The 48,480-nt window shown below is 68.8% G+C and carries 47 protein-coding genes and 1 pseudogene (1 of these 48 cut by a window edge); 23 read left to right on the top strand and 25 right to left on the bottom strand.

All coding sequences use genetic code 11. The features are described 5' to 3' along the window. From BHE75_RS24780 to BHE75_RS00560, 3 genes and pseudogenes are all read left to right on the top strand, one after another. Positions 1-116: pseudogene (locus tag BHE75_RS24780) on the top strand (UTP--glucose-1-phosphate uridylyltransferase); the annotation flags it as partial. Between the two features lie 67 nt (positions 117-183). Further along, positions 184-915: a precorrin-2 dehydrogenase/sirohydrochlorin ferrochelatase family protein gene (locus tag BHE75_RS00565; RefSeq protein ID WP_070931678.1), complete on the top strand. Its 732-nt coding sequence runs from the start codon at positions 184-186 to the stop codon at positions 913-915. Continuing rightward, the gene (locus BHE75_RS00560; RefSeq protein WP_015458824.1) at positions 912-1,874 is read left to right on the top strand and encodes a zinc transporter ZntB; all 963 of its coding nucleotides are present in this window, start codon (positions 912-914) and stop codon (positions 1,872-1,874) included. The genes BHE75_RS00565 and BHE75_RS00560 overlap by 4 nt, the downstream gene beginning before the upstream one ends. A 455-nt stretch (positions 1,875-2,329) precedes the next feature. Here BHE75_RS00560 and mnmA read toward each other — a convergent pair whose 3' ends face one another. Then, complete coding sequence (gene mnmA, locus BHE75_RS00555) at positions 2,330-3,454, bottom strand: tRNA 2-thiouridine(34) synthase MnmA (protein ID WP_070935325.1); 1,125 nt, start codon at positions 3,452-3,454, stop codon at positions 2,330-2,332. 122 nt (positions 3,455-3,576) lie between these two features. On the opposite strand from mnmA, the gene BHE75_RS00550 reads away from it, so the two are divergent. The 3 genes from BHE75_RS00550 to BHE75_RS00540 all read left to right on the top strand — a co-directional run bounded on the left by BHE75_RS00550 (position 3,577) and on the right by BHE75_RS00540 (position 4,793). After that, positions 3,577-3,876 (top strand): hypothetical protein, encoded by a 300-nt coding sequence (locus BHE75_RS00550; protein WP_015458822.1) that lies wholly within the window; start codon positions 3,577-3,579, stop codon positions 3,874-3,876. Between the two features lie 114 nt (positions 3,877-3,990). Further along, on the top strand, positions 3,991-4,290 hold the full coding sequence (gene sciP, locus BHE75_RS00545) for a CtrA inhibitor SciP (protein WP_015458821.1): 300 nt from the start codon (positions 3,991-3,993) through the stop codon (positions 4,288-4,290). A 245-nt stretch (positions 4,291-4,535) separates the two neighbouring features. Continuing rightward, positions 4,536-4,793, top strand: a complete 258-nt coding sequence (locus BHE75_RS00540; RefSeq protein WP_015458820.1) for a GlsB/YeaQ/YmgE family stress response membrane protein — start codon at positions 4,536-4,538, stop codon at positions 4,791-4,793. A 69-nt stretch (positions 4,794-4,862) separates the two neighbouring features. Here BHE75_RS00540 and BHE75_RS00535 read toward each other — a convergent pair whose 3' ends face one another. Then, positions 4,863-5,585, bottom strand: a complete 723-nt coding sequence (locus BHE75_RS00535) for an SIMPL domain-containing protein (protein ID WP_041865329.1) — start codon at positions 5,583-5,585, stop codon at positions 4,863-4,865. Between the two features lie 134 nt (positions 5,586-5,719). Beyond that, a complete protein-coding gene (locus BHE75_RS00530) occupies positions 5,720-5,980 on the bottom strand; it encodes a GlsB/YeaQ/YmgE family stress response membrane protein (RefSeq protein ID WP_084652812.1) in 261 nt (86 codons plus the stop codon). 275 nt (positions 5,981-6,255) lie between these two features. Between BHE75_RS00530 and BHE75_RS00525 the strand changes: the two genes are divergently transcribed. From BHE75_RS00525 to BHE75_RS00515, 3 genes are all read left to right on the top strand, one after another. Then, complete coding sequence (locus tag BHE75_RS00525; protein ID WP_041865328.1) at positions 6,256-7,404, top strand: efflux RND transporter periplasmic adaptor subunit; 1,149 nt, start codon at positions 6,256-6,258, stop codon at positions 7,402-7,404. Positions 7,405-7,430: 26 nt separating this feature from the next. Next, positions 7,431-10,502 (top strand): efflux RND transporter permease subunit, encoded by a 3,072-nt coding sequence (locus tag BHE75_RS00520; RefSeq protein ID WP_015458816.1) that lies wholly within the window; start codon positions 7,431-7,433, stop codon positions 10,500-10,502. A 97-nt stretch (positions 10,503-10,599) separates the two neighbouring features. Next, entirely contained in the window at positions 10,600-11,883 is a 1,284-nt protein-coding gene (locus BHE75_RS00515) for a DUF445 domain-containing protein (RefSeq protein ID WP_070931673.1), read from the top strand. 27 nt (positions 11,884-11,910) lie between these two features. Here the strand turns inward: BHE75_RS00515 and BHE75_RS00510 are convergent, their stop codons facing one another. Together BHE75_RS00510 and BHE75_RS00505 are read right to left on the bottom strand one after the other, a co-directional pair. Next, positions 11,911-12,132: a hypothetical protein gene (locus tag BHE75_RS00510; RefSeq protein ID WP_070931669.1), complete on the bottom strand. Its 222-nt coding sequence runs from the start codon at positions 12,130-12,132 to the stop codon at positions 11,911-11,913. Between the two features lie 188 nt (positions 12,133-12,320). Further along, the gene (locus tag BHE75_RS00505) at positions 12,321-12,572 is read right to left on the bottom strand and encodes a hypothetical protein (RefSeq protein WP_139181595.1); all 252 of its coding nucleotides are present in this window, start codon (positions 12,570-12,572) and stop codon (positions 12,321-12,323) included. A gap of 151 nt (positions 12,573-12,723) precedes the next feature. On the opposite strand from BHE75_RS00505, the gene hisC reads away from it, so the two are divergent. Beyond that, the gene (gene hisC, locus BHE75_RS00500; RefSeq protein WP_070931665.1) at positions 12,724-13,836 is read left to right on the top strand and encodes a histidinol-phosphate transaminase; all 1,113 of its coding nucleotides are present in this window, start codon (positions 12,724-12,726) and stop codon (positions 13,834-13,836) included. Then, positions 13,836-14,744 (top strand): prephenate/arogenate dehydrogenase family protein, encoded by a 909-nt coding sequence (locus tag BHE75_RS00495; protein WP_070931663.1) that lies wholly within the window; start codon positions 13,836-13,838, stop codon positions 14,742-14,744. Before hisC ends, BHE75_RS00495 begins: the two co-directional genes overlap by 1 nt. 83 nt (positions 14,745-14,827) lie before the next feature. On the opposite strand, the gene BHE75_RS00490 is transcribed toward BHE75_RS00495, so the two are convergent. The 7 genes from BHE75_RS00490 to hisB all read right to left on the bottom strand — a co-directional run bounded on the left by BHE75_RS00490 (position 14,828) and on the right by hisB (position 20,032). Continuing rightward, positions 14,828-16,390 (bottom strand): amino acid permease, encoded by a 1,563-nt coding sequence (locus BHE75_RS00490; protein ID WP_070931660.1) that lies wholly within the window; start codon positions 16,388-16,390, stop codon positions 14,828-14,830. Positions 16,391-16,489: 99 nt separating this feature from the next. After that, complete coding sequence (locus BHE75_RS00485; protein WP_070931659.1) at positions 16,490-16,870, bottom strand: histidine triad nucleotide-binding protein; 381 nt, start codon at positions 16,868-16,870, stop codon at positions 16,490-16,492. Positions 16,871-16,890: 20 nt separating this feature from the next. After that, entirely contained in the window at positions 16,891-17,211 is a 321-nt protein-coding gene (locus BHE75_RS00480) for a phosphoribosyl-ATP diphosphatase (protein WP_070931657.1), read from the bottom strand. Positions 17,212-17,246: 35 nt separating this feature from the next. Then, positions 17,247-18,008: an imidazole glycerol phosphate synthase subunit HisF gene (hisF, locus tag BHE75_RS00475; protein ID WP_070931655.1), complete on the bottom strand. Its 762-nt coding sequence runs from the start codon at positions 18,006-18,008 to the stop codon at positions 17,247-17,249. Next, positions 18,005-18,736 (bottom strand): 1-(5-phosphoribosyl)-5-[(5-phosphoribosylamino)methylideneamino]imidazole-4-carboxamide isomerase, encoded by a 732-nt coding sequence (gene hisA / locus BHE75_RS00470; protein WP_070931652.1) that lies wholly within the window; start codon positions 18,734-18,736, stop codon positions 18,005-18,007. Before hisA ends, hisF begins: the two co-directional genes overlap by 4 nt. A gap of 56 nt (positions 18,737-18,792) precedes the next feature. Beyond that, complete coding sequence (gene hisH, locus BHE75_RS00465) at positions 18,793-19,416, bottom strand: imidazole glycerol phosphate synthase subunit HisH (protein ID WP_070931649.1); 624 nt, start codon at positions 19,414-19,416, stop codon at positions 18,793-18,795. Then, on the bottom strand, positions 19,406-20,032 hold the full coding sequence (hisB, locus tag BHE75_RS00460; RefSeq protein WP_015458804.1) for an imidazoleglycerol-phosphate dehydratase HisB: 627 nt from the start codon (positions 20,030-20,032) through the stop codon (positions 19,406-19,408). Before hisB ends, hisH begins: the two co-directional genes overlap by 11 nt. A 79-nt stretch (positions 20,033-20,111) precedes the next feature. Between hisB and BHE75_RS00455 the strand changes: the two genes are divergently transcribed. From BHE75_RS00455 to BHE75_RS00440, 4 genes are all read left to right on the top strand, one after another. Continuing rightward, entirely contained in the window at positions 20,112-20,591 is a 480-nt protein-coding gene (locus tag BHE75_RS00455; protein WP_015458803.1) for an SspB family protein, read from the top strand. A 136-nt stretch (positions 20,592-20,727) separates the two neighbouring features. Further along, the gene (gene fumC, locus BHE75_RS00450; protein WP_070931648.1) at positions 20,728-22,116 is read left to right on the top strand and encodes a class II fumarate hydratase; all 1,389 of its coding nucleotides are present in this window, start codon (positions 20,728-20,730) and stop codon (positions 22,114-22,116) included. A gap of 126 nt (positions 22,117-22,242) precedes the next feature. Further along, entirely contained in the window at positions 22,243-22,773 is a 531-nt protein-coding gene (locus tag BHE75_RS00445; protein ID WP_015458801.1) for a nuclear transport factor 2 family protein, read from the top strand. A 75-nt stretch (positions 22,774-22,848) separates the two neighbouring features. Then, complete coding sequence (locus BHE75_RS00440) at positions 22,849-23,046, top strand: hypothetical protein (RefSeq protein ID WP_015458800.1); 198 nt, start codon at positions 22,849-22,851, stop codon at positions 23,044-23,046. 100 nt (positions 23,047-23,146) lie between these two features. On the opposite strand, the gene BHE75_RS00435 is transcribed toward BHE75_RS00440, so the two are convergent. Both BHE75_RS00435 and BHE75_RS00430 read right to left on the bottom strand, forming a co-directional pair. After that, positions 23,147-24,487, bottom strand: a complete 1,341-nt coding sequence (locus tag BHE75_RS00435; protein ID WP_070931646.1) for a sensor histidine kinase — start codon at positions 24,485-24,487, stop codon at positions 23,147-23,149. After that, the gene (locus BHE75_RS00430) at positions 24,477-25,874 is read right to left on the bottom strand and encodes a sigma-54-dependent transcriptional regulator (RefSeq protein WP_070931644.1); all 1,398 of its coding nucleotides are present in this window, start codon (positions 25,872-25,874) and stop codon (positions 24,477-24,479) included. Before BHE75_RS00430 ends, BHE75_RS00435 begins: the two co-directional genes overlap by 11 nt. Positions 25,875-26,109: 235 nt before the next feature. On the opposite strand from BHE75_RS00430, the gene BHE75_RS00425 reads away from it, so the two are divergent. The 3 genes from BHE75_RS00425 to BHE75_RS00415 are packed head-to-tail and all read left to right on the top strand — an operon-like array spanning position 26,110 to position 30,655. Further along, the gene (locus tag BHE75_RS00425; RefSeq protein ID WP_070935321.1) at positions 26,110-27,435 is read left to right on the top strand and encodes an efflux RND transporter periplasmic adaptor subunit; all 1,326 of its coding nucleotides are present in this window, start codon (positions 26,110-26,112) and stop codon (positions 27,433-27,435) included. A 6-nt stretch (positions 27,436-27,441) separates the two neighbouring features. Further along, positions 27,442-28,122, top strand: a complete 681-nt coding sequence (locus BHE75_RS00420) for an ABC transporter ATP-binding protein (protein WP_015458796.1) — start codon at positions 27,442-27,444, stop codon at positions 28,120-28,122. 28 nt (positions 28,123-28,150) lie between these two features. Continuing rightward, the gene (locus BHE75_RS00415) at positions 28,151-30,655 is read left to right on the top strand and encodes an ABC transporter permease (protein ID WP_015458795.1); all 2,505 of its coding nucleotides are present in this window, start codon (positions 28,151-28,153) and stop codon (positions 30,653-30,655) included. 42 nt (positions 30,656-30,697) lie between these two features. On the opposite strand, the gene BHE75_RS00410 is transcribed toward BHE75_RS00415, so the two are convergent. Both BHE75_RS00410 and BHE75_RS00405 read right to left on the bottom strand, forming a co-directional pair. Beyond that, positions 30,698-31,228: a GNAT family N-acetyltransferase gene (locus tag BHE75_RS00410; protein ID WP_015458794.1), complete on the bottom strand. Its 531-nt coding sequence runs from the start codon at positions 31,226-31,228 to the stop codon at positions 30,698-30,700. A 71-nt stretch (positions 31,229-31,299) separates the two neighbouring features. Then, positions 31,300-32,274 (bottom strand): alpha/beta fold hydrolase, encoded by a 975-nt coding sequence (locus BHE75_RS00405; RefSeq protein ID WP_070931642.1) that lies wholly within the window; start codon positions 32,272-32,274, stop codon positions 31,300-31,302. 225 nt (positions 32,275-32,499) lie between these two features. On the opposite strand from BHE75_RS00405, the gene BHE75_RS00400 reads away from it, so the two are divergent. Then, positions 32,500-33,162, top strand: a complete 663-nt coding sequence (locus BHE75_RS00400) for a DUF4893 domain-containing protein (RefSeq protein ID WP_254684318.1) — start codon at positions 32,500-32,502, stop codon at positions 33,160-33,162. Positions 33,163-33,328: 166 nt separating this feature from the next. On the opposite strand, the gene BHE75_RS00395 is transcribed toward BHE75_RS00400, so the two are convergent. Beyond that, positions 33,329-34,420 carry an ABC transporter substrate-binding protein gene (locus BHE75_RS00395; RefSeq protein ID WP_070935319.1) on the bottom strand — a complete coding sequence of 364 codons (1,092 nt, stop codon included), beginning with the start codon at positions 34,418-34,420 and terminating at the stop codon, positions 33,329-33,331. An 85-nt stretch (positions 34,421-34,505) separates the two neighbouring features. Here BHE75_RS00395 and BHE75_RS00390 point away from each other — a divergent pair, with 85 nt between their 5' ends. Together BHE75_RS00390 and mgtE are read left to right on the top strand one after the other, a co-directional pair. Further along, complete coding sequence (locus BHE75_RS00390) at positions 34,506-35,807, top strand: NAD(P)/FAD-dependent oxidoreductase (protein WP_070935318.1); 1,302 nt, start codon at positions 34,506-34,508, stop codon at positions 35,805-35,807. Positions 35,808-36,242: 435 nt separating this feature from the next. Next, complete coding sequence (gene mgtE / locus BHE75_RS00385) at positions 36,243-37,610, top strand: magnesium transporter (RefSeq protein WP_070931635.1); 1,368 nt, start codon at positions 36,243-36,245, stop codon at positions 37,608-37,610. A gap of 93 nt (positions 37,611-37,703) precedes the next feature. Here mgtE and BHE75_RS00380 read toward each other — a convergent pair whose 3' ends face one another. The 8 genes from BHE75_RS00380 to BHE75_RS00345 all read right to left on the bottom strand — a co-directional run bounded on the left by BHE75_RS00380 (position 37,704) and on the right by BHE75_RS00345 (position 47,061). Continuing rightward, the gene (locus tag BHE75_RS00380; RefSeq protein ID WP_015458789.1) at positions 37,704-39,050 is read right to left on the bottom strand and encodes a glutamine synthetase family protein; all 1,347 of its coding nucleotides are present in this window, start codon (positions 39,048-39,050) and stop codon (positions 37,704-37,706) included. Beyond that, complete coding sequence (locus BHE75_RS00375) at positions 39,047-40,453, bottom strand: aminotransferase (RefSeq protein WP_070931633.1); 1,407 nt, start codon at positions 40,451-40,453, stop codon at positions 39,047-39,049. The genes BHE75_RS00380 and BHE75_RS00375 overlap by 4 nt, the downstream gene beginning before the upstream one ends. 2 nt (positions 40,454-40,455) lie before the next feature. After that, positions 40,456-41,223 carry a gamma-glutamyl-gamma-aminobutyrate hydrolase family protein gene (locus BHE75_RS00370; RefSeq protein WP_070931631.1) on the bottom strand — a complete coding sequence of 256 codons (768 nt, stop codon included), beginning with the start codon at positions 41,221-41,223 and terminating at the stop codon, positions 40,456-40,458. 70 nt (positions 41,224-41,293) lie between these two features. Then, positions 41,294-42,418, bottom strand: coding sequence for an ABC transporter ATP-binding protein (locus tag BHE75_RS00365; protein ID WP_015458786.1), 1,125 nt, complete (start codon positions 42,416-42,418; stop codon positions 41,294-41,296). After that, positions 42,418-43,257: an ABC transporter permease gene (locus tag BHE75_RS00360; protein WP_070931629.1), complete on the bottom strand. Its 840-nt coding sequence runs from the start codon at positions 43,255-43,257 to the stop codon at positions 42,418-42,420. The genes BHE75_RS00365 and BHE75_RS00360 overlap by 1 nt, the downstream gene beginning before the upstream one ends. Next, complete coding sequence (locus BHE75_RS00355) at positions 43,254-44,141, bottom strand: ABC transporter permease (RefSeq protein ID WP_015458784.1); 888 nt, start codon at positions 44,139-44,141, stop codon at positions 43,254-43,256. Before BHE75_RS00355 ends, BHE75_RS00360 begins: the two co-directional genes overlap by 4 nt. Before the next feature lie 23 nt (positions 44,142-44,164). Further along, positions 44,165-45,547, bottom strand: a complete 1,383-nt coding sequence (locus BHE75_RS00350) for a glutamine synthetase family protein (RefSeq protein ID WP_070931627.1) — start codon at positions 45,545-45,547, stop codon at positions 44,165-44,167. Continuing rightward, positions 45,544-47,061: an aldehyde dehydrogenase gene (locus BHE75_RS00345; RefSeq protein WP_139181594.1), complete on the bottom strand. Its 1,518-nt coding sequence runs from the start codon at positions 47,059-47,061 to the stop codon at positions 45,544-45,546. The genes BHE75_RS00350 and BHE75_RS00345 overlap by 4 nt, the downstream gene beginning before the upstream one ends. Before the next feature lie 200 nt (positions 47,062-47,261). On the opposite strand from BHE75_RS00345, the gene BHE75_RS00340 reads away from it, so the two are divergent. Both BHE75_RS00340 and BHE75_RS00335 read left to right on the top strand, forming a co-directional pair. Beyond that, on the top strand, positions 47,262-48,332 hold the full coding sequence (locus tag BHE75_RS00340; protein WP_438830576.1) for a type III polyketide synthase: 1,071 nt from the start codon (positions 47,262-47,264) through the stop codon (positions 48,330-48,332). Further along, positions 48,329-48,480 carry the start of a methyltransferase domain-containing protein gene (locus tag BHE75_RS00335; RefSeq protein ID WP_015458780.1) on the top strand. Its footprint extends 544 nt past the window's final position, so 152 of the gene's 696 nt are visible here — the first part of the coding sequence; the start codon lies at positions 48,329-48,331; the stop codon falls past the right edge of the window. Before BHE75_RS00340 ends, BHE75_RS00335 begins: the two co-directional genes overlap by 4 nt.

Below are 48,480 nucleotides of genomic sequence, written 5' to 3'. Positions count from 1 at the left end.
CCGGCGACCGGCATGACTGCGGCGACAAGGCCGGCTATATCCAGGCGAACATCGCGCTGGCGCTGGAACGCGAGGATATCGGCCCGGCGGTGCGCGCCTTCATCAAGACGCTCTGACCGGGAAGGCCGGGGGAGGAACGCCACGCACAGCCTGCCGATCCTGCTCCGCCTGTCCGGCCGGCCGGTGATCCTGACCGGCGCGGGCGATGCCGCAGCCGCCAAGAGGCGCCTGCTGGAGCGCGCGGGCGCCCGCATCGTCGGCGAGGCGGACGAGGATGCGGGACGGGCGGCGATAGCGATCGTGGCCGATGGCGACGCGGCGGCCGTGGCGCGGCTGCGCGCGCGCGGCGTGCTGGTGAACGCCACCGACCGGCCGGACCTCTGCGATTTCACCCTGCCGGCGATCGTCGATCGCGATCCGGTGCTGGTGGCGATCGGCACGGGCGGCGCATCCGCCGGGCTCGCCAAGGCGCTCCGCCAGCGGCTGGAAGCCCTGCTGCCCGCCTCGCTCGGCCGGCTGGCCGATGNGCTGGCGGAAGCGCGCGAAAGCCTGCGGGCGCGCTGGCCCGAGGCCGGCGACCGGCGCCGCGCGATCGATGCCGCGCTCCAGCCGCAAGGCCCGCTCGATCCGCTGGCGGAAACGGCGGACGGCGCCGTCGCCGGCTGGCTTGCCGGCGCCGGGGAGAGCATATCGGCGGGCGGCCGCGTCCTGATCCGCCTGCGCTCGCCCGATCCCGACGACCTCACCCTGCGCGAGGCGCGATTGCTCGGCCAGTGCGACAGGCTCTACCACCGCGCCGACGTGCCGGCCGCGATCCTCGACCGCGCCCGCGCCGACGCGCTCCGCATCGCCTGCGAAGTCGCCCCGGCCGAGGACGGGCCGGGCCTTGCGATCGACCTGGGATGGGACCGATGAAGAGCTGGTGCTGGGCCACCGACGGCAATGGCGGCGCCGTTCCGCGCACGATCGACCGGGCCGGCGCCAGCGCGCCCGACCATGGCTTCGTCTGGTGCCACCTCGACGGCCGGCTCGCCGAGGAACGCGCCTGGCTGGACGCGGAAAGCAACCTGTCCCCCGGCGTGATCGCGGCGCTGACCGCGGTGGAGACCCGGCCCCGCGCCGAGGCGATCGGCGACGGCGCGCTCATCAACATGCGCGGGCTGGGATCGATTCCCGACGAGGATTCCGATCCGCTCGTCTCGATCCGGCTATGGGCCGAAAAGGGGCGCGTGATCTCGGTGGGCTTCCGCCCGCTGGCGGCGAGCGAGACGGTGCGCGACCAGATGCGCGCCGGCGCCATCCATGATCCGGGCGACCTGATCGCGGCGCTGGCGATGGCGATCACCGAAACGCTCGACCCGCAGGTGGCGGCGATGGGCGACAGCATCGATACGTGCGAGGCCGATCTCGATCCCGAGCGCATCTTCGCCATGCGGCGGATCATCGCCCGCACCCGATCCGACGCCATCCAGTATCGCCGCTTCGTCACCCCGCAGCGGCAGGCGCTGGAGCGGCTCGCGGTGCTGAAGGCGGACTGGCTGGAGGAGGAGGACCGGCTGCACCTGCGCGACGCGGCCGACCGCTTCGCCCGCATGGCCGAGGAGCTGGAGGCGGTGCGCGAGCGCGCGGCGCTGCTCCACGAACAGCTGACCGACCTGCGCGCCGAGCAGATCGACACGCGCACGCTGCTGATCTCCGTCGTGGCGCTGGTGTTCCTGCCGCTGACCTTCCTGACCGGCCTGCTCGGCATGAATGTGCGCGGCATCCCCTATGCGGAGGCGCCCTGGGCCTTCTGGGGCGTCGTCGGCGTCTGCGCCGCGATCGCCGGCCTGATCACGGCATATTTCCTGCGCGCCCACTGGTTCCGGGGATAGGGCGCCCGCGCGACCCGATCGCCGAAGGAAAACCAGCCCCTCACACCGCGCAAAGCCGAGAGCATCGAATGCGGATCGGGAATCCGGCGGTGCGATGACGATCGAAGCCGCGGCAGAGGAAGCCCGCTTCTTGCTCGATCTCTTCGAGGACATGCCCGACCGGGCGGATTGAGATGCCGGCGATCACCCGCGCCCGGCGTGCCCATCGACGCTCCAAAGAGCAGGCAGGCAACCGTCGACAGCGCCTTCCGCCATGCTATGCTGATGTCGGAGCCTGATCGTGGCGTATTCCGGGCCTGTCCGGGTGCGCGCTCAATCCCGTCTACCTCGGCAGACGGGGCCTTCCTGTCAGGCTCCACCGCGCCTTCACTGTGGCCGCGCGCTCCCTCGATCCCCTTTCGCCGCGGCGACCGGCCATCCCGGCGGCTTAATCGCGCGGACCGGGAAACCGCCCCTCAGGCGGCCGCCAGCGCCTCGGCCGGCACCGTTTCCTCGATCCAGCCGCCGCCCAATACGCGATCGCCGGCATAGAGCACCGCCGCCTGACCGGGGGCGACGCCATATTCGGGGCTGTCGAACGTCACCATCCGCCCATCGAAGCGGGCGGGGGCGGGCCTGGCCATCGAGCGCACCTTGACCGTCATCGGCCCGTCGAAGCCCTCGGCCAGCCAGTTCACCTCCTCGATCCGCGCGGCGCTGACCGCCAGCGCGCGGCGGGGGCCGGCGACGACGCGGCGCCGTTCGGCATCGAGGCGGACGACATAGAGCGGCTCGGCCTGGCCGCCAATCTCCAGCCCGCGCCGCTGGCCGACCGTATAATGGATCAGCCCGCGATGGCGGCCGATGACGCGGCCTTGGAGGTCGACGATATCGCCGCCTTCTTCCGCCTCCGGCCGGATCTTGCGGACGACGCCGGCATAATCGCCGTCGGGCACGAAGCAGATATCCTGGCTGTCGGGCTTGGCGGCGACGCCCAGGCCCAGCTCCGCCGCGATCTCCCGCACGCGGGGCTTGGGCAGGTCGCCCAGCGGGAAGCGCAGATAATCGAGCTGCGCGCGCGTGGTGGCGAACAGGAAATAGCTCTGGTCGCGGGCGGGATCGGCCGGGCGGTGTAGCTCCGGGCCGTTGGCGCCGATCACGCGCCGCACATAATGGCCCGTCGCCAGGCAATCGGCGCCGAGATCGCGGGCAATGCCGAACAGATCGGTGAACTTCACCCCCTGATTGCAGCGCACGCAGGGTATGGGGGTGCGCCCGGCCATATAATCGTCGGCGAAGCGATCGATCACGCCCTGGCGGAAGGCGCTTTCATAATCGAACACATAATGCGCAATGCCCAGCCTGTCGGCGACGGCGCGGGCGTCGCGGATATCCTGCCCCGCGCAGCAGCTGCCGGTGCGGCCGGTGGCGGCGCCGTGATCGTAGAGCTGGAGGGTGACGCCGATCACCTCGGCGCCGCTCTTCGCCGCGAGCGCGGCCACGACCGAGCTGTCGACCCCGCCGGACATGGCGACGACGATCCGCGCGCCCTTGAGCGATGCGCCCGACTCGAAACCCGTAAGCTGGAAATCCACGTTCATGGCCGCCCACATAGGGTATCGGCGGCGCAAACAAAACCGCATCGCCTTTACCGGGCCTTCAGACATCCGCCCTAACATGCCCGCCAAACAGGGTCGAACGGCAGAAGGAGGGCAGCCGCCCGATGGATTTGAGCTTCTCCCTTCACGGGGCCGCGCTGCGCGCCATCGTGACGGGACGGACCAACATCCGCATCACCCACGCGCGGCTGATCGCGGGGCTCGCGGCCGCCCAGGCATCGACGCCGACGGCGCGTGTCGCCGCGCGCCTGCCCGCGCCCGCGCCCGTCGAGGCCGATCCCGTGGACATGCTGGTGACGCTGCTGGCCGCCGATCGCGGCTGGTCCGCCGCGCCCGATGCATTGGGCGGCAGTTTCAACCCGTTGGCCGCACGCCGGCGCGGCCCCGAAGAGGATGAGGTGTAAACCTTTGTAAAGATCGCCTTTACCGTCACGCGTTAGGCTTCGTTCAACGAGACGAAGCTATTAGGTGCTCCTGCAATCACTCAAGGCCGAAAACGGCCGAGTTCGAGGTTAAGTATGATCGAAAACCAGAAGATCCGCCCAGCCCAGGTTATCGGCCCGCTCGGCGAGCCGCTGACGCTGGAGACGCTGCCGCCGCCGAGCACGACCCGCTGGGTGGTGCGCCGGAAGGCGGAGGTCGTCGCGGCGGTGAATGGCGGTCTGCTGAGCGTCGACGAGGTGTGCGAGCGCTACGGCCTGACGGTGGAGGAATTCGCCGGCTGGCAGCGCGCGGTCGACCGGTCCGGCATGCCGGGCCTGCGAGTGACGCGCATCCAGCATTACAAATCGCTGTACGAGCGCCAGCAGAAATATTGAGGGGCCGCGCGCCCGCTTTTCCATCCAATCCTTCGCCGCCGGCGGCCGGGGCCCCTCGCTCCGCCGGTTCCGAACCCGCCGGCCGCCATGCCGGCGGGTCTTTTTATGCCCGCGACGGGACATGGATCGGCTCCGTTCGACGCCTTCCAGGGAACCAAATTCGTTACCCAAGCGTATCAGCATGAGGAGCCGCACGCCCGGACGGCGCACTGCCCCCGCATCGCGTGCCGGCCAAGGAGGGCAAGATGAACTTCATTCTCTGGCTGATCATGGGTGGAATCATCGGCTGGCTCGCCAGCATCGTGATGCGGACGGATGCCCAGCAGGGCATTTTCCTGAACATCATCGTCGGCATCGTCGGCGCATTCATCGGCGGGCTGATCTTCACCGGCGGTTCGATCAACAATGCGGGCCTGTCGCTCTATTCGTTCCTGGTGTCGCTCTTAGGCGCGATCGTGCTGCTGGCGATCGTCAACCTGGTGCGGCGCGGCAGCGTCCGCTGACCCTTCCGATGCGGAAAGGGCCACGCCGGCTTTCGCCGGCGCGGCCCTCATCCGCCATTCGGGCAGGCCTTATTCCAGCTCGAAGCTGACGGCGACGCTGACGCTGAGCCTCTGCTCGCCCGCTTCCACCGCCGTGTCGGCGGCCTCGGCCTTCATCGCCGCCATCCGCACCATCGGCATCGGCGGCTGATAGCCCCCGCCCTGCTCGCTGATCGAGACGATCCGCTTCACCCGGAGCCCGGCCGCCTGGGCATAAAGGGCGGCGCGATCCCGCGCGGTGCGGATCGCGGCGGCGCGGGCCTCGTCCAGCGCGGCCTCCGGCTTGTCCACCGACAGGGCCGGGCCGCTGATCTGATTCGCGCCCTGCGCCACCAGCGTATCGAGGATCGCGCCCGACCGCTTCACGTCGCGGAAGCGGATGCTCACCTGGTTGGACGCCTGATAGCCGGTGATGACCGGCGGCTTGTTGTCGCCATAGCGATATTGCGGGCTGAGGTTGAGCGTGCTCGTCTGGATGTCGCGATCGGCCACGCCGGCCTTGCGCAGCGCCGCGACCACCGCCGCCATGCGTTCGGCATTTTCCGACATCGCCGCCCCCGCCGTGGGCGCCTGGGTGACGACGCCGGCGCTGATCGTGGCGATATCGGGAACGCGCGTCACCTCGCCTTCGGCCACCACGTCCAGCCGGGTGCCCTGGATCGTCGCCGTCGGCGCCGCCTGGGCATGGGCCGCGGCCGCGAGCCCCATCGTCCCGGCCGCCGCGACGCCCGCCATCGCCATCATCGCCTTCATGCCCGCCATATGCTGCTCCCTGGTCGGAATGCCGCCGGAACTGGCGGCCGTTTCGGCACGGCTTCTTCCACCGCGCCGCTGGCTGCCGGCTGAACGATGCCGACAGCCGGCTGAAAGATTTCAGGGGATTGCCGTCAACGGCTGCGGACGTGCATGATGATCCGGTAGAGGACCAGCAGCGCGATCGCCCCCAGCGTGGCCGCGCCGAACTGGCGCATCCAGCCATCGACGCCAAGCCCCAATATCACCGCGACATAGCCCGCCAGCAGCGCGCCGGCGATGCCGAGCAGGATCGTCACCACGAATCCGCCGGGATCGCGCCCCGGCATCAGCAGCTTGCCCAGCAAGCCGGCCACCAGCCCGATCAGCAGCCACCCCATCACCCCATGATTCATTGTTCTGGTTCCCATATTCTGGTTTTCGGTGCGCCCGTTCCGGCATCTGGCCCCGCCGCGAAGCGCCTGACAAGCGAAAATCGGGCCGATCCGTACCTTCCTGTGCGCGAAAGACGTGGTAAGGAGCGGCAACGAAAATACCCGCTTGCGGTGGGCGCTTGAGGTGGGTGATATATTCAGATAATACAGCGGGCGGCGGATAGGCGTGGGGCCGTGTGCCGCAGGGTGGAAAGATGAAGGCGATGAACGTCGAACAGGGTTTCTGGCGCAAGCGGATGGAGACGATCGAATCCGTCGAGGGCGGCCAGGATGTGGGGAACGGCCGGCGGCGCAAGCTGCTGATTCTGGCGGGCATCGCGGTGGCGGTGCTGGCGCTGATCGCCTTCTTCGCCCTGCGCGGCGGCGAAGGGCCGGCCGCCCAGGGGCCGTCCCTGCCCCGCGTCACCGTGGTCGCCCCCGGCCGCCAGAGCGTGACCAACCTCATTTCCGCCACCGGCAACCTCGCCGCGCGGCGCGAAATGCCCGTCGGCGTGGCGGGCGAGGGCGGCATCGTCACCCGCGTGCTCGTCGAACCGGGCGACTGGGTGAGCAAGGGCCAGGTGCTGGCGACGGTCGACCGGCAGGTGCAGGTCCAGCAATCGGCGCAGATGCATGCCCAGATCGCCGCGGCCGAGGCCGATGCCCGGCTGGCCCAGAACGAGCTGGAACGCGCCCAGAAGCTGGTGGCGCGCGGCTTCGTGAGCCAGGCCGATATCGAACGCAAGACGGCCACGCGCGACGCGGCCCTCGCCAAGGTGCGGCTGGCCAGCGCCCAATATAATGAGATGAACGCCCGGCTGGGCCGCCTGGACATCCGCGCGCCGGAGGCCGGCCTCGTCCTCGCCCGCGCGGTGGAACCCGGCCAGATCGTGAGCTCGGCCAGCACCGCGCTGTTCCGCATGGCCAAGGGCGGCGAGATGGAGATGCTGGCCCGCCTGGCCGAAAGCGATCTCGCGACGCTCGCGGTCGGCCAGACCGCATTGGTGACGCCGGTGGGCACCACCACCAGCTTCACCGGCCAGATCTGGCAGCTTTCGCCGGTGATCGATCCGCTGACCCGGCAGGGCACGGTGCGCATCGCGCTCCATTACGACAAGGCGCTGCGCCCCGGCGGCTTTGCCGCGGCGGAAATCACCAGCGGCCATGTCCAGGCGCCGCTGCTCCCCGAATCCGCCGTGCAGAGCGACGAGAAGGGCAATTTCGTCTATATCGTCGATGGCGAGAACAAGGTGGTGCGCCGCGACGTGAAGACGGGTGCCGTTTCCAATGCCGGGATCGCCATCCTTTCCGGGCTCACGGGCAACGAGCATGTCGTGCTTTCCGCCGGCGCCTTCCTGAATCCCGGCGACAAGGTGATTCCCGAACGCGCGAAGGCGCGGCCGTAACGGCCGGCGGTAAAAGGCGAAGATAAATGGACTTCCGCAATATATCCGCCTGGGCCATCCGCAATCCGGTGGCGCCGATCGTGCTGTTCATCGCGCTCACGCTGGCCGGCATGATCGCGTTCAGCCGGCTGGACGTGAACCAGAATCCCGACATCAGCTTCCCGGCCGCGCAGGTCGTCATCTCCCAGCCGGGCGCGGCCCCGACCGAGCTGGAAACGCAGGTGACGCAGCGCGTCGAGGCCGCGATCCGCGGCATCAACGGCGTCGACGAAATGTCCTCCTATGTGAGCGAGGGCAATTCGCGCACCTTCGTGCAGTTCCACATCGGCACGCCGGTGGACCGCGCCGTCAACGACGTGCGCGACGCGCTGGCCCGCATCCGTTCCGACCTGCCCGAAGGCATATTGGAGCCGCAGGTCGAGCGCGTCGACGTGGACGGCGGCCCGATCGCCTATGTCTCGGCCGAAGCGGTCGACATGACGCTCGAGGAATTGAGCTGGTTCGTCGATGATACCGTCGCCAAGCGGCTGCTGACCATTCCCGGAATGTCCGCGGTGCGGCGCGGCGGCGGCGTGAGCCGCGAGATCCGCGTGATCCTCGATCCGGTCAAGCTGCAGGCGCAGGGCCTCACCGCCGCGCAGGTCAACGCCCAGCTCCGCCAGACCAACGTGAACGCGGCCGGCGGCCGGGCGGAGATCGCCGGCGCCGAACAGTCCGTGCGCGTGCTGGGCAACGCCCGCAACGCCTACGAGCTGGGCCAGTCGCAGATCGCCGTCGGCGACGGCCGCTCGATCAAGCTCGCCGACATCGCCGACGTCCGCGATCTCTATGCCGAGCAGCGCTCGGTCGCGATGATGAACAACCGGCAGGTGCTGAGCTTCGCGCTGGAGAAGTCGAAGGGGGCATCCGACCTGGCCGTCTATGACGAAGCCAAGGCGATGCTGGCGAAGATCGAGAAGGAAAATCCCAAGATCAAGTTCACCGAGCTCTATACGAGCGTCGAATATACGCGCGAGCAATATACCTCCGCCATCCATGCGATGATCGAGGGCGCCGTGCTGGCGGTGATCGTAGTCTTCCTGTTCCTGCGCGACTGGCGCGCCACCGTGATCGCGGCGCTGGCCATCCCGCTTTCCGCCATCCCCACCTTCTGGTTCATGGACCTGATGGGCTTCACGCTCAACACGGTAAGCCTCCTCGCGCTCAGCCTGGTGGCGGGCGTGCTGGTGGACGACGCGATCGTGGAGATCGAGAATATCGTCCGCCACATGCGCATGGGCAAGACGGCCTATCAGGCCGCGATCGACGCCGCCGACGAGATCGGCCTCGCCGTGCTGGCGACGACGATGGCGATCGTCGCGGTGTTCCTGCCCGTGGGCGTGATGGGCGGCATATCCGGCCAGTTCTTCAAGCAGTTCGGCCTCACGGTCGTGGTGTCCGTGCTGCTCAGCCTCGCGGTCGCGCGCCTCATCACCCCGATGATCGCGGCCTATTTCCTCAAGGCCCATGGCGAGGAAAGCCATGGCGAGGGCTGGCTGATGGACGCCTATATGCGGGCGCTGCACTGGTCGATCACCAACCGCTGGAAGACGATGGGCATCGGCGCGCTTTCCTTCGTGGCGATGATCTTCACCTTCATGACGCTGCCCTTCACCAACCAGCCGACGATCAACACCGATTACAGCCAGGTGCAGATCCAGATGGTGCCGGGCGCGACGCTGGAGCAGACCAAGGCGGTCGCCCAGCACGTCACCGACATATTAAACGAGGCGCCCGAGGTGGCCGCCGCCTTCGCCGACGTGAATGTCGGTTCCGATACCAATGTCTTCATCACGCTCAAGAAGGATCGGAAACGCACCAGCGTGGAATTCGAGCGTGCGCTGGCGCCCAAGCTGCGCGACATACCCGATGCCCGTGTCAGCTTCCGTTCGCAATCGGGCGGGCTTGGCCGCGACATCACCGTGATGCTGGCGGGCAGCGATCCGGACAAGCTGAACGCGACCGCCAACAGGCTGGTCGCCGAGATGGCGCACCTGCCGCAGCTGCGCGCGCCGCGCGTCGATGGCGATCTGCAGCGGCCTGAAATCACGATCAAGCCGCGCCTCGATCTCGCCGCCAGCATGGGCGTGACGACCGCCGCGCTCAGCCAGACGATCCGCATCGCCACCCAGGGCGATATCGACCAGAATGTCGCGAAATTCTCGCTCAGCGATCGTCAGATTCCGATCCGGGTGGCGCTGAAGGAAGCATCGCGGCGCGATCTTTCGACGATCGAGAACCTGCCCGTGCCGACCGCCAACGGCGGATCGGTGCCGCTGAAGGTGGTGGCCGAGATCGGGTTCGGCGCGGGACCGTCGGAACTGCGGCGCTTCAACCAGAATCGCCGCATCGTCATCAGCGCCGATCTGGCGCCCGGCGCCGTGACCGCAGAGAATGAGATCAACGCGCTGCCGACGATGAAGAACCTGCCGCAGGGCGTGGAGCGCGTGTCCTTCGGCGACACCAAGATGATGGCCGAGCTGGTCAACAACTTCATCATCGCGGTGATCGCGGGCGTGTTCCTGGTCTTCGCGGTGCTGGTGCTGCTCTACAAGCGGATCATGCCGCCGCTGGTGAACATGGGATCGCTGCTGCTGGCGCCGCTGGGCGGCGGCCTCGCCCTCCACCTCACCGGCAACCCCATCTCCATGCCGGTGCTGATCGGCCTGCTGATGCTGCTGGGCATCGTCGCCAAGAACTCGATCCTGCTCGTCGATTTCGCGCTGGAGGAGATGTACAAGGGCGTGCCCAAGTTCGAGGCGATCATGGACGCCGGCCACAAGCGCGCCCAGCCGATCGTGATGACGACGGTGGCGATGGTCGCCGGCATGCTGCCGGTGGCGCTGGCGATCTCCGGCGACGGCAGCTGGCGGGCGCCGATGGGCATCGTCGTGATCGGCGGCCTGATCCTTTCCACCTTGCTGACGCTGGTGATCGTGCCGGCCGCCTTCAGCCTGGCGATCGGCTTCGAAAGCCGGCTGGCGCCGAAGCTCAGCCGCTGGCTCACCAATAACGAGCCGCGCGAGGAAGGCCGGCCCGCGCCGCAGCCGGCCGAGTGACGGAAATGGGGGCGGCGCCCATGCTCCGCCCCCTCGCCCCGGCAGGAAAACACCGCCCCGCCTTGAACCTTCGGCCGTAACGGTCATTGTTACGGACATGGCATTGCTCGCGCGTATCGGACTCGACCGTTTCAACCCCGCCCAGGGGGGAACGCGCGGGATGCGGATCGTCGCCACCGGGCTGCTTGTCGCCATGGCCGCCACCTATGTGCTGGCGCGCAGCCAGGAAGCGCGGGGGATGCCGGCCTGGGGCTATGTCCGCGCCTTTGCCGAGGCGGCGATGGTCGGCGGGCTGGCCGACTGGTTCGCCGTCACCGCGCTGTTCCGCCACCCGCTGGGCCTGCCCATTCCCCACACCGCCATCATCCCCCGCAACAAGGACAGGATCGGCGGCGCGCTCGCCACCTTCCTGCGCGACAATTTCCTGATCCCCTCGGTGGTCGCGCGCCGGCTGCGGCGGGCGGACGTGGCGGCGGCGGCGGGCCGTTTCCTCGCCCAGCCGCCTTCGGGCGAAGGACGGCTGCGCGAAGGCGCGTCCAAACTGGCCGCATCGATCCTCGAATCGCTGGACGACCAGAGGCTGGGCGGCATGGTGAAGGGCGCCGTGGCCGCGCGGCTGAAGGCGCTCGATATCGCGCCGCTGCTAGGCCAGTCGCTGCGGGCCGCCATCGCCGAGGACCGCCATGTGCCGCTGCTCGACGGCATCATCCTGTGGGCCGCGCGGACGCTGGAAGCCAATGAAGCGATGATCCGCGACATGGTGCACAAGCGCGCCGGCGCGATCATGCGCTGGACGGGGCTGGATGAGCGGCTGGCCAACGCCATCGTCGACGGGCTCAACAAGCTGCTCGCCGAGATGGCGGAGGACCCAACCCATCCGCTTCGCGCCAAGGCGGAGGAGGGTCTCGCCACGCTGGCGCTCGACCTCCAGCATGATCCGGCGATGCAGGCGAAGGTGGCCGCGTTCAAGGCGGAGATCATCGCCAATCCGGCGGTGGCGGCCTGGATCGACGGCCTGTGGCGGCAGGCGCGCGAGGCGCTGCTCAACGCCGCGCGCGATCCCCACGCGGCGATGGCCGGCCGCCTGGGCGAGACGCTGCGCCAATTGGGCGAGACGCTGCAACAGGATGAACGGTTGCGCCGCACCATCAACCAGTTCGCCCGCCGCGCCACGGTGGGCGCGGTGGCCGCCTATGGCGATTCGATCGTCCGGCTGGTTTCGGATACGATCCGCGGCTGGGATGCGGGGACGGTGACCGACCGGCTGGAAGCCGCCGTCGGCCGCGACCTTCAATATATCCGCATCAACGGCACGGTGGTGGGCGGCCTGGTCGGCGTGGCGATCCATGCCGCCAACGCCTGGCTGCCGGCGCTGCGCTGAGCCCCCCAGCCTCTGGGAATCCTGTCCTTAAGCGAGGCGCGCCCGGTTCGGCATCTCCGATCCGGGCCGATGGTCCCACCGATCCAGCCAGCGCGCCACCGGAGTGCGCGCCAGCAGGTCGAGCCTGTCGGCACGGCGATCATAATCCCGCGCGGCATCGATCAGCACCTGCCGGCATGCCCCGGCCGGCAAGCTCCGCGCGACATCGCGACAGCGATCGGCATGCGCGCGCAGTTCGGATGATGTCATCAATGCAGCCTCCGCCTCCTGGACGATGCTGCAATGCGGCAAGGCGGTCGCCGGTTCCGTGCGAAAAACGCATCTGGCCCGCCGCCGCCATGAAGCGAGGCCGGGGCGCGGCAGACTGTCCGGGGGGGGGGCACGGAATTTTCCACCACCCCGAGGACCTCCGGCAGCGCCTCGCCAGAGGCAGCCGGTTAGCCGCCGCAAATCCCGGTTTCGGCGGTGCCGCCGCATCCGCCCGCACCGGTGGTGCTACGGATGCCCTCGCGCTCGCGCCGCCATTCCCGCACGGTCTTGCAGGTCTTGTAGGTCGCGACGAGCGAGCCGATCTTCTGGAAGCGCTTGCAGACGATGCGATCGTCCTTGTCCGCCATCCGTTCGGGCGCGTCGGGATTGTCCTGCGGCGCCGGCGTGGTTTGCGCCTGCACCTGCACCGTCCCCGCCAACAACATCGCCCCAAGTAAAAGCTTAAGCCTCATTACCAACCCCCAAGTTGAACACCGTCTGCTGGCATGATTCGCGTGTCGCGTAAATATGCTACCGCAAGGCCGCCCGATGCTATGTATTTCCCCGCATCGCTGCGCTAAGGCGCGGGCCATGACTGCGCCTGCCCCCAAGCCCTGGATCGATGCCATCGCGCCCTATGTGCCCGGCCGGTCCACCACCGATGACGGCCGCAAGGTCGCCAAGCTTTCCTCGAACGAGAATCCGCTCGGCACGGGCGAAGCGGCGCGGGCCGCCTTCGCCGCCGGGGCCGCGTCGCTCGATCGTTATCCCGATGCCGGCGCGGTCGCGCTGCGCGAGGCGATCGCCGCGCATTATGGCCTCGATCCCGCGCGCGTGATCCACGGCACCGGATCGGACGAGGTGCTCCACCTCGCCGCCGGCGCCTTCGCCGGCGTGGGCGACGAGGTGCTGTTCGTCCGCTACGGCTTTTCCGTCTACCCCATCGCCGCGCGCCGCGTGGGCGCGACGCCGGTGGAGGCGCCGGACACGGATTTCGCCACCGATGTCGATACGCTGCTGGCGCATGTCACCGATCGCACCCGCGTCGTCTTCATCGCCAATCCCAACAATCCGACAGGCACCTTCATCCCGCGCGCGGACCTGATGCGCCTGCATGCCGGCCTGCCTTCGGACTGCCTGTTCGTCGTCGACCAGGCCTATGCCGAATATCTCGATCCCGCCGATGACGACGGCGCCTTCGAGCTGGCGCAGACCGCATCCAACGTGCTGGTGACGCGCACCTTCTCCAAGATCTTCGGGCTGGCGGCGGAGCGGATCGGCTGGGGTTACGGCCCGGCGCCGGTGATCCAGGCGATGCACAAGATCCGCGCGCCCTTCAACGTCACCACCGCCGGCCAGATGGCGGCGGTCGCGGCGCTGGAGGACAAGGCCTTCGTCGCCCACAGCCGCGCGCATAACGATCGCTGGCGCGCCTGGCTGGAGGGCGAGATCGCGAGCCTCGGCAATGCCGGCCTGCGCGCGGTGCCGTCCAAGGCCAATTTCATCCTCGTCCTGTTCGAAGGCGAGGTGACGGCGGAGCAGGCCTATAAGGCGCTGATGGATCACGGCTATATCGTCCGCTGGCTGCCCGGCCAGGGCCTGCCGCAGGCGCTGCGCATATCGATCGGGACCGAAGCGGAGACGCGCGGCCTGGCCGACGCGCTGCGCCGGATCGTCGGCGCGAGCGCGACCGAGGCGGCCTGATGCTGCCGTTCGCGCGGGTTTCGATCATCGGGCTGGGGCTGATCGGCTCCTCGATCGCCCGCGCGGTGCGCCAGCACATGCCGACGGTGCGGCTGACCGGCCATGATGCCGATCCCGGCGTCCGCGCGCGGGCGGTGGCGATCGACCTTGTCGACGATGTCGCCGATACGCCGGGCGCGGCCGTCACCGATGCCGATCTGGTGATCCTGTGCGTTCCGGTGGGCGCGATGGCGGCGGTGGCGGCGGCGGTCGCGGCGGACCTGCCGGCGGACGCGATCGTCAGCGACGTCGGATCGTCCAAGGCGGGCGTGGAGGCCGCGCTGCAGGCGGCCCTGCCCGGCGCCACCATCATCCCCGCCCATCCGGTGGCCGGCACCGAGAATAGCGGGCCGGACGCGGGCTTCGCCACGCTGTTCCACGGCCGCTGGTGCATCCTCACCCCGCCCGAAGGCGCGGGCGAGGCCGCCATCGTCCGGCTCACCGCCTTCTGGGAAGGGCTGGGCGCGAAGGTGGAGATTATGGACGCGCGGCACCATGACCTGGTGCTCGCCATCACCAGCCACCTGCCCCACCTGATCGCCTATACCATCGTCGGCACCGCTTCCGACCTGGAGGAGGTGACGCAGAGCGAGGTGATCAAATATTCGGCCGGCGGCTTCCGCGATTTCACCCGCATCGCCGCATCCGACCCGACGATGTGGCGCGACGTGTTCCTGGCCAACAAGGATGCGGTGCTGGAGATGCTCCAGCGTTTCTCCGAGGACCTGACCGCGCTCCAGCGCGCGATCCGCTGGGGGGACGGCGACGCCTTGTTCGACCTGTTCACCCGCACCCGAGCGATCCGCCGCTCGATCATCGAGCAGGGGCAGGACGACGCCCGCCCCGATTTCGGCCGCAGCCACGAATAGGCCGGGCCGCACCGCCCCGAAAACGAGAAAGGCCCGCCCCTTGTCCGGGGGCGGGCCTTTTTCTTTGCCGGAGGCTTGTCCGGTCAGCTGTCGAACGGCCGCTCCACCTCGCCCGGCGAGGGCGGGGCATCGGCGTCCAGCTCCGGCACCTCGACGAGGCCCCGGCCGACATGGCTCTTGCGATAGCCATAGGCGAAGTAGAGGACGAGGCCGATGCCGCCCCAGATCGGCAGCACCATCTGCGCCTCGAACGGCAGGCTGAGATAGAGGCCGACGCAGCCGATCACCGTCGCCGGCGCGACGAACCAGAGCGCCGGCGTGCGGAACGGGCGGTGGCGGGCCGGATCGCGGCGGCGCAGCAGCACGACCGCGATCGCGACCGCGATGAAGGCGAAGAGCGTGCCGGCATTGGCGATGTCGGCGAGCTTGCCCACCGGCAGGAAGGCGGCCGCCAGGGTGACGCCGATACCGGTGATCGCGGTGATGATATGCGGCGTCTTCCAGGTCGGGTGGACGGTGGACAGCCGTTCGGGCAGCAGGCCATCGCGCGACATCACGAAGAACATGCGCGTCTGGCCGTAGATCATGACGAGGATCACCGAGGGCAGCGCCAGGAAGGCGGCGAGGCCGATCAGGTTGCCAACCTTGAAATAGCCGATCTCGCGCAGCACGTGCGCCAGCGCTTCCTTGGAGCAGCTGAGCGGCTCGCTGCCGATGCCGGCCAGCACCTGGCAGCGATCGGCCAGTTCCTTGGATCCCGGCGCCAGCCAGTCGCCCAGCGCGCTCATCACCGGCTGCGACCCCAGCGGCGATCCGATCGCGCCTGCCGCCACCAGCATGTAGAAGATGGTGCAGATCGCCAGCGATCCGATCAGGCCCAGCGGCACGTTGCGCTGCGGGTTCTTGGTCTCCTCCGCCGCGGTCGAGACCGCATCGAAGCCGACATAGGCGAAGAAGATCGAGGCCGCCGCGCCGATCACGCCGGCGCCGTTGCTGCCCGCCCAGCCCATCGGCGTGAAGGGTTCGAAATTCTCCATCCGCATCACCGGGATGGCGAGGACGATGAAGATGGTGAGCGCCGTCACCTTGATGGCGACGAGGACCGCATTCACCCGCGCGCTTTCGGTGGNGCCGCGGATCAGGAGCGCGGTGATCAGCATCGCGATCACCACCGCCGGCAGGTTGATGATGCCGCCCGCGAACGGGCCGCTGACCAGTTCCGGCGGCAGATCGATGCCGAACCAGCCCCGCATCTGCCCGACGAAATAGCCGGACCAGCCGACCGACACCGCCGATGCCGCGACCGCATATTCGAGGACGAGCGCCCAGCCCACCAGCCAGGCGAGCAATTCGCCCATCACCGCATAGGTATAGGTGTAGGCCGATCCCGAGACCGGCACCATCGACGCCAGTTCCGAATAGCAGAGCGCCGCCACCGCGCAGACCGCGCCGGCGATGACGAAGCTGATCATCATGCCCGGCCCGGCCTTCTGCGCCGCTTCCGACGTGAGGACGAAGATACCGGTGCCGATGATGGCGCCGACGCCGAGCAAGGTGAGTTGCAGCGCGCCCAGCGAGCGGTGCAGCGATTTTTTCTCTGCGGTTCGCAGAATGGCGTCGAGTGATTTGACGCGCCCGAATATCATGAGGTGCTTTCCCCGAAGCAGACGGGCTGCGGCAACGCGCGGCCGCGCCCGGAATGACGTTGGCGTGAGCCTAAAGGCTAATCTTCACCGCGCAACAGATTATATGTGGGCGAGCATCGGCCCCAGCGGCCGCCCGGCGAAGATATGGACGTGGAGGTGCGGCACCTCCTGATGGCTGTCGAGGCCGGTATTGGCGAGGAGGCGGTAGCCCGGCTCCACCAGCCCGGCCGCGCGCGCGACCTGGCCGACGGCGCGGACGAAGCCGGCGATCTCGGCATCGCCCGCCCTGGCGCTGAAATCGTCCCACGAGACATAGGCGCCCTTGGGGATCACCAATATGTGGGTCGGCGCCTGCGGATTGATATCGTGGAAAGCCAGAGCGAAATCATCCTCATAGACGCGCTTCGCCGGCAGCTCGCCCCGCAATATCCTGGCGAAGATATTGCCGTCGTCATAGGGTTGGGTGGCGTCGATCGGCATCTTTCCGTTCCTTGATTATCCTATTCCGCCGGCCGCGCCGCCTTTTCGGCGAGACCGGACAGGCCCTCGCGCCGATCGAGCTCGGCCAGCACGTCGGCCAGCGGCACGTCCATCTCCGCCAGCAGCACCGTGAGGTGGAACAGGAGGTCGGCGGATTCCTTGATCACCTCCGCGCGATCGCCGGCCATGGCCGCGATCACGGTCTCCACCGCCTCCTCCCCCAGTTTCTGGGCGATCTTGGGCCGCCCGCGCGCGAACAGGCGGGCGACATAGGAGGTCGCGGCATCGCCGCCCTTGCGGGCGCGGACGGTAGCTTCCAGGCGGGTGAGGGTATCGGCCATGTGCCTAACTGCCGCGTGCCCCCCGCCGCCGTCAATCACGCGCGGACGGGCAGGCCGGCGGCGCGCAGCGCGGCGCGGGCCTCGGCAATGGAATGCTGGCCGAAATGGAAGATCGAGGCGGCGAGCACGGCGCTGGCATGGCCTTCCACCACACCGGCGACGAGATGGTCGAGCGCGCCGACGCCGCCGCTGGCGATCACCGGCACGCGCACCCTGTCCGCGATCGCGCGGGTGAGCGCCAGATCATAGCCGTCGCGCGTGCCGTCCCGGTCCATCGAGGTGACGAGCAGCTCGCCCGCGCCCAGTTCCGCCAGCCGCACGGCATGGGCGACGGCATCGATCCCGGTGGGCTTGCGGCCGCCATGGGTGAAGATCTCCCACCGGCCGGGCGCCACCGCGCGGGCATCCACCGCGCCCACCACGCATTGCGCGCCGAACCGCTCGGCCATTTCGGCGACGAGTTCCGGCCGGGCGACGGCGGCGGAATTCACCGCCACCTTGTCCGCGCCCGCCAGCAGCAGGGCGCGCGCATCATCGACGCTGCGGACGCCGCCGCCCACCGTCAACGGCATGAAGCAGACGGCGGCGGTGCGCGCCACCACATAGAGGATGGTGCCGCGCCCTTCGTGCGTGGCGGTGATATCGAGGAAGCAAAGCTCGTCCGCCCCGGCCGCGTCATAGACGCGCGCCTGCTCCACGGGATCGCCGGCATCGGCGAGGTCGACGAAGTTCACGCCCTTGACGACGCGGCCGCCGGCCACGTCGAGGCAGGGGATGATCCGGGTGCGGACCGTCATCCCCGCGCCACCGAAAGCGCCGCGCGCAGATCGAGCCGGCCGTCATAGAGGGCGCGGCCGGTGATGACGCCTTCGATCCCCTCGCTCGCATTGCGGGCCAGTTCCAATATGTCGCCGAGATCGGCGACGCCGCCCGAGGCGATCACCGGGATCCGCGTGTGCCGCGCCAGGCGGACCGTCGCATCGACATTGCAGCCCTTGAGCAGGCCGTCGCGGCCGACATCGGTGAAGAGCAGGGCCGACACGCCGACATCGGCGAAGCGCTGGGCCAGCTCCACCACCGGCACGTCGGACACGTCCGCCCAGCCATGGGTGGCGACCATGCCGTCGCGCGCATCGACGCCGACGACGATGCGGCCGGGCAGATCGCGCGCGGCCTGCTTCACGAATTCGGGATCGTCGAGCGCCGCCGATCCGATCACCACCCGATCGACGCCGAGCCCCAGCCAGCGATCGACCGCCGCGCGATCGCGGATGCCGCCGCCCACCTGCACCTTGCCGGGGAAGGCGCGGATGATCGCTTCGACCGCATCGGCGTTCACCGCGCGGCCGGCAAAGGCACCGTCCAGATCGACGACGTGGAGATGATCGGCGCCCGCTTCCGCGAAGATCGCCGCCTGTGCCGCCGGATCGTCGCCATAGACGGTGGCGCGGGCCATATCGCCTTCGGCCAGGCGCACGACCTGCCCGTCCTTCAGATCGATGGCGGGAAAGACGATAAGGCTCATGCGGTTCGACCCATCTTCCTGTTATCCTGCACGATGCTGTCGCCCCGCTTGCCCGTTCACGGCCGCCAGCCGAGGAAGCGGGCGAGGAAGGCGAGGCCGTAGGCCTGGCTCTTTTCCGGGTGGAACTGCACGCCGACGATCGTGTCGCGCGCCACCGCCGCCGTCACCGGGCCGCCATGATCGGTGGTCGCCGCCAGATGCGCGGGATCGACGCCGTCGAAGGCGAAGCTGTGGAGATAATAGGCCTCGCCCGCATCGATCAGCGGGGCGACGCCGGTGGGCCGCACGTCGTTCCAGCCCATGTGCGGCACCTTGAGCGCCGGATCGGCGGGTTCCAGCGCGCGCACCGTGCCGCCGATCCAGCCGAGCCCGGCATGGCGGCCATGTTCCTCGCCCGCATCGGCCAGCAGCTGCATGCCCACGCACACGCCCAGGAAGGGCCGGCCGCGCACCCGCACCGCCTCCGCCATCGCATCGACCATGCCGGGAATTGCCGAAAGCGCGCCCATGCAGGCGGCGAAGGCGCCGACGCCGGGCAGCACGATGCGGTCGGCCGCCAGCACCATGGCGGGATCGGCGGTGACGTCCACCCGTTCCGCCCCGGCCGCCCGGAGCGCGTTTTCCACCGATCTCAGATTGCCCGCGCCATAATCGACGAGCGCGATGCGCTCAGCCGCCATGATCCCCGATCTCGTTCCCGCCGGTTCCCCCGAGCGTGCCCTTGGTCGAGGGCACCGCATCCGCCTTGCGCGGGTCGATCTCCACCGCGATGCGGAGCGCGCGGGCCAGCGCCTTGTAGGCGCTTTCGACGATATGATGATTGTTGCGGCCGTAGAGCGTCTCGACATGCAGCGTGATGCCGGCCGCCTGCGCGAAGCTGTGGAACCAGTGCTCGAACAGCTCCGAATCCATCTCGCCCAGCCGGGCCTGGGAAAATTCGGTGCGCCACACCAGATAGGGCCGGCCCGAAATGTCGATGGCGACGCGGGTCAGCGTCTCGTCCATCGGCGCATAGGCCGTGCCGTAACGGGTGATGCCCCGGCGATCGCCCAGGGCCCTGGTCAGCGCCTCGCCGATCGCGATCGCGCTGTCCTCGGCCGTATGATGCTGATCGATATGGAGATCGCCCTTCACCGCGACCTTGAGGTCGATCAGCGAGTGGCGGGAAAGCTGCTCGATCATATGATCGAGGAAGCCGATGCCGGTCGACACCTCATAGCTGCCGGTCCCGTCGAGATTCAGTTCGACGCGGATGTCGGTCTCGCTGGTCGTCCGCTGGATAGTGGCCGTGCGCATGGCCGTCGCTATAGCGTCGTCACCCGATCACGCAACGAGGCTATTGACCCTGAATGGCACAATGTCCACGAAGGCAGGCATGAGCGAGACACCGCCCGACAGCCTGATTCCCTATGACGAGATCGTGCAGGAGGCCCTGCGCGCCGTCGTCGGCCGCGTGCTCGGCGAAGTGCAGGCCAATGGCGGACTGCCCGGCCAGCACCATTTCTACATCACCTTCAAGACGCATGCGCCCGGCGTGGACATTCCGCAGCACCTGACGGAACGTTTCCCGGACGAGATGACGATCGTCATCCAGCACCGCTTCTGGGACCTGAAGGTGCGCCCCGACGCGTTCGAGGTGGGCCTTTCGTTCAACCAGATGCCGGCCAAGCTGGTGATTCCTTTCGCGGCGGTGACGGGCTTCGTCGATCCGGCCGTGAATTTCGCCCTGCAGTTCCAGGCGCAGGACGACGACGAGCCGCAGGAAACCGCCGCAGCCGGCAACGACGCCCCGATCGCCGAGCCGATCGAGGACGGCTCCAACGTCGTCTCGGTGGATTTCACCCGCAAGAAATAAGCGGCGGCCGGCGGGCCTCCGTAGCGGTATCGGCCGTCGGCGCCCCGGAATTTTCCGGGCGGCGCTGGAATCCGGTGCCGTCACGCGCCATCTTCGCAGGCACGGCGGGGCCGTCCGCCGGCATACGGAGACGAGCATGTCCGCTACCCGCACCGAAACCGACAGCCTGGGCGCGATCGAGGTTCCCGCCGACGCCTATTGGGGCGCGCAGACCCAGCGTTCGATCGAGAATTTCCCCTTCGGCGCCACGGAGCGGATGCCGATCGGCATCGTCCATGCGCTCGCCATCGTGAAGCAGGCGGCCGCGCACGTTAACCGGGCGCACGGGCTGGCGGGCGAGAAGGCGGATGCGATCGAGGCCGCCGCCGCCGAGGTCGCCGCCGGCAAGCTCGACGACCAGTTCCCCCTCGTCATCTGGCAGACGGGATCCGGCACCCAATCGAACATGAACGTGAACGAGGTGATCGCCGGCCGCGCCAACGAGCTGCTGACCGGCACGCGCGGCGGCAAGAGCCCCGTCCACCCCAATGACGACGTGAATCGCGGCCAATCCTCCAACGACAGCTTTCCCACCGCTTTGCATGTCGCCGCCGCGCTCGCCGCCGAGCGGCGACTGTTCCCGGCGATCGACCGGCTTTATGCCGCGCTGGAGGCCAAGGCGAAGGAATGGGCCGATATCGTCAAGATCGGCCGCACCCATTTGCAGGATGCGACGCCGCTCACCCTCGGCCAGGAATTTTCCGGCTATGCCCACCAGATCTATCGCGACCGCCGCCGGATCGAGCCGGCGGTGCGCCACGGCATGGCGCTGCTGGCGCAGGGCGGAACGGCGGTGGGCACCGGGCTCAACGCCCCGGCGGGCTTCGGCGAGGCGATCGCGGCCGAGATCGCGCGGCTGACCGGATTCGCCTTCGAGACCGCGCCCAACAAGTTCGAGGCGCTGGCCTCCAACGATCCGATCGTCCACTTATCCGGCACGCTTTCGACACTGGCCGTGTCGCTCACCAAGATCGCCAACGATATCCGGCTATTGGGTTCCGGCCCGCGTTCGGGGCTGGGCGAGATCGACCTGCCGGCGAACGAGCCCGGCAGCTCGATCATGCCCGGCAAGGTCAACCCCACCCAGTGCGAGATGCTGACGATGGTGGCGGCGCAGGTGATCGGCAACCATCAGGCGATCACCGTCGGCGGGCTGCAGGGGCATCTGGAGCTCAATGTCTTCAAGCCGATGATCGGCGCCAACCTGCTGCGGTCGATCGATCTGCTGGCGACCGGCATGGACAGCTTCGCCGGGCGCTGCGTCGAGGGGCTGGAGGCGAACCGCGCCCGCATCGCCGATCTGGTCGATCGGTCGCTGATGCTGGTGACGGCGCTCGCGCCCGAGATCGGCTATGACAATGCCGCCAAGATCGCCAAGCATGCCCATGCCAACGGCCTCACGCTGCGCGAGGCGGGGCTGGCGCTCGACCTGGTGGACGAGGCGACCTTCGACCGCGTGGTGCGGCCCGAAACCATGATCGGCTGATCGGGCGATCCCGCCCGTCCTTTCCCCGAAAGCGACGGGCTTTCGCGGGGCGGCCATGGGAGTGGCGCCCGCGATTGCGCGCGGGGGCCGCCGGGTCTAGCCCTTGAGCGATTAGGAGAGAGCAACATGGCCTACACCCTGCAGCAGCTTTCGGATTTCGAGGATATCCGCACCCTCAAATATCGCTACTTCCGTGGCATCGACACCGCCGACATCGGCCTGCTGAGCGACATGTTCACCGACGACATCTCGGTCGAATATCGCGGCGGCGGCTATAAGGTGAAGCTGCAGGGCCGGGAAAACATGCTGGAATTCCTAGCCAATTCCTTCAATTCCGATTGCGCGGCGATGCACCAGGGCCACCAGCCCGAAATCACGCTGACCGGCGAGGATACGGCCGAGGGGATCTGGTATCTCGAGGATATCTTCGTGAACCTCACCGATCGCACCCGCACCGAAGGCACGGCGATCTATCGCGACCAGTATCGCCGGGTGGACGGCACGTGGAAGCTCGCCCGCACCGAATATGATCGCGTGATCGAATTCGTCGACAAGCTGCCCGCCGATGTCGAGATCAAGTCCAACCTGCTGGCCCGCACCGGCCGCAAGCCGGCCGACCGCACCGATATCTCGCACATGATATCCTGGGCGGCCTGATCCCCCGCCTCACCGCTTGACGGAACCGCAAGGGGCCTTCACGCGCTGTTCCGTCGCGTAAGGCGGAGGAATGGAATGATCGGCAAGTTGATTGGCGCGCTCGTCGGCGGGGAGATCGAACGGCGCGAGGGCGGCCGCGGCATCAAGGGCGCGGTGATCGGCGCGGCGGTGGCCGGCGGCCTGCGCCGGCTGGGTCCGATCGGCCTCGCCCTCGGCGCGGGCTATGTCGCGAAGAAGGCGTATGACCGGCACCGGGATCGCACGCGCATCTGATAGGCCCGACGGCGTGTAGCGGCACCGGCCCGCCCCCCTACCCGGCCACCCATAGGATACTGCCCTTGGATGGCCGGGTAGGGGAGCCGGCGGTGCCGTTTCAAATCAAAATCTCGAAGCGCGCGCCCTCTGCTTCTTCCGGCGGCGCCAGCGCGATGGTGCCGCCATGCGCCACCACGATCCGGCGGGCGAGGCTGAGGCCGACGCCGGTGCCATTGGACTTGGTGGTGAAGAAGGGCAGGAACACGTCGTCGCGGAACCCCGCCGGCACGCCGGGGCCGTTGTCCGTGATCGCGATCAGCGTGCGGCCGCCGGGCATCGGCGTCAGCTCCAGCCGTACCGCGGGCTCCGCCGCATGGCCGGCAGCCGCCTCGGCCCCGTTCTTGAGGAGGTTGATCGCCACCTGCGCCAGCAGGTCGGGATCGCCATCGATCAGCATGTCATCGGGCACGGCCACGTCCAGCCGCACGTCCCCGCCCTGCGCCGACGCCGCGAACAGCCGGCCGATCTCCTCCGCCCAGGGCCGCCCAGCGAAGCGGCGCACCGCCACCTCGGGCGTGCGGATGAACTGGCGGTAGGTTTCCACGAAATGCATGATCCCGGCCGCGCGCCGGGCCAGCGTCTCCACCGCCAGGCGGGCATCGCCGATCGCGGGATCGCGGCCGTCATCCACCTCGCGCATCAGCCCGGCGGCGCTGGCGGCGAGCGAGGTGACGGGCGTCATCGAATTCATGATCTCATGCGTCAGCACCCGCACCAGATCGGCCTGCGCGCCGATCTCCACGGCGTTGAGCTCGCTCTGGATCGGCTGCACCGAAACCAGCCGCATCTCCGCGCCCATGCGGGCGATTCCGGCGGCGACCAGCATCGCCCGCTGGGCGGCACCATCCAGCAGCATCGTCGTCAGCCGCCGCTCGCCGGGGCGGATCGCCTCCAGCGCGGTGGTGAAGGTCGATCCGTGGATGGCGAAATCCTCGCGCCGGACCCCGGCCACACGGCGGAACAGCTTACGCGCCGCCTTGTTCGCCAGATCGATCCGCCCTTCATCGTCGATGGTGAGGAGCGCGGTCGGCGATTCATCCACCAGCGCGGCCGCGAACCGGCCCTCGTCCGCGATCGCCAGCCGTTCCTCGCGCAGCCGGCGCATCGCCTGGTCGAGCGTGCGGCCAAGCTCGTCGAAGCCGCTGCCCGCGCCCGCCCGGCCGAAGGCCTGCGAAAGATCGCCATGGCCCAGGCTTTCCACGAAGCGCGCCACTTCCATGTTGGTGCGGCGGATATGGCCCCAGAGATGAACGGCGGCCGCGATCACCGCCGCGCCCGCCACGATCCGCGTGGCGCCGAGATCCGGCTGGTGCAACGTCCACATCAGCAGCATCGCCGCCGCCAGCAGCAGCGCCACCCGCCAGGCGAGGCCGATCGCGAAGGCGCGCCTAAAGCCCATGCTTTTCCATCCTGCGATAGAGCGATCCCCGCGTCAGCCCCAGCTCGGCCGCGGCGGCCGAGATATTGTAGGCATGCTTCTTCAGCGCGCGTTCGATCATCTGCCGCTCGGCGCGTTCGAGGTTGAGGTCCTGCGCGGGCGGCGGGGCGGCGGCGGGCGAAAGCCGGATCGGCGCACTGGCGCGCGGCAGCGGGAAATCGGCGGCGGCGAAGCTGTCCCCCCGCGCCAGCACCACCGCGCGCTCGGCCGCGTGGCGCAATGCGCGGACATTGCCGGGCCAGTCATAGGCGACCAGCTCCGCCAGGAGATCGGCCGGCACGGCGCGTTCGGGCGCGCCATATTTGCGGGCGTAGAAGCGCAGGAAATTATCGAGCAGCAGCGGAATATCCTCGCGCCGGCGGCGGAGCGGCGGCAGCTCGATCTCCACGGTGTTGAGGCGGAACAGGAGGTCCGGGCGGAAGACAGACTCGTCGGCCAGCCGATCCGGGGCGAGGTTGGTGGCGGCAACCACGCGGACGTCGATGTCGACGGGGCGGTTGGCGCCCACCGGCGTCACCCTGCGCTGTTCGAGCGCGGTCAGCAGCTTGGGCTGGAGGTGGAGGGGCAGATTGCCCACCTCGTCGAGGAACAGCGTGCCGCCGTCCGCCGCCTGCATCCGGCCGATGCGATCGGCGCGGGCGTCGGTGAAGGCACCCTTCACATGGCCGAACAGTTCCGAATCGAACAGATTGTCCGCCACGGCGCCGAGATCGACTGACAGCATGACGCCATCGGCGCGGCGGGAGCGGCGGTGGATCTCGCGCGCGACCAGTTCCTTGCCGGTGCCGTTTTCGCCCAGAATCAGCACGTTGGCGTCGGTGGGCGCGGCGCGTTCGATCAGGGACAGCACGTGCGCCATCGCCGGCGACCGGCCGAGCAGCGGCGTTTCGCCCGCCGGCGGGGCGGCGATCGCGGCGGCGCGCGCTTTTTCCACCCCCGTCTCCCGGCGCGAGGCGCGCAGCGCCGCGGCGGTGCGGACGGTGGCGAGCAGGCGTTCGTTGGCCCAGGGCTTGGTGACGAAATCGGTCGCCCCCTGCTTCATGGCGTTCACCGCCACCTGCACCCCGCCATGGGCGGTGATGAGCACGATCACCGCCTGGGGATCGGCCTCCAGCATCCGCCCCAGCCAGCGGAACCCTTCCGCCCCGTCGGTCGCCCCGCGCGCGAAATTGGCATCGAGCAGGATCACATCCGGCTCACGCGCGCGCATCAGCGCCAGCGCTTCCTCCGGCGAGGTGGTCGTCACCACATCGCGGAAGAGCTGGCGCAGCAGCAGCCGCGCGGCGANGAGGATATCCTCGTCATCGTCCACCACCAGGCAGAGGTCAAAAGATCGTTCGCCCGCCATTCCGCTCCCTTTCCAGCGCCCCTTCTAGGGCCTGTCCGAAACCGGACAATCAAATAGCGTGCCATTTCCGCAAGGCCCCGCGCCCGCCGGCCCCTTGCGCGGCGATGGCCGCCCACTGTCCACGACCGGACACATCATCTGTCCGGAAACGGACACCCGGCCACCGCGACCGGCGGCCAAAGCGCTGAAATCCGTGGATCGCGATGCTGGCACGAAGCTTGCGACGCCGGAGGCCATGCCTGTCGTAACCCTCAAATCCAGCGATGCCGGCGACACCGCCGCCACCCCGCCTTCGGGCGGCGCGATGGACCGCATCGTCGAGCGCAAGCGCCTGCCGGCGCGGATCAAGATCGGCCTCTGCGCCGCGGCCGGGGCCGTGGTGCTGGCCGGCGCCTGGTGGCTGGCGCCTTCGGGCAGCAGCCAGACGGTGGCCGCATCGCACGTCGCCATCGGCGAGGTGCGGCAGGGCGTGTTCGAGGATTTCCTGCCGCTGCGCGCCCGCGTCACCCCGCTCGTCACCGTCTATCTGGATGCGGTGGAGGGCGGCCGGGTGGAGAAGGTGCTGGTGGAGGACGGCGCCACCGTCATCCAGGGCCAGCTTCTCGCCGTGCTTTCCAATGCCGACCTCCAGCTTTCGGTGCTGGCGCGGCAGACGGAAGTGACCGAGCAGCTCAACAACATGCGCAGCCAGGAGCTGGCGCTGGAGCGCAACCGGCTGGACAACCAGCGCGCCATCATCGAATCGGATGCCGCCGCCGCCAAGGCCCACCGCCAATATGAGCGCGAGGCCGCGCTGGTCGAGAAAGGCTGGGTCGCCAAGAAGACCTTCGCCGACACCGCCGAGGACTATAATTTCCAGCAGCGCCGGGCGAAGGTGCTGCGCGTGGCGCAGGCCACCGACGAGCGGCTGCAATCCCAGCAGCTCGCCCAGCTCCGCCGATCGGCCGAATCGCTGCAGACCAGCCTCGCCATCGCCAACGCCAATCTCGATGCGCTCAACCTGCGGGCGCCGGTTTCGGGCCAGCTCACCGCCTTTTCGATCCAGGTCGGCCAGTCGATGAAGCAGGGCGAGCGGCTCGGCCAGATCGACAGCCCCGGCCGCAACAAGCTGGTCGCCGGCGTCGACGAATTCTATCTGGGCCGCATCCAGCCCGGCCAGACGGCGGTGCTGGACCATGGCGGCAAGCCCTATCGGCTGAAGGTCGCCAAAATCTATCCGCAGGTGCGCGACGGCCAGTTCGAGGTGGACCTGCAGTTCGTGGGCCCCGAGCCCGCCGGCATCCAGCGCGGCCAGGGCCTGCAGGCGAAGCTGACGCTGAGCGATCCCGCGCCCGCCCGCATCATCCCCAACGGCGCCTTCTACAACGACACCGGCGGCGCCTGGGTGTTCGTGGTGTCCCCCGACGGCCGCAGCGCGGAGAAGCGCAGCGTCCGCCTGGGCCGCCGCAACAGCGATTTCATCGAGGTGCTCGACGGGCTGGAACCCGGCGAACGCATCGTCACCTCCCCCTATACCGGCCTGACGGACAAGGCCCGGCTCGACCTCTCGGACAAGGACTGAAAGCCCATGCTCAGCCTGCGCAACCTTTCCCGCGCCTATCGCACCGATACCGTGGAGACGACCGCGCTCGACGCGATCGACCTCGATATATTGGAGGGCGAATTCCTCGCCATCATGGGGCCTTCGGGCTGCGGCAAATCGACGCTGCTCAACATCCTCGGCCTGCTCGACAGCCCGACGGGGGGTTCCTACAAGTTCCGCGACACCGAGGTGGCGGGGCTGCCCGAGCCCAAGCTGGCCGACATCCGCAAGCGCCACATCGGCTTCATCTTCCAGAGCTTCAACCTGGTGGACGAGCTGAGCGTGCGCGAGAATGTGGAGCTTGCCCTCCTCTATCACGGCATCCCGGCGGCCGAGCGGCGCAAGCGGGTGGAACAGGTGATGGACCGCGTGGGCATCGCGCATCGCGCCGACCACCGCCCCAGCCAGCTTTCCGGCGGCCAGCAGCAGCGCGTGGCCGTGGCCCGCGCGGTGGTGGGCAAGCCGGCGCTGGTGCTGGCGGACGAGCCCACCGGCAACCTCGACACCCAGCATGGCGAGGAGGTGATGCACATGCTGCAGGCGCTGAACCGCGACGGCACCACCATCGTGATGGTCACCCATTCGCCCGCGCACGCCGATTATGCGAGCCGCGTCGTCAACATGCTGGACGGGCGCGTCCTCGTCGAACGCCGCCGCGCGGCCTGAGCCCACGCCCAAGGAAGGAAGCCCGGCCATGTGGCGCAACTATCTTACCGTCGGCATCCGCTCGCTCGCCAAGAACCGGGCCTATGCGCTGATCAACATATTGGGGCTGGCCATCGGCATGGCCGCCTGCCTGATGATCCTGCTCTTCGTCCGCTACGAGCTGAGCTACGACCGCTTCCTGCCGGGCGTGGAGGATACATATGAGCTCCAGTCCTTCTACACATCCAAGCAGACGGGGCAGAAGTTCAACATCCAGATGACCGCCTATGTCGCGGGCGAGCGGCTGAAGAAGGATTTCCCGCAGGTCGACAAGACGGTGTTCGCGCTGTCGGGATCGCCGGTGATCCTGAAGGACGGCCAGTCATCGATGGGCGAGGACGTGATCCTGGTGGACGGGCCGTTCTTCGACGTCGTCCGCTTCCCCTTCGTCAAGGGCAACCCCGCCACCGCGCTGGCCGAGGCCGGAGCGGCGGTGATTACCGAGAAGGAAGCGGTCCGCCAGTTCGGCACCACCGACGTGATGGGCCGCACGCTGACGATGGTGAGCCGCGGCCGCGCCACCGATTACCGCATCACCGGCGTCATCAAGGACGTGCCGAAGAACAGCAGCTTCCGCCTGTCGATCGTCGGGCGGATCGACTTTCCGAGCTTCTTTTCCGATGCCCCCGATTTCATGCGGGAATGGGGCTGGCAATCGGGCTGGTTCTTCTTCACGCTGCGCCCCGGCACCGATCCCAAGGCGATCGCGGCGCAGCTGCCGGCCTGGGAAAAGCGCAACATCCCCGACCAGGACCTGAACGGCATACGCTACAATGCCGGCGACGAGCAGGACTGGCGCATCGTCAACCTTGCCGACATCCATCTGGGCGAGGCGCAGGGCGCATCGATGTCGCCGGGCAACGACCGGCGCGCCGTCTATACCTTCGGGCTGGTGGCGCTGCTGATCCTGGGCATGGCCTGCGTCAACTTCACCAACCTCGCCACCGCCCGCGCCAGCCAGCGCGCCCGCGAGGTGGCGCTGCGCAAGGTGCTGGGCGCGAGCCGCCGGGACCTGATCGTCCAGTTCATCGGCGAATCGATCCTCGTCGCCGCCATCGCCATGCTGGTGGCGCTGGCGCTGACCGAGATCGCGCTGCCTTATTTCTCCCGCTTCCTCGACGCCGATCTGAAGCTGCATTATTTCGGCCAGGGCGGCATCCTGCTGCCGGTGGTGGCGCTGGTGCTGCTGGTGGGCCTGGCCGGCGGGCTCTATCCGGCCTTCTTCCTCTCCCGCTTCCAGCCGGCCCGCGTGCTCAAGGCCAATCGATCGGCATCCGAGGCGGAAGGTTCCGGCCGGCTGCGCGGCATATTGGTGGTGGCGCAGTTCGCCGTCTCCATCGGCCTCATCATCTGCACGGGCGTGATCTATGCCCAGACCGTCTATGCCCAGACGGCCGACCCCGGCTATCACCGCGACGGCATCCTCCAGATCGACAATTTCGGCCGGCGCCAGCTGGATACGATGCGGCAGCCGCTGCGCGACGCGATCGCGCGGATAGACGGCGTGACCGGGGTGGCCGCCACCAGCATCGGCGTGGCCACGCGCAACAACAGCAGCCGCGGCATCCAGGTGCCGGGCCGGGCCGATCTGGTGAATCTGGGCACCTATGTCGCCGATCCCGAATTCTTCGACGTGATGGGCATCAAGCTGATCGCCGGCCGCAAGCTGGACCGCAACCGGACGGTGGACGACGCCACCGTGCCCTTCCCGTCCGACCCCGTGGTCGAGGCGGCGCTGGCCAAGCGCGGCGTCAACGCCGTGATCAACCAGCTGGCCGCACGCCGCCTGGGCTTCACCGATCCGGCCGATGCGGTGGGCAAGCAGGTCCGCACATCGATGGTCGAGAGCGAGGATTACGGGCTGACCCCGGTCAACATCGTCGGCGTGGTCGAGGATACCCGCTTCCGTTCGGTGCGCACGCCGATCGATCCGCTGATGTTCACCCGGAACGACAATGCGATCGACGTGCTGGACGTGCGCTACCACGGCAACCCCGCCGAAGTGCGCAGCCGGATCGAGCGGGTGTGGAAGCAGATGGCGCCGGACGTGCCGTTCGAGGCCGAGTTCAGCGAGGATATCGTCCGCGAGCTTTACCAGGCCGAAACCGCGCGGGCGAAGATGTTCGCCGCCTTCGCGATCCTGGCCGTGATCGTCGGCTGCCTCGGCCTGTTCGGGCTGGCCACCTTCACCGCCGAACGCCGCACCAAGGAAATCGGCATCCGCAAGGTGCTGGGCGCGCGCACCCGCGATATCGTCCGCCTGCTGGTGTGGCAGTTCTCGAAGCCGGTGCTGGTCGCCAACCTCGTCGCCTGGCCGATCGCCTGGTGGGTGATGCGCAACTGGCTGAACGAGTTCGACAGCCGCATCACGCTGGGGCCGGCGCCCTTCCTGCTGGCGGGCCTGCTGGCCCTGCTGATCGCGATCGCCACGATCGGCAGCCACGCCTTCCGCGTCGCCCGCGCCAACCCGGTGCATGCGCTGCGATACGAATGACGGGCCGGGGCGCGGCGGCGGCGGGAGGCCCGGCCGCCCCCGTCAGCGCCCCGGTTCCACCGGCCGGGCCAGCACGACATCGTCATATTCGCGATCGCCGACCCGGAAGCGCCGGTCGGCGATCTGCGTGAAGCCGCTTTTCGCATAGAAGGCCCGCGCGCGGGCATTGCCGGCATAGACGCCGAGCAACAGCCGCCGCGCCCCCAGCCCGGCCGCATGATCCACCGCCTGGCGCATCAGCGCCGCGCCGATGCCGGAACCGTGGAAGCGCGACAGGGCGTAGATGCGCTTCAGCTCGATATCGCTGCCGTCGGCCGCGCCGCCGGGGAGGTTGGCGGCGCCGGCGAGGGCGAAGCCCACCGGCGCGCCGCCCGGCTTCGCCTCGGCCAGCCAGGCATGGCATCCCGCCGCCAGATGGCGCCGATAGGCATCGGGGCCGTGCTCGCGCTGGCAATGGGCCACGATCGCCGTGCCGTCCAGCACGCCGGCGAAGGTTTCGAGAAAGGTCGCAGCGCCGATCAGGGCGAGGCGATCGGCATCCCCGGCCGAAGCCTGCCTTATGGTCCAGTCCATCCGCTCTCCCCGCCCGATCCTGTCTCCGGCGGGACTATCGCCCGCTTCCGCCACGACGGGAAGCCCCCCCGTCAGCGCAGCTCGGCCAGGAAGCGGAGCATCAGCCGGTTCACCGCCTCCGGGCATTCCATCTGGACGAGGTGGCCGGCGGCGCCGGGGATCATCTCCACCGCGCGGACATCGGCATGGTGGCGGCCGATCGCGCCCAGCGGATCGTCGCCGTGGAAGCCCTCCAGGTCCACGTCCTGCTCGGTGCCGATGAAGTAGAAGGGCGCCTCGGTCCGCCGGCCTTCATAGGCGCGGCGCTGCCGCCAGCGATGGTCCATCGCGCGATACCAGTTCAGCCCGCCGGTAAAGCCCGAGCGGCTATATTCGGACACATAATATTCCATTTCCTCCTCGCTCAGCCAGCCCCACGGCAAGGGCGGCGGATCGGGCAGCGCCGCGCGATAGGCGGTGCCGGGCGGGTGATTCCACATGTCCAGCAGATGGTGCGCGCCGCTCAGCCCCCAGAAGACCGCGCCCAGGAAATCGCGCGGATCGGCATCGAGCGCGGCATCGGCCACGCCGGGCCGATCGACGAAATAATGGATGTGCGAGAAATGGCGCGCCGCCATCTCCGCCGCCTCGGCCAGCGGGGAGAGGTGCGGCAGATGCGGGGTGTGGGGATTCTGCAGGCCGATGATCCCGGCCACGCGATCGGGATGGCGGACGGCGAGGTCGTAGACCGCGAACACCCCGAAATCGAGGCCGGCGAACACCGCCTGCTCCTCGCCCAGATGATCGAGCAGGCCGATCAGGTCGCCCACCGTATGATCGCAATCGTAGAGCGCGGGATCGGCGGGCGCCTCCGTCTGCCCCATGCCGCGCATGTCGGGCGCCACCACCCGCCAGCCGGCGGCCGCGATCGCGGGGATCTGGTGGCGCCAGCTATACCAGAGGTGCGGGAAGCCGTGGGCGAGGATGACGAGCGGGCCCTCCCCCTGCTCCACATAATGCATGGCGATCCCGTTCACCCGCGCGTGGCGATGCATCCATTGGGCCATGGCCGCCCTCTCCTCCCGGTCTTGTCCTGTGGGGCCGAGGCTATCGCGCGCCGCCGATGCTGTCGCGCGGGCGCCGGCAGTGGATGGCCGCTCCTGCCAATTCCGTCTTCTTCGGAAAATATTGCGCGATCCTGGCGCAACTGCCGCCGCGGGAGCCGGTTATTAGGGAATTGTTAACCATTTGGCGGCAATCCGATGGGCTGGAAGATCGCGGCGGAGCGTTTCATGACGTCGAGGATCCTGTGCCTGCTTGGTATCGGGCTGTATTGCCTCTCCGCCTGCGCCGCCCCCGCGCCGCCGCCGGCGACAGCCGCGGAAGCGCCGCCGCCGGCCATTCCGGTGCAATGGCGCGCCATCGCCCGCCCCGAACATGCCGGGCTGATCGACGGCCTGCCCGATCGCTGGGCGGCCGCGCGCGCGGGCCTGGGCAAGGGCCGCCAGGCGCTGGTCGCAAGCTTCGGCGCGCTGCTGGAACCCGGCGCCGCGCTCGTCCGGCCGATGCCGCCCACCGGCCGCTACCGCTGCCGCACCCTGCGCTTCGCCCCCGATCGCCCCGGCGGCTTCCAGGCCTACCAGTCCTGGTTCTGCTTCGTCGGCGACGACGGCGACCTCACCACGCTGTCCAAGGCCGATGGCAGCGACCGGCCGGCCGGCCGGCTCTGGCCCGACGGCGACCGCCGCATGGTGTTCATCGGCGCCACCGCCTTCGACGCGGAGCCGGTGCCGCCGGCCTATGGCGACAAGGCGGAGGCCGACACGGTGGGCGTGGTCGAGCGCGTGGCCGATTTCCAGTGGCGGCTCGTCCTCCCGCGCGGCACGGCGGGGCTGGACGTGCTGGAGCTGGTGCCGGACGTGCCGCCGCCGCTGCCGGCGGGGACAGCGCGGTAAGCTGAGAATGCGGGGAGCGCTGCCTTCCGCACGGGCGGGAGACATGGGCCAGCGCAGCTGATCGGCGGACGCGGTCGGCCCGATTGAGTCGACAGGTTCCGGCACAATGGAGTTCCGCCTTCGCGGGAATGACGAAGGTGGGAAGTATGAGGGTCCGGGAGCGACCTTATGCCGCGCGGACGCGGGTTACGATTTCCTCATATTTCCGCGACAGCTCCTCGCTCGTATATTCGGCATATTCGCTGTTCTTGAGGTCCGGCGGGAAGATCACCTTATTGTCGCGATAAGCCTCGTCCATCAGCGCCTTGGCGGCCGCGTTGGGGGTGGGATACTGGATGGTGCGGGCGATCTCCGCACCCGCCTTGGCATCGAGCAGATAGTTGATGAATTCGTGCGCGAGATCGGGATTGGGCGCGCCCTTGGGGATGGCGAGGCAATCCGAGGAGATCTGGCTGCCCTCCCTGGGCACGACGAAATCGATATCCTTGTCCTCGCGCATCACCTGGGCGATGTCGCCGTTGAATTCGATGACGAGATCGACATCGCCGGCCAGCAGCAGATCCTGGCCGTTATCCTCGTGATAGACGGCGACATTGGGCTTCTGCTTGATGAGCAGCGCCTCCACCTGCTTCAGCGTGGCGTCGTCGCTCGTGTTCATCGGCTTGCCGAGATATTTCATCGCCAGCCGCACCAGATCGCCGGCTTCGGACACCAGCGAGATCCGGCCCTTGTAGCGATCGGAATCGAACATCCATTTCCAGCTGTCCGGAACGCCATCCACCTTCGACTTGCGATAGCCGATGCCCATCACCAGCCACGTATAGGGCATGGAATATTTGCGGCCGGGATCGAACACCGCATCCTGGAATTCGGGATCGACATTCCTGAAATTGGGGATCTTGGCGTGATCGAGCGGCTCCAGCATGTTCGCCGCGATCATCCGCTGGACGAAATCGTTGGTCGGCACGATCACGTCATAGCCCTGATTGCCGCCGCGCAACTTGGCGAACAGCTCGTCATTGGTGGCGAACAGGCTCATATTGACGTCGACGCCGCTGGCCGCCTTGAAATCGGCCAGCGTCGTTTCACCGATATAGGTATCCCAATTGTAGAAATTGAGCGTCCTGGCCTTGGCCCCGCCATCGCCGCCCTTGCCGCAGCCGGCAAGCGGGGCGAAGCTCAACCCCACCGCGGCGATGCCAAGCCCCGCGAGAAACCCCCGGCGGGAGGGCGGCACGATCGTCGGCAGGTCGGTCATCAAAGCCCCCTTCTGCTATGTGGGCGGGAAGCTAGGATCACGGCGCGCGGCCGTCAACGCCGCAATGCAGCATGGGACGCCCGGCATGCGCGGCACTGACGAAGACCCGACCCGCTGGCCGCCTTCCTGGTATGCCGCGACCGCCGCCGATCCGCCCTTTGCGCCGCCGCTGGAAGGCGATGCCCGCTGCGACGTCTGCATCGTCGGCGCGGGCTACACCGGGATCGGCGCGGCATTGCGGCTGGCGGAGGCCGGCGCCGACGTCCGCCTGATCGATCAGGCGCGGATCGGCTGGGGGGCATCCGGCCGCAATGGCGGGCAGGCGCATGTCGGCCAGCGCCGCGACCCTTTCTGGCTGGAAAGGGTGCTGGGCGCGGAGGATGCGCTCCACCTCTGGCGGATCGCGCTGGACGCCCGCGCCGATCTCGACCGGCTGATCGCCGGCCATGGCATCGCCTGCGATTTCACCCCCGGCCTGCTCCACGTGGATCATCGCCGCCGCGACCTTACCCATAGCCGGGCGACGGTGGAGCATCTGCGCAACCGATATGATTATCCGCATGTCGATTATGTCTACGGCCCCGCCCTTGCCGGGATGATCGGCGCGCGCGGCTATCATGGCGGGATGATCGACCGGCGCGGCGGCCATCTCCACCCGCTGAACCTCGCGATCGGCCTCGCCCGCGCCGCCATGGCCGCCGGCGCCCGGCTACACGAAGGGACCCGCGCCACCGCCCTTGCCCGCGCCGCCGGCGGCGGCTGGCGGGTGGAAACGCCGCGCGGCGCGATATCCGCCGATCGCGTGATCCTGGCCGGCAACGGCTATCTCCACGGCCTGTCGCGCCCGGCGGAGGCGCGGGTGATGCCGATCAACAATTATATCGCCGTCACCGAGCCGCTGGGCGCCGGCCGCGCGAGATCGCTGATCCGCGACAATGTCGCCGTCTCCGATTCGCGCTTCGTCGTCTATTATTTCCGGCTGACCCCCGACCATCGCCTGCTGTTCGGCGGCGGCGAGACCTATGGCTGGCGCTTTCCCGCCGATATCCGCGCCTTCGTCCGCCCGCACATGCTGCGCATCTTCCCCCAGCTCGCCGATGTCGCGCTGGACCATGGCTGGGGCGGCACGCTGGCCGTCACCCCCAACCGCCTGCCCCTGTTGCGGGAGGTTGCGCCCGGCCTGATCGCGATCGGCGGCTATTCCGGCCTGGGGGTGGTGCTGGCGCCCTATTTCGGGCGGCTGGTGGCGGAGGCGATGCTTGGCGGCAGCCCGGATTTCGACCGCCTCGCCCGCCTGCCGGTGCCGGCCTTTCCCGGCGGGCGATGGCTGCGCTGGCCGATCCTGGCGGCGGCGATGTCGCTGGCGGCGCTGCGCGACCGGCTTTGAGGGGCTGGTTTGGGCGGCCATTCCTCCAACCGGTCGCACGATGGCCCTCGGGACTTGGTCCGGGTGACGGCTTTCTCGCGTCGATCCGTCCCCTCGTCATTCCCGCGAAGGCGGGAATCCATGGGCACGGCCGGCGCGATGGAGTCGATGGCTCCCGACACAATGGATTCCCGCCTTCGCGGGGCCACCAATGTTATAACTCTCTGAAGATAACGATTTGAACTGATTCAACCTGTCGGCCCTTGACCTCTACGGCCGATCGGCCCATCTCCGCCGCGCGCTCCCGGCTCCGTCCGGCGGGGCGAAGCAAAGGAAACCCAATCCCATGCCAAGCGACAGTAGTCGATTGTCCTTGCCCTCACGGCTGACGCTGGCCTGACCCGGATGGGTTAGCTCACCGCGATCTGCCGTGACGGCGGATCGAGAGGTGAGATTATGGAAGATATCCGCACCGCGTCCAGCGCGGTCGACTTGGCGTTGTTCGTCGATCTGTTCGATGCGCATGCCGCCGACATCGTTACCCGCCTCAACGAAGAAGATGCAGATACCGCCGCAGCGGTGCTCGCTTATCTTCCCCTCGAACGCGCGATCGACGTGTTCGACCGGCCGGAATTGACCCGCGCCGGAGACCTGCTGCTCGACTTGCCACAGGATCGCGCCGGCGAGATTCTGAAAGGCATGGCCGACGACAGGGCGGCCGACGTGCTGCAGGAACTGGACGGCGAGGATCGTTCCGAGCTGCTCCAGCGCGTCGACTTCAACAGCGCCTGGCCGCTCAAGAGCCTGCTCGCCTACCCCGAGAGCACGGCCGGCAGCATCATGTCGACCGAGTTCGTCAGCGTGCCCGCAACCTATACGGTGGCCGACACGTTGCGCCATATCCGCGAGGTCGAGCGGACTCGCGAGACGGTCTATGCGATCCAGGTCCTCGATCCGAAGACCCGCGTGCTGTTGCGTGTGGTGACGCTGCGCCAGCTCATCACCGGCGAACCTGAGCAGCCGATCCTCGACCTCGCCCCCGATCGTGAGCCGATCACCGTTCATGCGGATATGGATCGGGAGGAAGTCGCACGGCTGATCTCGATCCACGACCTGCTATCGGTGCCGGTGGTCAACGACCGGCATCAGGTGCTCGGCATCGTCACCGTCGACGACGTGATCGACGCGATCCTCGCCGAAGGCAGCGAGGACGTGCAGAAGTTCGGCGGCGTCGAGGGTGCGAGCGAACCCTATCTCACGACCGGCTTCCTCGGCATGTATCGCAAGCGTGTCGGCTGGCTGGGTGCCTTGTTCATCGGCGAAATGCTGACCGCCAGCGCTATGCAACATTTTGCGGACGAACTGGCCAAGGCGGTCGTGCTGACTTTGTTCATCCCGCTCATCATGAGTTCGGGCGGTAATTCGGGCTCGCAATCGACGTCGCTGCTGATCCGCGCTCTCGCCTTAGGCCAGATCCGCCTGCGTGACTGGTGGCGGGTGGCGCTTCGCGAACTACCGGTCGGCATCGCGCTTGGCGCCAGTCTCGGCGTGATTGGCATGATCCGCATCGCGGCCTGGCAGAGTTTCGGCGTCTTCGACTATGGGCCGCATTGGAAACTGATCGGGCTGACGGTGGGTGTGGGACTGATCGGCATCGTCACCTTCGGATCGCTGGCCGGCTCGATGTTGCCGTTCCTGCTCAAGCGAATGGGCTTCGACCCGGCGAGCGCGTCAGCACCGTTTGTCGCCACGCTGGTCGATGTCACTGGCCTGGTGATCTACTTCAGTGTGGCGCTCCTGATCCTGCAGGGCACGCTGTTGTGATCGCTTGGGTTGCTTTGCTCTGGGACGGGAACCAATGGCTGCAACAACGGCGTTCCCGCCTGCGCTGGAAGGACGGGTCGGGTGTTCCGCCGCCTAGACCTTCAGCAGCAGGTGATCGCGTTCCCAGCTGCTGATCACCCCCTGATAGGCGTTGAGCTCGTCCGCCTTGATGAGCAGGAAGGCGCGGACGAAGCTCTCGCCCAGCAGCTCGATCACCTCGGGGCATTCGGTGAAGCGGTCCAGCGCCTCGTCCAGATTGCGCGGCAGGGTGCGCAGGTGGAGATAGGCATTGCCTTCCACCATCGGCGCGGGCGCGATCCGGTCGCGCACGCCGATATAGCCGCAGACCAGCGAGGCGGCGAGCGCCAGATAGGGGTTGGCGTCCGCGCCCGGCGTGCGGTTCTCGATCCGGGTATTGGGAAGATCGGTGATCGGCACGCGCAGCCCGCAACTGCGGTTGTCATAGCCCCATTGCAGGTTGATCGGCGCGGCATGGCCCGGCCGCATCCGGCGGAAGCTGTTGATGTTGGGCGCGAACAGCGGCGCGCATTCGGGCAGATAGCGCTGCAGCCCGCCGACGAAGTGGCGGAACGTCTCCGACAGACCGTCCGGCCCCTCGCCGAACAGATTCTGCCCGGTCAGCCGATCCCTGGCGGAAATGTGGAGGTGCATGGCGCTGCCCGGCTGATGCTCCATCGGCTTGGCCATGAAGGTGGCGTAGACGCCGTGCTTCAGCGCCACCTGGCGGACGATGCGCTTGAACACCAGCACCTGATCGCACAGGTGGATGGGCTCGCCATGGTTGAAGTTGATTTCGAGCTGGGCGGTCCCGGCCTCGTGGATCATGGTATCGAGGTGGAGCGAGGCGGCCTCCGCCTGCTCGTAGATGTCCTCGATCAGGTCCTCATATTCGGTCACGGCCTCCAGCCCATAGGGTTGCGGCGCGGTTTCCGCCCGGCCCGACCGCCCGGCCGGCGGCTCCAGCGGCAGATCGGGATCGGTGTTGACCTTGGTGAGGTAGAATTCCAGCTCGGGGGCGACCACCACCTCCCAGCTCATCGCCTCATAATAAGCCAGCACCTTCTTCAGCACATGGCGCGGCGCGATCTCGTAGGGATCGCCATTCTTGTGATGCGCATCGGCGAAGACGAAGGCGGTCGGCGTCTTGAACCCCGGCGCCACGCAGAGCGAGGCGGGATCGGGGTGGAGCGACACGTCCGGATCGCTGTAGCTCGCGGCCTCCGAAGGCTCGTCGGCATATTCGCCGGTGACGGTGACGTTGAAGATGCTGCTGGGCATCCTGAGCGATCCGTTGTGCACCGATTGCAGGAATTTCTGCGCCGGCCACACCTTGCCGCGGATCACCCCGTTCATGTCGGGGACGAGGCATTCCACCTCGCTGATGCCGTTGGCGGCGATCCATTCGCGGAAGCTTCTCATCGCCCGCCCTCCTGCTTTTCCGCCGCCGTCTCCAGCGCCGCCAGCGCGAGCGCGGCCTCGTCCAGCGCGGCGCGGATGATGGCGACCATCCGGTCCACCTCCGCATGCGTGATGACGAAGGGCGGGCACATCACGATCGAATCGCGGATCGCGCGGACCATCAGCCCGCCGGCGATGCAGGCATCGCGCACCACCGGGCCGGCCGCGCCCTCCGCCCCGCCAAAGCGCCGGTTGGTGCCTTTCTCCGCCACGATCTCGATCGCGCCCAGCAGCCCGCAGGTCCGCGTCTCGCCCACCAGCGGATGATCGTCGAGGCTGGCGACGGCGCGGGCGAAATGGGGGCCGATATCGTGCGCCACGCGATCGACCAGCTTCTCCCGCTCGATGATCTCCAGGTTGCGGAGCGCCACGGCGGCCGAGACCGGATGGCCCGAATAGGTGTAGCCGTGGACGAAATCCCGATCGCTCGCGCGCAGGGTCTCGACGATCTCGCGGCTCACCGCCGTCGCCGATATCGGCAGGTAGCCGGACGACAGGCCCTTCGCCATCGCGACGATATCCGGGGTGTAGCCGAAATGCTGGAAGCCGAACCAGCGGCCCAGACGGCCGAAGCCGCAGATCACCTCGTCCGACACCAGCAATATGCCATACTTGCGGCAGATCGCCTCGACGCGCGGCCAATAGCCGGGCGGCGGCACGATCACGCCGCCCGCGCCCTGCACAGGCTCGCCGATGAAGGCCGCGACATTGTCCGGCCCCACCGCCAGGATGCGCGCCTCGACAGCGTCGGCCGCCCGCGCGGCGAAGGCCTCCGCTTCCTCGCCGAAGCCCTCGTTGAAGGCATAAGGCTGCATCACATGCTCGATGCCCGGAATGGGCAGCCCGCCCTGCGCGTGCATCGCCGCCATGCCCCCCAGGCTCGCGCCCGCCACCGTCGATCCGTGATAGGCATTGTGGCGGCTGATGAAGATGCGCCGTTCGGGCCGGCCCTTCAGCGTCCAATAATGGCGGACCAGCCGGAACACCGTGTCATTGGCCTCGGAGCCGGAGGAGTTGAAGAAGATGTGCTGCAATTCCCCGCCCAGCAGCCCCGCCACCTTCGCGGCTAGCGCGATCGCGGGCACCGTCGCCGTGCGGAAGAAGCTGTTGTAGTAAGGCAGCTCCAGCATCTGCTCATAGGCGACCTCGGCCAGTTCCTTGCGGCCATAGCCCACGTCGACGCACCACAGCCCGGCCATGCCGTCGAGGATGGCGTTGCCGTCGCCGTCCCAGATCGTCGATCCTTCCGCGCGGGTGATGATGCGGCTGCCGCCCATGTCGGCGATCAGCCTGTAATTGGCCTGGGCCGGCAGGTGATGGGCCACGTCCTGCCGGCGCAGCTCGGTTATGTCGTGGTTGCGCATGGTCACGCGCCCTCCTTCAGGCGATCGCCCCCGATCGGCTCGCCGCGCAGCATGCGGCCCATGATGCCGAAGAAGCCCCGCGAGGATGCATCCCGGTCGGCCTGCCATTCGGGATGCCACTGCACGGCCAGAATATGCGCGCCGTTGGGCGCGGCGGAAACCGCCTCGATCACGCCATCCGGCGCGCGGGCCTCCACCGCAAGCCCCTCGCCCAGCCGCTTCACCCCCTGGAAATGGACCGAGTTGACGGTCAGCGCCTCGCGCCCCAGGGCGCGGGCCAGCACGCCGTCCGGCGCCAGGGTGACGTCATGGCCGTGCGCGAACATCGCGCCGATCGGCACGCCATCGGGGGCATGGTGGACCAGCGGGCGGCCCGGATCGCCCAGCCCCCGGTCCAGGGTGCCGCCGAACGCGACGTTGATCTCCTGAAAGCCGCGGCAGATGCCGAACACCGGCTTGCCGAGGTCGATCATCGCCGCGATCAGCGCCAGGCTCATCTCGTCGCGGGCGGGATCGAACGGGCCCTTGCCGTCGGCGTCGCCGTAAAGCGCGGGACCCACGTTGGACGGGCTGCCCGTCAGCAGCAGGCCATCAATCCGCGCCGCCGCCTCGCCTGCGCGCATCAGATCCGGCCGGGCGGGGATCAGCAGGGCGGCGGCATCGGCGTGGCGCATCGCCGCTTCCATGTAGCGATCGATCACCACCTGCGCCGCCTCCTCGCCGAAGGGGCGGTTGCAGGCGGTGATGCCGATCAGCGGGCGGGCGGCCATGCCGGCCCTTTCATGTCATCCCCCCGAACCGGGCCCGGCATCGTCGCCTCCTCCGTTCGCGGGCGGCGGCTCATGACAGCAGCACCGCCGGCGACCGCGGATGCCAGGCGAGCCAGACCGGCTCGTCCCAGTCGAAACCGCGTTCCTCGTAGCGCGCGACATTGGGCCGCAGCACCTTGACCCGCGCGCCGCCTTCCGCATCCACCTCATACACCGTCTCGCTGCCGAGATAGGCGATGTGGCGGATGATGCCGGCCACCACGTTGCTGCCCGCCGGCACCCCCGCCACGGTGGGCGGCAGTCCGCCTTCGGGGCGGTGGAGCATCTCGATCTTCTCGGGCCGGATCGCCGCCCAGACGGTGGTGCCGGTGCCGCCCGTCACGCCATGATCGACATAGATGGGCGCGGCGAGCGTGGGGCAGGTGACCATCGCGTGGCCGGGCTCGTCCACGGCCAGCTCGCCCTCGAACAGGTTCACGCTGCCGATGAAATCGGCGACGAAGCGGCTGGCGGGATATTCGTAGAGATCGTCGGGCGTCGCCACCTGCTGCAACAGGCCGCGATTCATCACGGCGCAGCGTGTGGCCAGCGCCAGCGCCTCATCCTGATCGTGCGTCACCATCACGAAGGTGACGCCCACCTCGTCCTGGATCTGCGCCAGCTCGAAGCGCATCTGTTCGCGCAGCTTGGCATCGAGCGCGGAAAGCGGCTCGTCCAGCAGCAAAACGCGCGGCCGCTTCACCAGCGCGCGGGCCAGCGCCACGCGCTGCCGCTGCCCGCCGGAAAGCTGATCGGGCCTGCGCGCCTCCAGCCCGTCGAGCTTCACCAGCGCCAGCGCCTCCGCCACCCGATCGGCCCGTTCCGCTTTGGGCACGCCTTCCATGCGCAGGCCATAAGCGACGTTATCCGCCACGCTCATGTGCGGGAACACCGCGTAGGACTGGAACACCATGTTCACCGGCCGGCGATTGGGCGGCACGCCGGCCATGTCCTCGCCATCGATCAGGATGCGGCCCTCGCTCGGCACCTCGAGCCCCGCGATCATGCGCAGCAGGGTCGTCTTGCCGCAGCCCGAAGGGCCGAGCAGCGCGAAGAACTCGCCCTCGGCGATGTCCAGCGTCACATCGTCCACCGCCGCGAACTGGCCGAAGCGCTTGGTGACGCCCTCGATCCGGATCAGCGCCTTTTCCGCCATCAAATCCCCCTGCTCCGGGCTATGTCGCGGCCCTGCAACCTCAGCCCCACCGCCGTCAGCGCCACCGTCAGCAGGATCAGCACGGTCGAGGCGGCGTTCACCTCCGGTGTCACCGAGAAGCGCACCATCGAATAGACCTTGACCGGGAAGGTCACCGTATCCGGCCCGGCGGTGAAGAAGGTGATGACGAAATCGTCGAGGCTGAGCGTGAAGGCCAGCAGCGCGCCCGCCACCAGCGCCGGGCGCATGTGCGGCACCAGCACGTCGATGAAGGCGCGCCATTCGCTGGCCCCCAGATCCTTGGCCGCTTCCTCCAGCTCGCGGTTGAACGAGGCCAGCCGCGCGCGGACGATCACCGCGACGAAGGGGAAGCAGAAGGAGACGTGGGCGATGATGATCGCGCCCAGGTTGAACGGCCAGGGCAGCCCCGCCGGCCACGGCATTACGCGGGCGAAGAATACCAGCATCGCCACGCCCATGCAGATTTCCGGCACCACGATCGGCAGCGCCAGCACCCCTTCGAACGCGGGCTTCAGCGGGAAGCGGAAGCGCCAGCACGCCACCGCCACCAGCGCCCCCAGCACCACGCTGATCGCCGTCGCGATCGCCGCGATCGCCAGCGAATTGGTGAACGCCTCCAGCAGGCCGGCATTGCGGAACGCCTTGAAATACCAATCGAAGGTGAATCCGGTCCAGACGATGTTGCGCTTCGATTCGTTGAAGCTGAACAGCATCAGCGTGACGAGCGGCGCATAGAGGAACAGCGCCACCAGCCCGATCCACAGCCGGAGCGGCCAGCGGGCGAGATAGTCGAGCGGCCCGGCCGCCTCCCGCCTCACGGCTCCCTCCGCCGCCGGCGCCCGGCCAGCACCGTCTGCCCCGCGATCAGGATGAAGGTGAGATACATCAGGATGAAGGACAGGGCCGCCCCGAACGGCCAGTCATTGGCGCGCTTGAACTGGCGTTCGATCACGTTGGCGATCATCTGGCTGTCCGGCCCGCCCAGCAGATCCGGCGTCAGATAGCTGCCCAGGGCCGGGATGAAGGTGATGAGCAGGCCCGAAAGGATGCCCGGCATCGCCAGCGGCACCACGATTTCCCGGATGGTGCGCAGATGCCCGGCGCCGAGATCGAGGCTGGCTTCCAGCAGCGACCGATCCAGCCGGTCGAGCGCGGCATAGAGCGGCAGCACGAGGAAGGGCAGGTTGACGTAGACCAGCCCCAGCACCACCGCGAAATTGTTGTGGAGCAGCGGCAGCGGATCGAACTGCCAGCCCAGCGCCTCGGCGATCCGGCCGATGCCCGCATTCACATAGCCTTCGCGCCGGAGCACCGCCATCAGCGCATAGGTGCGGATCAGAAGGTTGGTCCAGAAGGGCAGCATGATGAGCAGCAGCAGCCACGCCTTGGCCCGTTCGGGCGCGAAGGTGATGGCGAGCGCCACGGGGAAGCCGACGACCAGGCAGAGCGCGGTGGTGAGCGCCGCCATCCACGCCGATTTCAGGAATATCTCCAGATAGACGGGATCGAAGGCGCGGACATAATGGCGGAAGGTGCCGCTGATCTCGATCGTCGTTGGGGTCGTCGTCTCGCCGAAGCTGTAGGCCCAGACGATCGCCAGCGGCACGACGAAGAAGGCGAGCAGCCACAGCGCCGGCGCGGTGAACACCGCCGCGAACGGCCCCCTCGCCCGTTTCCAGTCCTGTTCCTCGCTCGTCGCCATCCGTCCCCCGGTTTCCGCCGGTTTCACGCGTTATGCAGATACCAGTCGTAATCAAGCGCCGTGACATGTTCGTGGAAGCGTTCCTGCTCGGTCCGCTTGACGGTGGCGAACATGTCCACCGTCCGATCGCCCAGATAATCGCGCAGGATCGCCGACCGATCGAACAGGCGCAGCGCATCGAACCAGTCGCCCGGCAGCCGCGATCCCGCGCCGGCAGCCGCGGCATAGCCATCGCCGGTGACGGGCGGGCCGGGATCGATCCCTTGGCTGATGCCGTGATGCGCCGCCGCCAGCAGCGCCGCCACCGCCAGATAGGGATTGGCATCCGCCCCGGCGACGCGATGCTCGATATGCCGCGTCGGCGCCGGGCCCGCCGGCACGCGCAGCGCCACGGTGCGGTTGTTGATCCCCCAATTGGGCGCGGTGGGCGCGTAGCTGTTGGGGCGGAAGCGGCGATAGCTGTTGGCATTGGGGGCGAGGATCGCCACGCTTTCCGCCATCAGCGCCAGCATGCCGCCGATCGCGTGGCGCAGCATCGGCGTGCCCGCCGGATCGTCCGCCGCGAACAGGTTCGTCCCCGCCGCATCCGCGATGCTGAGATGGAGGTGGAGGCCGCTTCCCGCCCGGTCCGCCCAGGGCTTGGCCATGAAGGTCGCATCGCAGCCATGCGCCCGCGCCACGCCCTTGGCCGCGCGCTTATAGGCGACGGCATCGTCGGCCGCGCGCAGGGCATCCGCCCGATGGCGCAGCGTGAGTTCGAGCTGGCCCGGCGCGCATTCGGATATGGCCCCTTCCAGCGGAATCCCCTGCGCGTCGCAGGCCGCCCACAGATCGCGCAGGAAGGGGGACGCTTCCTCAAGCTGCGGCAGGCCATAGACCTCCACGCCCATGCCCGCGCCGCGCGGCAGGCGGATCGCGCCGTCGCGCCCGCGCCGGCCGTCGATCAGGTAGAATTCCAGCTCGCACGCCACCACCGGCGTCAGCCCGTCGGCGGCGAACCGATCGATCACCCGCTGCAATATCGCCCTGGGATCGAGCGCGCAGACCGTGCCGTCCAGCTCGTGAAGCGAGCAGGTCACCTGCGCCACGTCCGCGCCCAGCCACGGGGCGGGCACGATGCCGCCGGGCACCGGCCTGGCCCGCCGGTCGGCATCGCCATCCTCCCAGACCAGGCCCGTCTCCTCGCAATCGCGCCCGGTGATGTCCACCACCTGGATCGACCCCGGCAGGAAGCGCCCATAATCGTAGACCGGCGCCATTTCGTGCCGCCGCACCCTCTTGCCGCGCGGCACGCCGGAAAGGCCGGTATAGAGGATCTCGAACAGCGCGACCTGCGGATGGGCCGCCAGGAAAGCGGCAAGCTCCGCCGGATCGGCGACGAAGCCGGCGGGCGGCGGCCGGTTCAAACGGCCCCTCCCCGGATGGTGAAGCTCACCGCCTTCAGATCGGCATATTTCTCCATCGCGTGCAGGCTGCGATCCCGGCCGAAGCCCGATTGCCGGAAGCCGCCGAAGGGCATGGTGATGTCGCACGCATCCCAGCCGTTCACCCAGACGAGGCCGGCCTTCAGCGCCCGCGTCGCGCGGTGGGCGCGATCGACATCGGCGGTCCACACCCCGGCGGCGAGGCCATAGACGCTGTCATTGGCGATGGCATAGGCTTCCGCCTCGCCGGCAAAGCCGATCACGCCCAGCACCGGGCCGAACACCTCCTCGCGCGCCAGCGTCGCATCCGGGGCGACGCGATCGAAGATGGTGGGCTCGACATAGAATCCGCCGCTTTCCACCCGCGCCCGGCCGCCGCCCAGCACCAGATCGGCGCCCTCCGCCCCGGCCGTGGCGATATAGGCCAGCGCGCGCTCCATCTGCTCCGCGCTCACCATCGCGCCGAAGCGGGTGGCGGGATCGAGCGGATCGCCCACCGCGATCTTCCGCGCGACGGCGACCACCGCATCGAGGAACGGGCCACGGATCGATTCATGCACCAGCAGGCGCGAGGCGGCGGTGCACACCTGCCCCTGGTTGAAGAAGATGCTCCACGCCGCCGATTGCGCGGCGGCTTCCATGTCCGGGCAGTCGGGAAAGACGATCTGGGGGGATTTGCCGCCCAGCTCCAGGCTCACCCGCTTCAGGTTGCTCTGGCCGGCATAGCCCATCAGCAGCCGGCCGACCGCGCCCGATCCGGTGAAGGCGATCATGTCCACATCCATGTGGAGCGCCAGCGCCTTGCCCGCCGTCCCGCCCAGGCCGGGCACCACGTTCAGCACGCCCGCCGGCAGCCCCGCCTCCAGCGCCAGCTCGCCCAGGCGGATCGCCGTCATCGGCGATTGCTCGGCCGGCTTCAGCACCACCGAATTGCCCATCGCCAGCGCCGGCGCCACCTTCCACAGCGCCATGTGCAGCGGGAAGTTCCACGGCACGATCGCGCCGATCACGCCCAGCGGCTCATGCACCGCATAGGACAGCCGCGCCGGATGGTGCGGCCCCACCTCGCCATAGAGCTTGTCGACCGCCTCGGCATAATAACGCGCGGTGCCGGTGGCGAGCGGGATATCGATCGCGCGGGCATCGTGGATCGGCTTGCCGGTATCCAGCGTCTCCAGCAGCGCCAGCTCCTCGGCATGGGCCTCCATCAGGTCAGCCAGGGCGTGCAGGATGCGCTTGCGATCGCGCGGCGGCAGGTTGCGCCAGCGCCCGTCCGCATAGGCGCGCCGCGCGGCGGCCACGGCGATGTCGATATCGGCGGCCCCGCCCGACGCCACCTCCGCGATCAGGCTGCCGTCGCGGGGGGAGAGGTTGGCGAAGGTGCCACCGGCCCGCGCCGGCCGCAGCTCCCCGTCGATCACCGCCAGCGACGGCAGCGCCAGGCCGGCGATCCGCGCCAGATTGTCGGTCAGGCCGGGTGTCGGGCGCTCCGTCACAGATCCCTCACGATCCTGCCCTCCAAATCCCCGCCCCACCATAAGCGGCGGCGGGCGGCACGGGAAGCCGCCAAAATCCGCTTCCCCCCGGGCCCCCGAGTCGCGCGGCGCGACTTTGGCGGCGGCGTTGTCCTGCCTCTTGGGAGACACTATATCCTGCCCGTCGCGCGGCAGGCGCGGCGCATTGCGGGATGCCGCCCTTGGATCGATCCTGTGCCCGTATCACCGCCATCGGCACCGCGGTTCCCGATCACGATATCCACGCCGCCTTCCAGGGCTGGGCCGAGGCGCGGCTGGGGACGCGCGAAGGCGCGCTCTTCCGGCGCATGGCGGCGCGATCGGGCATCGACCATCGCTGGTCGATCCTGCCGCACGGCACGGACGGCGGATCGCCGGTCGATCCCGGCGGCTTCTACGCGGCCGGCATGCCCGGCACCGGCGCCCGCATGGACCTTTACGCCAGCGCCGCCCCCGCGCTCGCGCTGGAAGCCGTCGCCGCGCTCGGCCGCAGGACGGCGCTGGACGGCATCACCCACCTCGTCGTCGCGAGCTGCACCGGCTTCACGGCGCCGGGCATCGACCAGATCATCGCCGAACGGCTGGGGCTGGACGGCGGGATCGAGCGGACGCTGGTGGGATTCATGGGCTGCTATGCGGCGGTCGCGGCGCTGCGCGTCGCCCATCATATCGCCCGGTCGCAGCCGGCGGCGCGCGTGCTGGTGGTGACGGTGGAGCTTTCCAGCCTCCACCTCCAGCCCGCCGACGAGCTGGAGGCGCTGCTGGCCATGCTCCAGTTCGGCGACGGCGCGGCCGCCGCCCTCGTCACGACCGAGGGGCCGGGGCTTACGCTCGATCGCTTCTTCGCCGCCACGCTGCCCGATTCGGCCGGGCTGATCCGCTGGCGGATCGGCGATCACGGCTTCGCCATGCACCTTTCGGGCGAGGTGCCCGGCCGCATCGCGACGGCGCTCGCCGATCCCGGCTTCCGCGCCGCCCTCACCGCCGGCGCCGATCCCGCCGCCGTCGCCGCCTGGGCGGTCCATGCCGGCGGCCGATCCATCCTCGACGCGGTGGAACATGGCCTCGGCCTCGCCGGCGGGGCGCTGGAAGGGTCGCGATCGGTGCTGCGGCGCTTCGGCAACATGTCTTCCGCGACGCTGATGTTCGTGCTGGCCGACCTGCTCGCCGCCGGGGCCGAGGGGCCGGGCGTGGCGCTCGCCTTCGGCCCCGGCCTCGCCGCCGAGGGCTTCGGCTTCGGGCGCGCGGCATGAGCCTCGCCATCCGCGCCCGGACCGAGGAGCGGATGGACGATCCCAGCCTGCCGGCGGCCGATTATGCGGCCGTCCTCGCCGATCTCGCCCAGGTCAACCGCGTCACCTTCGCCGCCCGGCCCACCTTGTCCTTCCTCGCGCGGGGCCT

Source organism: Edaphosphingomonas haloaromaticamans (genome assembly GCF_001853345.1).
GTDB classification, from domain to species: domain Bacteria; phylum Pseudomonadota; class Alphaproteobacteria; order Sphingomonadales; family Sphingomonadaceae; genus Sphingomonas_E; species Sphingomonas_E fennica.
This window is presented reverse-complemented; position numbering and strand designations above follow the sequence as displayed.

What these genes read in the sequence shown, in the direction of transcription:
- BHE75_RS00355 (WP_015458784.1), bottom strand. Translation starts at nt 44,141, where the DNA reads ATGGCGACGAGCGAGGAACAGGACTGGAAACGGGCGAGGGGGCCGTTC.
- hisH (WP_070931649.1), bottom strand. Translation starts at nt 19,416, where the DNA reads ATGGCGGCTGAGCGCATCGCGCTCGTCGATTATGGCGCGGGCAATCTG.
- BHE75_RS00440 (WP_015458800.1), top strand. Translation starts at nt 22,849, where the DNA reads ATGATCGGCAAGTTGATTGGCGCGCTCGTCGGCGGGGAGATCGAACGG.
- BHE75_RS00535 (WP_041865329.1), bottom strand. Translation starts at nt 5,585, where the DNA reads ATGAAGGCGATGATGGCGATGGCGGGCGTCGCGGCGGCCGGGACGATG.
- BHE75_RS00400 (WP_254684318.1), top strand. Translation starts at nt 32,500, where the DNA reads ATGACGTCGAGGATCCTGTGCCTGCTTGGTATCGGGCTGTATTGCCTC.
- hisC (WP_070931665.1), top strand. Translation starts at nt 12,724, where the DNA reads ATGACTGCGCCTGCCCCCAAGCCCTGGATCGATGCCATCGCGCCCTAT.
- BHE75_RS00540 (WP_015458820.1), top strand. Translation starts at nt 4,536, where the DNA reads ATGAACTTCATTCTCTGGCTGATCATGGGTGGAATCATCGGCTGGCTC.
- hisF (WP_070931655.1), bottom strand. Translation starts at nt 18,008, where the DNA reads ATGACGGTCCGCACCCGGATCATCCCCTGCCTCGACGTGGCCGGCGGC.
- BHE75_RS00510 (WP_070931669.1), bottom strand. Translation starts at nt 12,132, where the DNA reads ATGACATCATCCGAACTGCGCGCGCATGCCGATCGCTGTCGCGATGTC.
- BHE75_RS00520 (WP_015458816.1), top strand. Translation starts at nt 7,431, where the DNA reads ATGGACTTCCGCAATATATCCGCCTGGGCCATCCGCAATCCGGTGGCG.
- BHE75_RS00410 (WP_015458794.1), bottom strand. Translation starts at nt 31,228, where the DNA reads ATGGACTGGACCATAAGGCAGGCTTCGGCCGGGGATGCCGATCGCCTC.
- BHE75_RS00420 (WP_015458796.1), top strand. Translation starts at nt 27,442, where the DNA reads ATGCTCAGCCTGCGCAACCTTTCCCGCGCCTATCGCACCGATACCGTG.
- BHE75_RS00525 (WP_041865328.1), top strand. Translation starts at nt 6,256, where the DNA reads ATGGAGACGATCGAATCCGTCGAGGGCGGCCAGGATGTGGGGAACGGC.
- BHE75_RS00455 (WP_015458803.1), top strand. Translation starts at nt 20,112, where the DNA reads ATGAGCGAGACACCGCCCGACAGCCTGATTCCCTATGACGAGATCGTG.
- mgtE (WP_070931635.1), top strand. Translation starts at nt 36,243, where the DNA reads ATGGAAGATATCCGCACCGCGTCCAGCGCGGTCGACTTGGCGTTGTTC.
- BHE75_RS00445 (WP_015458801.1), top strand. Translation starts at nt 22,243, where the DNA reads ATGGCCTACACCCTGCAGCAGCTTTCGGATTTCGAGGATATCCGCACC.
- BHE75_RS00395 (WP_070935319.1), bottom strand. Translation starts at nt 34,420, where the DNA reads ATGACCGACCTGCCGACGATCGTGCCGCCCTCCCGCCGGGGGTTTCTC.
- BHE75_RS00390 (WP_070935318.1), top strand. Translation starts at nt 34,506, where the DNA reads ATGCGCGGCACTGACGAAGACCCGACCCGCTGGCCGCCTTCCTGGTAT.
- BHE75_RS00550 (WP_015458822.1), top strand. Translation starts at nt 3,577, where the DNA reads ATGGATTTGAGCTTCTCCCTTCACGGGGCCGCGCTGCGCGCCATCGTG.
- BHE75_RS00480 (WP_070931657.1), bottom strand. Translation starts at nt 17,211, where the DNA reads ATGGCCGATACCCTCACCCGCCTGGAAGCTACCGTCCGCGCCCGCAAG.
- BHE75_RS00380 (WP_015458789.1), bottom strand. Translation starts at nt 39,050, where the DNA reads ATGAGAAGCTTCCGCGAATGGATCGCCGCCAACGGCATCAGCGAGGTG.
- hisB (WP_015458804.1), bottom strand. Translation starts at nt 20,032, where the DNA reads ATGCGCACGGCCACTATCCAGCGGACGACCAGCGAGACCGACATCCGC.
- BHE75_RS00530 (WP_084652812.1), bottom strand. Translation starts at nt 5,980, where the DNA reads ATGAATCATGGGGTGATGGGGTGGCTGCTGATCGGGCTGGTGGCCGGC.
- fumC (WP_070931648.1), top strand. Translation starts at nt 20,728, where the DNA reads ATGTCCGCTACCCGCACCGAAACCGACAGCCTGGGCGCGATCGAGGTT.
- BHE75_RS00365 (WP_015458786.1), bottom strand. Translation starts at nt 42,418, where the DNA reads ATGGCGGAAAAGGCGCTGATCCGGATCGAGGGCGTCACCAAGCGCTTC.
- BHE75_RS00405 (WP_070931642.1), bottom strand. Translation starts at nt 32,274, where the DNA reads ATGGCCCAATGGATGCATCGCCACGCGCGGGTGAACGGGATCGCCATG.
- BHE75_RS00495 (WP_070931663.1), top strand. Translation starts at nt 13,836, where the DNA reads ATGCTGCCGTTCGCGCGGGTTTCGATCATCGGGCTGGGGCTGATCGGC.
- BHE75_RS00485 (WP_070931659.1), bottom strand. Translation starts at nt 16,870, where the DNA reads ATGCCGATCGACGCCACCCAACCCTATGACGACGGCAATATCTTCGCC.
- BHE75_RS00435 (WP_070931646.1), bottom strand. Translation starts at nt 24,487, where the DNA reads ATGGGCTTTAGGCGCGCCTTCGCGATCGGCCTCGCCTGGCGGGTGGCG.
- BHE75_RS00375 (WP_070931633.1), bottom strand. Translation starts at nt 40,453, where the DNA reads ATGCGCAACCACGACATAACCGAGCTGCGCCGGCAGGACGTGGCCCAT.
- mnmA (WP_070935325.1), bottom strand. Translation starts at nt 3,454, where the DNA reads ATGAACGTGGATTTCCAGCTTACGGGTTTCGAGTCGGGCGCATCGCTC.
- hisA (WP_070931652.1), bottom strand. Translation starts at nt 18,736, where the DNA reads ATGAGCCTTATCGTCTTTCCCGCCATCGATCTGAAGGACGGGCAGGTC.
- sciP (WP_015458821.1), top strand. Translation starts at nt 3,991, where the DNA reads ATGATCGAAAACCAGAAGATCCGCCCAGCCCAGGTTATCGGCCCGCTC.
- BHE75_RS00560 (WP_015458824.1), top strand. Translation starts at nt 912, where the DNA reads ATGAAGAGCTGGTGCTGGGCCACCGACGGCAATGGCGGCGCCGTTCCG.
- BHE75_RS00415 (WP_015458795.1), top strand. Translation starts at nt 28,151, where the DNA reads ATGTGGCGCAACTATCTTACCGTCGGCATCCGCTCGCTCGCCAAGAAC.
- BHE75_RS00370 (WP_070931631.1), bottom strand. Translation starts at nt 41,223, where the DNA reads ATGGCCGCCCGCCCGCTGATCGGCATCACCGCCTGCAACCGCCCCTTC.
- BHE75_RS00515 (WP_070931673.1), top strand. Translation starts at nt 10,600, where the DNA reads ATGGCATTGCTCGCGCGTATCGGACTCGACCGTTTCAACCCCGCCCAG.
- BHE75_RS00425 (WP_070935321.1), top strand. Translation starts at nt 26,110, where the DNA reads ATGCCTGTCGTAACCCTCAAATCCAGCGATGCCGGCGACACCGCCGCC.